The organism is Emticicia fontis (assembly GCF_054779675.1).
The window spans coordinates 177,134-234,804 of sequence record NZ_BAAGXU010000064.1 but is presented as its reverse complement, the minus strand read 5'-3'; the positions used below and the strand labels follow the sequence as shown (position 1 = coordinate 234,804).

Genomic DNA, 57,671 nt, shown 5'->3' with positions numbered 1-57,671 from the left:
AATAATTCAGATAGTGCTGCTCGCTACAATCTTACTTATGCTAAAGAATATGCGATTATTCATTTGCTGGATTCTGTTATGAATCAGGATGATATTTTTCTTTTGCCTCCACAGTATTATCTGGTTGAAAATGCTTATAACCCTAAAAATCATATAGACCCTTATACCTGGACTTATCCGAGTAAATTCAAGAACCTCGCGATGAATAAAGTGCGTTTTGTGGAAATTACTTATCCTGATTCCCTCTTACAAAAAGCTACGTACACCTTCCTGACTACCCCAAAAAAGGGACTTCAACTAGTCAAGTTGAATGATTATCCTACGTCTCAAAAAGAGGCTATCATTCAGAAATTGAAGACTTATCAGCCTTTTGGCTTTTTTATACCCCAAACGGCTGTTGATTACCTGAAACAGAAAAATCAGAAACCATGGAAGCCTTAGCCATTTTCTCACATATCATTACCGGAGCTGGGCTACTAAGTATCTTCCGCATACAAAGGCATTTAGTGGCTTTTATTGCATTGGCTTTTTTATTGGGTATTGGTCTGGCTTCTTTTGTCCCTTTTTTCTTGGACTTAGTTTATATTAAGATCAACAGGGTTGCTATTTTAAGTAGCCTGGTTATATTGGCTATCTTCGGTAGTATTAGCTGTATTTTAAATAAAGATATTTTAGCCGAATTGTTTAAGATTGATAAATTAAAAATCAAGCTTTATGAAATTCCCTTCTTTCTGATTACAGCTTACTTTATGTATATCAGTATCTGGAAATGCTATTTTTATCCTAATATTCCATTTGATACTATTGTGGGGCCTGAATTGATAGCAAAAGCCACTTTTTATGAAGAAACTCTCCAGAATAGTGTCTATACCGATTTCTTAACCAAAACCTATCCGCTAAGTAATCAGCCTTATTATGCGCCTTTCATTATGTTGATGCAAGTCATTTATCTCTGCCTAGGCTCGCTATTTGGTAAAATCTGGCTTTCGGGAATGGTGCTTGCTTTTTTCTTATATTTTTATTTCGAACTACGTCATTATATTCATCCTATCCTAGCAGGATGGTTGTTGACATTCCTGTGGTTTATGCCTGAACTTTATTCTTATACTTATCTGGTACAGACCGATTTCCCAAATGCCATATTTCTATTTATTGCTTTTACCTGCCTGTACAGATACTATCTGGATGAAAAACTCAATCAAGCAGATTTCTGGTTATCAAGTATATTTTTTGCCTTCGCCTGTTGGACTCGTACAGAAACCATTCTTTTCCTACCCGTTGTATTGTTGTTTTTTCACCGACAACAATTCATTCAAAAAGCAGTAGCCTATAGTTTCTTACCTATGATTCTATTCATGACTTGGGACTACTTTTTCTTAGGTCACATAGTACCTAAAGCTGTGCCTTTAGGTAAAATTCATCTTGATTTCAGCAATTATTTTTCCCGGGGCTGGGCTATTTTTATAGGCACTCATAAAATTATGTTTGATATTGCCTATTGGGGATATAGCTTTATTCTATTTTTCATACTACTACTCCTCAATATCAGTTTCTATCGAACCAGAACTGAGTTCCTTAAATTAAGCTGGGTTATGGGTATGCATATTATTTTTATGCTCCTTGTACTGCATGTTGAGGGGGCCAACATTCCTTTTACATTCAGAAGAGGTTTTTTCAAAATCATTTTTCTTACCTTGTTTTATGCGGGTACCAGCCAGTTAATAATTAATTGCTCAAGGTGGTTTGAGCGGGTAGTAGGTATTGGCTCAATCACTGATAACAAAAGCTAATGAAGCATCCGAGACAGGCTCTGATACGCTACGTGGGTCGGGCTTTAATTCAACCTTTCTCATATACTCGATATTTATTGAATAGAATCCGAAATCTTCCACTACCTTGCCACTCAGATAATATATCCCTGAGCCTCGGAGCGGATGTTTTTCTAAAGAATAAGGAAAATGGACAGTATCAAAAAATTTGCCTGTTATATCATAGAAATAACCAAAGCCCATTAGTTGGTTATTTTTTGTTCTGATAGATTTCCATGTTACCAGATAACCATATAGTCCTATCTCCTTGTCAAACATCTCATGCAGGTTATCAGAGGTGAGGGTATTTTCTAAAGGTTCTGCACATAGTTCGAATGGCGAACCGATGGTAAAATCCAAAAACTCAATCTCATCATATATATCTTCCAGGGGGTCAAATGATAAGGTTGGTAGATTCGTCTCAGGCTCAAGATATTCAAATAAGGCTTCCTTATATACTGACGGCTTAAAATTATTGTGAAGCAAGAGATGTGCTTCCCATAATAATTCTTTCTTCGATATACCAAAATTTCTGAAAGTTCCAAGCCTGATTAAAATAATGAGCTGCTCCAATCCTACTTCAACCCGATGAGCAAAGTCAGAAAATGATAAGAAACGGCCTTTTTTTTGTCTTTCATTCATTATTCTTTCTACAATTTTCATTTCAAGACTCTTGACATGTACCCAACCAAGCCAGATGGTTTTTCCTTTAATACTGGTCAGGAATTGGCTTTCATTAATATCCGGCACCTCAATGATAGCCCCCGAACGTTTGGCTTCATGGATATAAAATTCTGTTCGGTAAAATCCACCAAAGTTATTGATGACCGCTGTAATGAACTCTAAAGGAAAATAAGTTTTCAGGAAAAGGCTTTGATAACTCTCCACCGCATAAGAGGCCGAATGAGCCTTCGAAAAACTATATCCTGCAAAACTTTCTACCTGTCGCCAGATTTCTTTTGCCAGCTCATCGCTATACCCTTTTGCTTTACAATTGATAAACCATTTATCTACTATTTTTTCAAACTCTATCCTTGCCCTATATTTGCCTGACATAGCACGTCTGAGCATATCAGACTCTCCCAGAGTCATACCGGCAAATTCATGAGCCACCTTTATCACATCTTCCTGATAAATCATTACCCCATAAGTATCCTCTAGTAATTCTTTCATTTTTGGATGCAGGTAGTCAATATTATATGGATTATAATGCCGTTCTATATAGGCTTTCATCATACCGCTACTTGCTACTCCGGGTCGGATAATAGAACTTGCCGCCACCAGCGTCAGGTAATTATCGCACCTGAGTTTCCACATCAGCTGTCGCATAGCCGGAGATTCTATATAAAAACATCCCATGGTTTCATTGCTTTGTAGCTTTTTTCTTACACTTTCATCTTCTTTAAACTTTTCCACCTGATGAATATCAATATTAATATTATGGTTTTCGCGTACTATATCAACTGTCATTTTTATATGACCTAAACCTCGCTGAGACAATATGTCAAACTTCGAAAAGCCTATTTCTTCAGCTATATACATATCCCACTGGCATATAGGGAATCCTTTAGGCATAGGTTGCAAAGCCGTATAATTGTATAAAGATTCATCTGAAACAAGAATCCCACCCGCGTGTATTGACAAGTTCTGAGGAAAATCGTCCATCATAGGTGCATATTTCAGAATATACCTCATATATTCATTATCCTGTGCCTTTTCTGGGTATCTCAGGTAAGTATCTACTTCTACTTTTGGTAAGCCAAACACTTTCGCAAGCTCTCGTATGGCCGAATTACGCTGAAAAGTATTATAGGTAGCCAACAAACAGACGTGTTCTTTGCCATACCTTTTAAAGAAATACTCAATAATTTCATTGCGCTCATCCCAGCTGAAGTCTATGTCAAAATCAGGGGGTGAAGTTCTTTGTGGGTTTATAAATCTTTCGAAAAAGAGGTTTAACTCAATCGGATCAACATCTGTAATACCCATACAATAAGCCACTATCGAATTTGCCCCAGATCCCCTGCCTACATGAAAGTATCCTTTGTTTTTCGCATAATTGATTACATCCCAGGTCATTAGGAAGTACGCTTCAAAATTAAATTCTTTTATGATTTTCAGTTCTTTGTCTATCCGTTCAAGAACTTTCGTATTAGATATGTCGTATCTTTTAACTGCCCCATCAAGTGTAAGCTTACGAAGAAACTCAGCATCCCCCTCCTTGCTATGAGTATATACTCTCTTATTTTTATCTGCCTTAAAATCAAACTTAAAATTACAGGCAACCATAAGCGAAGCTGTATTTCTTAAGAAAAGGGGATAATTACTAAATTTCTCACGGAGTGTGGGCATATCTACAAACACCTCATCAGGATAAGCCTCTTCAGTCTTCGACAATTTACTTAATAATACATTTTTACCGATGGCCCTTAGCAAACGATGTAAGTTATAAGTAAGTTTATCATGAAAAGTAATGGATTGCATTGCCAGAATTTTTTGAAAAACGGCATGCTTCTGATACTTAAAAAGTTTGGTTAATTCCCAGAAATGTACCCCTATATATTCGTGTTCATCAAGAGTTGGGTTTGATTCAAAATAATTAACCGGATAGATTGTAAAGCTATTTTTAAATGGGGGGGCCTTTTGTGGGAATGGTTTGCCTGACTCCAGATAATCAGACAGAAATTTATTGATTTCATACAACCCCTGCTGATTTTTTGCCAATGCAATATATTTCAGGTCATCTCCATTCCGGAACTCTACACCGACAATAGGTTTTATCTTGATATCTTCCTTCCCACATTCCTTTATAAAATCGAATATGCCTGATACATTATTGATATCTGTAAGGGCAAGACTCTCACATCCGGCAGCTTTGGCTTTGGCAACCAGGTCTTTGATACTAAGCGTTCCGTAATTGAGGCTAAAATAGCTGTGACAGTTTAAGTACATTGTGATATAAGTTATAAGTTGGACATTTGTTACTGACTCAAGACTAATGTTTTGGTTTTAAGTACGGGAGGTTTGCTTGCTTGCATACCATTAGCCCTACCTATTATTTTTTCGCCGTGTTTATGTTTTACTTTATCCATAGCCTGATGCAAAGCGGCTAGCTTGGAGGAGTTATCAAACAGATTTATTTGCGAATAGCCCTGCACCAGCTTACTCAAGCGTACTCCTATCAATCGGATTAATAGTCGTTTATCATACAGATTATCAAATAAATCCATTACTTTTTCAATAATCACCTGGTCGTCAGAAGTATAAAAGACGTGGGTTTGTCGGGTATACGTATCAAAATTTGAGTAGCGTATCTTTACGGTGATGGTTCCTGCACATTTTATTTGTTGCCTTAAATCAAAAGTCAGGCTTTCTACCATAAAGACTAGTATAGATTTGAGCTTGACGATATCGGTGGTATCCTTATCGAAAGTCATTTCTTTTGAAAAAGACTTCTGGTCATGATAGGGTACAATAGGCGTATCGTCAATCCCATTTGCCCGTTCCCAGAATAGTTTACCATGCTTACCAAATACTGCCTCCAATAATTTTACAGGCATGGCTGCTAAAGTGCCAATATTCTGTATGCCCATCGTACGGAGGGTTTTAGCAGTAGTGTCGCCAATCATTGGCAGTTTATTAATGGTTAGAGGCTTCAGGAACATACTCTCATAGCCTGTCAGTATCTGCATTTTGCCATTAGGTTTGGCTTCGTTGGTAGCTACTTTGCTGACTGTTTTACTAGTACTAAGACCAAAGGTTATATCAAGGCGCGTTTCCTTAGCAATCCTTGTTTTAATTTCTTTAGCCCATTTATAACAACCGAAGAACTTCTCCATACCTGTAAAATCACAGTAGAACTCATCAATACTGGCCTTTTCCAGTACAGGTACCGATTCGCTTATGATTTCAGTAACATCGTTAGAAAATCTTGTATATGATTCGTGGTCACCCTTTACAAAAATAGCATCAGGGCAAAGGCGTTTGGCCAGTTGTGAAGACATGGCAGAATGTACGCCGAACTTGCGGGCTTCGTAGCTGGCGGAGGCAACTACACCTCGCTCGCTTGAACCACCCACCACAACAGGTTTACCAATAAGTGTCGGATTTTTCAGTCTTTCAACAGACACAAAGAAGGAATCGAGGTCATAGTGAACTATGGCTTTTTCCATGGGTGTAAAGGATGTGGATAAATAATTTTTGGGATTCTGCAATAAATGTATGTACATTTTGTGTAGTATTGTCTCAACAAATTGTGTAGTTAATGGAAAATCAATTAGTGAACCAACTAAAAATAGCCAGAAACATCAAATTATTGAGGCTTGGGAGAGGGCTTACGCAAGAGCAATTAGCCGATGCATTGGCTATACCCAGCACTCGCTATGCTAACTATGAACAAGGCACAAGAGCGATTCCTATCGATACCCTATCAGCAATATCTTCTTATTTCCATATTGCTTTAGATGCCCTGGTGAAGTCAGATTTAAGCAAGGTAGATTTAAAGGGTTTGATGAAAGTAGGCGGAAACCGATTGTTGTTCCCGATTCTGATTAAAGATGATGGGAAGTTTGAAAGCATTGAGGTAGTACCTATCAAGGCCTCGGCCGGATATTTAAGTGGCTATGCTGACCCTGAGTTTATAGAGACGCTTCCGAAGGCGTCTTTGCCATTTATTGGCATTGGCACACATAGAGGCTTTCCGCTTACGGGAGATTCCATGCTACCAATTCCTGATGGTTCTATTATTATAGGGAAGTTTGTAGAAGAAATCACCGATATAAGAAATGGCCGGACATATATTGTGGTATCAACCACAGGTATCGTTTATAAGCGCGTGTATATAAAAACTGAAGAGAATATGCTATCGCTGGTTTCTGACAACAAGGTTTATGGCCCCTATGAAATGCCTTTTGAAAATATCCTTGAGCTGTGGGAGTTCAGGTGCTTTATCAGTACCAAAGAATATTCAGCCGATGAGTATTCTCTCGAGAATCTCTTTCAGCAGATGCATGGTATCACTAAGGGGATTGAAGAACTCAAACAGACCATTGTTGCCAAAGCTTAAATTGAGATTACTTGACAATATTTTTACTCAAATATAAAAAAGGGACTTAGAGCTAAGCTATAAGCCCCTTTTTTATTATTATTCAAAACTCAATCAATCCACAAACTCAATGGTATTTACGCCAAATAGTGGTTTACCTTCTGGTTTCGGATTTTTGAATACAAAATAGATATTTTGTACGCCTGCCACATCAACCTTGATTTTTAGCGGCATCATATTAGCCTCCTGTACGTCGGCGGTGCCTATAACTGCTCCGGTTGGTGAGCCTAATCTTACTTCCATCGCTCCTCCTACTGTTGTACCTTTTTGCGAGAATGCACCAATGATAATAGTTTTAACGCCTGTCAGGTCAATATCTTTGAACGCAATATAGCTATCATTCTCAGAAGCTATCGCTAACTCCCCTCCTAATTGTTCAACATTAAATTTAGCTACCCCTTTCGATTCGTCGTAAGTAACAGCTTTAATTTTAGGGCTCCGCAAAGCTAAAGACTGAGAAGTACTTAACGGCCCTATTACTTTACCACCTTTGTCGGTATAAGTAGCCTGAATGATATAAGCACCTTCTTTTTTGCCTTTATGTGCCGAAGCATCATAAGCACCTGTAACCGGTTGAGAAGTTTTACGGGTATCGTTCAATGAAAGAATATAATCAACCATATCTCTTGCATCCGACATTGACAATTGCGGGTGAGCTGCCATGGCTTGTTCGCCCCATACACCACCACCACCTTTAATCACTTTCTCAGCTAACTGGTTGATGGCCGTTTGACCACGACGATATTTCTTGGCTACATCCATATAAGCAGGCCCGATAGATTTTTTATCAATCGCATGGCAAGCTTTACAGTCACTTAAATCAATCAGACGTTTACCTGCCGTAAAGTTCATATTTTCTTTATGTCCTTGCTCCAACATGGTTTTGTCGTATCCTTCAAGATAATTGATATTTACTACTACATCTTCAGGATCAATACCTTTAGCTAAAGTACCATCTTCTTTATCGGTTACTTTTACGTCGTAATTAATTTTATCGTTATCGAAGAAGAATGTCTTGTTACCTTTCACAGAAATGTTTACGATTGGTTCAGCATTTCCTACTTTAATGATAGTTGTCTGAGACGATTTGTTTCCGGCTGCGTCTGTTACTGTCAACACTACATTATATTCACCCGGTTTGGTAAAGGTAAATTTCGGATTTGGTTGTGTACTTACAGGTAAGCCTTTGCCAAAATTCCATGAGTATTTCATTGCATCTTTATCATAATCTAATGTTCCGGCAGACGAGAAAGCTACTGCCAACGGTGCAGCACCTGCTTTTTTATCGGCAGCAATGGTTACTACAGGTTTCCTGTTACCCGCATTATATTCAATTACTGATAAAGTAGCATCTTCGTTTTGTGCAAACCAGTTCATGCCATAATCTAACACAAACAAGCGACCATCTTTAGAGAAAGCCATATCCATTGGGTGAGCAAATTTAGTGCTTGGCATAAAACGCTCCATTCCCTGGTAGTTACCTTCTTTATCCATGCTTACCAGATAAATCCAGTCACGCATCCACTCATAGGCAAAGAACTTACCATCAAAATAGCTTGGAAAACGCTTAGGATTATTGGTATAATCTTCTGAATAGTATACCGGACCTGCCATTGGGTTACAACCACCCTTGCCAAACTCAGGATATAGTTTTGATGGGCCATAACCATAGTAAATCCATGCTTTGGTAGCTGGCATCAATTCTCTTAAACCTGTATTGTTCGGTGAATCATTGATAGGTTTAGCTGCATCATACTTCTCACCTGATTCTTTCTTCGCAAAATCGTAGTGGTTATAAGCAAAGTTATCACCTGTAAAAATAGGCCAGCCAAAGAAGCCCGGTTTGCGAGCCTGATTAAACTCTACAATACCCTCCGGACCTCGATTCGGATTAGTTTTACCTGCATCAGGGCCAACATCACCCCAGTATAAATAGCCATTTCGTTTATCAACTGAAATCCTGTAAGGGTTTCTATGACCCATTGTATATATTTCCGGACGAGTTTTTTCTGTTCCGGCTGGATATAAGTTTCCTTCAGGAATGCTATAAGTACCATTATCCTCTGGTTTGATTCTCAATACTTTTCCACGTAAATCGTTGGTATTACCTGACGAACGAAGGGCATCCCAACCTTCACGACCTGGTTGGAAATCGATTGGGGCATAGCCATCAGAAGCAAACGGGTTCGTATCATCACCTGTTGACAAGAAAAGGTTTCCTTTGCCATCCCAATCAATTGAACCACCTGTGTGGCAACATTCATCACGTTTCACAAATACACGCAACAATACTTTTTCTGACGACATAACGATTGTGTCTTTTTTATCGTCATATTCAAATCTTGCCAGGAAGTTGTCTTTCGTTACTTCACGTGTTTCGTTTGGTGTATAGTATAAATAAATCCAGTGGTTTTTATCGTAATTAGGGTCAGAACCGATACCCATCAAGCCGTACTCAAATTTGGTATATACAGGCAATTTTCCGGCTACTTTTACTTTTTTAGTAGTTGGATTCCAAACCTTTAAAGCGCCTTTACGTTCTACAAAAAGCACCTTGCCACTTGGTAATACAGTTAACTCAGTTGGCTCATCCAGGTTACTTGCCAGAGTAGTGCGCTCAAAACGGTTTTCTTCTGGTGAACGTACTGAACGGGCTTTCGAATAATCCAGTTTGGTAGACATCGCCCATTTCAAACCTTGCCAGTAATGTTCCATCATTAACGGCTCGCTGAAAGTTTCTGGCGTGTGACCGTAGTTTGTATAAAAAGCTTTACCACCATCAAATTCATGGTACCATGCCATTGGGTGAAAATCGCCCATTTTACCCATTTCATAACTACCTTCATCTACTCTTACGATAAATTTCAGAATGTCTTTTTTCAAAGATTTGAAATCATAAAACTCATCGGTTTTCTCAAAAGTATCAGGAAAATGCGCCGAAGCAGGGAAAGTTTTATCAAGGGTAATCATTTTACCTTTTTGTACATTCGATACTCTTCCGCCCGGGTGGCTGGCAAAATATCCGCCCATCAAATCATTATACCACGGCCAGTTATATTCGGTATCAGAAGCGGCATGGATACCCACATAGCCACCGCCTGCCTGAATATAGCGTTCGAAATCAGCTTGTTGCGCCGGATTCAATACGTCTCCGGTAGTACTTAAGAATACAACAGCAGCATAATTTTTCAGGTTAGCTTCATTAAATTTTGAGGCATCAGTGGTAGTATCAACGCCGATGGCTTGTTTTCTACCCAAATCAATAAAAAATTGATTACCTTCTTTAATAGAATTGTGGTGAAAACCTTTGGTTAAAGAAAAAACTAATATTCTTTTTTGCTGTGCAAAAGTACTCGCACTCGCAAACAAGAGTAGCATTAAAAGGATAGGATTAAACTGTCTTTTCATTAGATTAACTAATATTTTGTATGAGTAACAAAGGTAATTAAAAAGCGAGCAATAAGTGTCATATAGACATTAAAAAGTATTTTTTTTAGATTATATAGGAGAATTTATCGAATAATGTCTCTTAAATATCCAGAAAATATTGCGGTAAAAATCAGATAATAAAGACGGTACGTAATCAGCCGTTCAAAAAGGTATTCACCGTAGTGTCTACCTTTTCTGACTCTTCTTGCGTGGTCATTACGCTGAATCATCTTTAGACCGTAGAGGTCTTCAGACAAAAAGGTAGTCACCGTAGTGTCTACCTTTTCTGACGTCGCTTGAGTGACTGATATTTTTACAGTATGCTGCTTGCAGCGCTTTTTTTGATTGAGTATTCTCTTCTCTTCGGCCATAGTAATTTTGTTATATGCACTTCCTCTAAATTTCCGATTTAAGACTGTATTTTCAAAATGCTTTGGGGGATTTTTGGTAAAATCATACTGTTGGAGGGATGGTTGCAGAGTGATTATGTTGTCTTACAATGACATAGGTTTGGGTAAATTTATTGCGAATAATATCCTCTTCAATAAAGAATGGTTAGTATTAATTAATCCCTCTCGAAAATATGTAGGGTACCTCCACTATCCAAAGCAAATAGTTTATTACCATTAACTTGTGGAGTGGAATTGAATGTTTCTTTCCGGTCTTCTCGTTGATATTTCCAAACAATTTCCATGGTTGGAATATGAAAGACCCCTAACCAATAATAAAACTGTGCTGTACCAATTCCCGCTGTAAAATAGACATAATCGTCTTGCTTGCAACTATGTCCAAATTGCCATGAGGTTTGAAAATCACCAGTCCAAAAACTTTTTGTACGACTAATATTTTCTGTTTGTATATCGAATTCGACAAAAGCAATTGAAGTTAGAAAATAGATTTTACCTATTTGTGAATCTAAATGAGCATTACGAGAGATATCTACCCTTGTTTCTTTTGGAATTTGAAATTCCCATAATAGATCACCTGTTTCTACATCCAATCCAATAAGTATTTGGTCTTTTAAGCTGAGGATAAGTTGATTTTTATAAACACCAATAGGTTGCGCAATTTTTTTTTCAAAGCTCTTATTCCACAAAGCCAGTCCACTGGTAACATCAACTCTAAACAAATCATTAGATTCGGTACTAAATAATTTCTCGTCAAAGAATTTTAAAAATGAATATTTAATATTTCTCCATAAAAGTCTTTTTTGTTGCCAATCAAAAACTCCGTATTCTACTTTAAAAGTGGTACGATTATATTGAGCATTTACAATTAAGTTCTTAAAAATTTCTAGTCTAAAAGTTAATTCTGCATTTGAATATATTTTTTCACCATTGTCTATGTCAATGATAGTAATTGAACCATTATCGTTAGATTTAAAGATTAATGCTTCCTGATTTAAAAGCTTAATATCCCCTAAACTTTCCACTTCTATTACCAAATCAGGTTTGTTTTCTTTTTTGATTGAAATGAATTTTTCTACCAAATTAAGCGTAATAAACTTTTCATCTATAGCAATAAAACGATAGACTGATGATATAAAGCTTGTTAAAATATAATTCATAGCTATTCACATTGATAAAGTTTAAAACAGGGTGATTTATTAATAAGTTTTGAGTTGCTAACTGCTCCAATAAAAGAATTCATCATTTCCCAGCCCTCAACACATAAGTCTTTCCAGCCTGTGTAGGTAAATCATACACTATCGTTTCTTTAATAAAACTCGCATCAACCTTAGCTTTAGGCGAAACCAATGGTTCTTTGATACCCGCTATCTGGAAGAATGCGTTTGAGTTCTTGCCATTCGCTTTTTTCATAGGTACATTCGTTTTTAAAGTGTGATTCGCACGCAAACGGCAGTTCCCTCCTATCGTAGATTTAATGATTAATTCTACTATTCGGCCATTTTTCCAGGTCATTTTCACAATCTCAAAACCTCCTCTGGCTTTCAGGCCACTTACACTGCCTTCGCTCCATCTATCAGGTAAAGCAGGTAATAGTTGAATGGCACCATCATGGCTTTGCATCAACATTTCAGCAATTCCGGCGGTGCAACCAAAGTTGCCATCAATCTGGAATGGTGGATGCGCATCGAATAAATTATCGTAAGTACCACCTCCTTGCCGGCCGGGTACTTCGGCAGGTGATAACTGGTCAGTAATCAGTTTATAAGCCCGATTCCCATCTAATAATCTTGCCCACCAGTTAACCTTCCAACCCATCGACCAACCTGTTGACACATCACCTCTATAAATTAAAGAAGTGCGGGCCGCCGCAAATAAATCAGGATGCTGATAAGGCGAAACCTGATTGGAAGGGAAAAGCCCATATAAATGTGAGATATGGCGGTGCTGGTCTTTCGGGTCATCCAGGTCTTCCAACCATTCCTGCAATTGGTTGTGCTGCCCTATCTGCATAGGTGCCAATTGTTGCAATTTGGTTTTTATCTGGTCGGCAAACTCAACATCAGTTTTCAACACTTTTGCGGCATTGATGGCATTTGAAAACACATCAAATACCAACTGGTTATCCATCGTAGCGCCTGCCGTAATAGATGATTTCGGACGGCCTGCGGGAGAGTTTTCAGGCGAAGTACTTGGTGTTACTACCAGCCATTGGTGGGACGGTTCAGGTACCAGGAAATCATGATAAAAAGTAGCGATTCCTTTCAGAGCAGGATAATATTTTTGTAAAAAAGCTTTATCTCCTGTATACAGATAGTGCTGCCATACGTGCTGGCTCAACCAGGCTCCACCCATCGGCCACATTCCCCAGAATGCCCCATCTACTGCGCCATTGATACGCCATAAATCAGTATTATGATGCGCTACCCAGCCATTGGCATTATACATGGTTCTGGCTGTTTGCACGCCCGTTTCTGATAGCTCTCTCACCATGTCAAAAAGCGGCTCGTGCAGTTCTGTCAGGTTGGTGAGTTCAGCTGGCCAGTAGTTCATTTCCGTGTTAATATTAATCGTATACTTGCTATCCCAGGGTGGATCTACTTTATTATTCCAGATACCTTGCAGATTGGCAGGTTGTCCACCCGGACGGGAAGATGAAATCAACAGATAACGTCCAAACTGGAAATATAAGGATACAAAACTGGGGTCATTACCTTGAGCAAAGGCTTTCAGACGTTCGTCGGTAGGCAATTTTGCGGCTTCGGTTGTACCTAAATCCAGTTTTACCCGATTGAAAAACCGCTGATATTCTTTGATATGATTATTGAATAAAGTACCGTAAGGCATTTTTTCGGCCTTGGCTATATAAGCCTCTGCTCTTTTATTTTCATCGGCACTTATGTCATGATAATTCACAAAATTGGTAGCAATCGATACCAGAAGTGTTACTGCAGAAGCATTATTAACCGTGATGCTTGTATCGTTTCTGGTAGTCCGTCCATCATTCGGTAAAATTCTGGTGATTGTACGGAAACGCACTTCACCTTTCACACTTTCATGGTCTTTACCAATGCCAGAAACCGATAACTGATTACGTAGAGCCATAACAGCCGTTTTGAAAGGGCTATTCATCGACAAAGTAAAAGACAGACTCTTAGGTTTATTGGCATTCAGTCGGATAACCATCACCTGGTCAGGAATAGAAATAAACGTTGTCCGGGTATATTTTACGCCATTAGCCTGATAGGTAGTGGTTTGTATCGCCTGTTCAATATCCAGCTCTCTTCGGTAATTCGTATAATTTTCATGATTGGGGAAATCTAGCTGAATATTACCGACAGGCAGAAACATTTGTCCATGATCTTTTTTTGCAATAATGTGTTTTTGTGCCAGATCCTGCGCCTCCTGACTTTTCCCTGCAAAAATTAACTGACGGATAGCTGGTAAATTAGCTAAAGCCTCAGGATTATCGTTTCTGCTTGGCCCACCCGACCAGAACGAAGACTCATTCAATTGCAAAGTTTCATGAGTTACATTGCCATAAACCATCGCAGCCAATCGCCCATTACCTAAAGGCAAAGCATTTGTCCATTTACGATCAGCAGGTTGTTTATACCAGAGTTTAAAATTGGTTTGCTGGGCTTGTATGGCCGTAGAAAACAACAAAAGAAGTACGATTACTCTTTTCATAAAACAATTTGAAAGGGTTGAGGAGTGGGTGTAATACGTTTACAATTCAGTACTATTCAGAGGCAAATATAGTATTCTTGTAGAAAGATAATAGTATCTTCCATAGTTTTCTGTTGAATTTCCCACTAGGCTTTCTTAATCACATATTGATTCACCACAGCATTCACTACTCCGCCATTCACGATTGGCTATGATAATTTCAGGTAAAAAACAACTTCATACAGGCGATAATCAAGCCAAAGGCTAATAAATAGCGGAGTGTCGGAATATTGAAACGTTGGCTACCAAAATACGAACCCAATAAACCTCCGATAATAGTGGCCACTACCGCCCATTGCAAATCAGGAGTGAGATGCATACCTCCTTTTGATAATTGCCCGTATAAACCAGAGAGAGAGTTAACGAAGATAAAAAGAGCCGATACAGCCGCAGTTTCTTTCAATTTTGACCAGCGCATCAACAACATTAAAGGGCTCAGGATAATCCCTCCACCGATGCCGATCATGCCTGATAGTAAGCCTATGGCTGCACCCGATAGCAAAGCAGCCCATAATGGTACAGGTCGGTTAGGTGTTTCTTCTGAACGAAACTGATAGAGCAAACGAGCAATAGAGATTAGTATACAAGCAGCTAATATCTTTTTATAGATGCTATCCGGCAATGTCATAGTGCCTCCTAAATAGGCCATCGGTATACTTGCCAGAGCAAAAGGAAGAAATAAATTAATTTTAAAATGTCCTGCCCGATAAAACCCAATAAAAGAAAACAATGATACAGCCAGATTCATTACTAAAGCCGACGACTTCATCATAGAAGGGGCTACTCCTAACAACGCCATTACTGCCAGATACCCACTTGCTCCTCCATGTCCAACTGACGAATAGAGAAACGCTACAACGGCTAAAAGAAAGAGTAAAAGATAAAAATAAGCTTCCATGTGGTTAGGGAGATCGTTATGTTTGGGCAAATATAACGTAATATATATATTCGAATCAAAGCAGGAAATAATTAATTGGCTAATTCTTGGGTTTCCTGCTTTATAAATTCATCAAAGCGTTGTTGCAAGGCTTTATATGCTTTGATAGCTTTTAAGCCCTCATCACTTACCATAGCGCCTCCGCCTTGTTTCCCTCCTACCTGAGTAATCACCAAAGGCTTGTCTGACTGGGTATTCATGGATGTAATCAAATCCCAGGCCCGTTTATAAGACATATTCATGGCTTGTGCGGCCTTTGAGATTGAACCATGCTCAATAATCAATTCCATTAACTGAATACGGCCCTTCCCCAGATAACGCTCCGCCCCATCGGCACTTTCAATCCAGATAGTTCCGGCTACTTTCATATCTTTCGCATTAGGTAAAAGTTCCTGCATATATCCGCTTGATTAAATATCTCATCTGGCAAAAATAACAGAAAGAATAGCAAAGAAAAACTACCGGAATTATTAATTAAAAACAAGTGTCTGTATGGTCTTTAGCAGAAAACGGCTATATTTGAAGCGTTATATTTTAACAAATATAGCGTTATTTACTTATATACATTGCCTTTCATTATTAATCAATTACCGTCTATGAAAAACTATTTTCATTCAAGATTCTCGCTTATTCTATACCTTTGTTTATTCATTTCGATAGTTACTTATGCCCAGACTGCTACTTTGAAAGTAGAGGGGGAAGTTGAAAAACCATTAACCCTGACCGAAAGTGAATTTGCTAAACTACCACGAACAGAGGTAAAAGGCAAAGATAAAGATGGCAAAGAACATACATTTAGCGGTGTAACGCTGGCTGAAATCCTTAAACAAGCTGGCGCACCATTGGGTGGACAGCTAAGAGGTAAAAATCTGTCCAAATATCTGATTGCTGAAGCTGCTGATGGCTACAAAGCTATTTTTGCTCTGGCAGAATTAGACCCTGAATTTACTGACCAGATTATTATAGTGGCTGATAAAGTAGACGGTAATCCCCTGCCAAAAGGAGAAGGCTCTTTCCGTTTTGTGGTTCCTAAAGACAAAAAACATGCTCGCTGGATACGAGAAGTAGTGAGTATTAAGGTAGTATCTGCCAAAGAATAGTCAGCTTCTTGTGCCTGTATTAGCAATTTAAAGCGGGTTCGCTTAACTTTGTGTGATCATCAACATCCACAAAGCTTATGCATGGTTTCTTCCTGGACTTTTTTCATTCGGTGAGTATCATTGTTATCCTCATTCTGGCTTTAGTGCTATCGCAACTGGCACGCAAAGCACTCAACCGATATGCCAGAGTATCTTCCGGCAATATGCGTATCAATGCCACTACTTTCAGCTTTCTGAAAAATGCTATCAGTTTTGTCATTTTTGCCTTAGCCATTATTGCTGTTGTGCATCTGATTCCGGGTCTTGAAAAACTGGCTACTACCCTGTGGGCCAGTGCCGGGATTTTATCAGTTGTGATAGGTCTGGCTACGCAGCAAACCTTTGGAAATATTGTGAGCGGTATCTTTATTGTTATCTACAAACCTTTTCGTATCGGCGATTCCATCCAGCTACCTAACGGGCAACATGGGATTGTACAAGATATTACCTTACAGTTCACAGTCATCAATAATGCTGAAAACCGACACATTATCGTACCTAATTCGGTCATTACCAAAGATTATGTGATAAACTCAACCATCATTGACGATAAAGTCTGTAATCAGATTGACGTAAAGATTGTAACGAAAGATATAGACCAAGCAATGACCTTACTCAAAGAAATTGCCATCAATCACCCTGATTTTTATGATGTTTCTGCAAGTGAAATAAATAATGATACTGCTACAAAAATCAGCCCTATTCTGGTACAAGTCATTGATTTGTCTGACTCATGGGTTACATTGAGGTTAAGCGTGTGGTGCAAATCTTCCACCAAAGCCTTTGCTATGAAGTCTGATTTATTGCTAGCCATAAAGAAACGCTTCGACAGCGTAGGAATTAAGATATAAAAAATAAGGGCTACTCATGGAGTAGCCCCGGGTTGCGTTTCAAAAGGCGGTCAGGCAGCTTTCTTTGCCTTTTTATGATGATGTTTTTTTGAATTGTCTGCTACTTTTTGCTCGTTTTTGGTTTCTTTCTTTTCCTCTTTCTTCTCTACTTTAGCGGTTTTTTCTTTGGGGTTTTGTTGTTTTTTACCTCCTTTGGCAAATGTAACAGGGGCGAAAAGTATAGCAACTGCTAGGGCTGCTAATAAAACTGATTTTCTCATGTTTCTAATAGTTTAAACTTGCGTTGGTTTATTCACCTGACACCGGCGAACTTTCTGATACAAATCTCAACTTTAGGTATTAAAACCAGTATAAGGCCAAATTAAATGCGGGTTAAATCAATCTCTCCCAGATTAAAACTACACTTAGTTATTATCTGCATTGGGCAATTGCACGCTTACTTTCGTCCCTTCATTCAGCTGGCTCTGGATACTTATTTTGCCTTTGTGCAGCTCTACAATTTTACTACAAACCGAAAGCCCTATGCCAAAACCCGATATATTAAGGGCATTTTTTGAGCGATAAAAAGGCTCAAAAATCGTTTCTAAATCTTCTTTTGGTATGCCTATTCCCTCATCTTTAATCGTGACAATGGTATAGGTTTTGTTAAAATCGACAATTACTTCCGCCTGCTGCATAGGCGAGTACTTACAGGCATTATCTATCAGATTAATAAATGTTGTTTTCAATAAAGCCTCATTGCCAAAAACAATAATAGAGTTTTCGTCTTCCGGTTCCTTGGCATATTTCACTGTTACACGGTATTCAGGCTTGCTCATACCTAATTCATCCTGCGCCTGAAAAATAATATCGTCAATTCGTACCTCACCAAAATTGATCAGAGGTGATTTAAACGGACGAACAATCTGCAATAAATCATTCGAAAGATTGATCAGTCGGTTAATATCATGGCGGATATTCTGCAAGATTCCTCTGTGTTGTTCAATGGTCAGGTTTTCTTCCAGACTAATCTCTACCTCTGATTTCAGGGCAGCTAAAGGTGTACGTAATTCGTGCGAAGCATGAGAAACAAAGCTCTTTTGCAGCTCAAAAGACTGCTCTAAGCGAGATAACATTTTATTAAATGCCGCCGCTAACTGGCCTATTTCATTTCTACTATCGTACCCTTCAATGCGCTGCCTGAGATTATTGGCCGTAATCGTACTTATCTTGCTGATAAAGGCATTAACTGGCTTTAATGCCCCTCCAGCGAAGAAAATGCCTAATAAAATAGTAACCAAAATACCTACCACCAAGCCTACAATCAGCGTATCGCGTAGATTTCTCAGTTTACTTTTACCGAATTTATCATAGGCTGATGCCAATACGACAAAGTGCTGCTGATCTAAATTATATGCTAATCCTAAAGATTCATTTTCTCCTGTTGAAAACTCCAGGTATTCAGATTCAGACTCCCTTACCCTATCCAATAAAGACGCATCATAATCAATCACTATTTCATCGATATTGCTATACAATAGCTCGTTCTTATCCGAAAAAATCAGAATCTTTTCATCATGCAGGGCAGTAAGGGTGTTTTTATCGATAATCCTTAATAAAGCATTGTCTATTTCATCTACTTTTATGAAAAAAGAAGCCGTAGTGAGTGCCTTGTTTTTCAGACGCTCCATAAATTCTTCTTCTCTATAAGTGGCCGATTGCTGATAGATAATCCATGAAAACAACGACAATAAACTCGCTACAATAATCGAAAACTGAATCGCTATTTTAGTCTGTATTTTCATGCACTTTCTCTAATCATATAGCCTAAGCCCGGACGGGTATGAATCAGTTTAGGTTCGAAGCCCTTGTCTATTTTCCGGCGCAGAATATTGATATATACCTCAATTACATTGGTACCCGTATCGAAATGTATATCCCATACATTGGTAGCAATTTCGGGTTTAGAAATAATTCTTCCCTGATTTTTCACCAGAAATAGCAGAAAATCATACTCACGGGCAGTCAGTCTTATTTCATTACCGGCTCTTTTTACTAATTTACTATCCAGAAAAATCTCCAGATCAGCAATTTTTACCACATTCCCCAGGTTTTCAGGCTCAGGATTATTATGTCTCAGTGCTACCAGCACTCTATGATATAACTCTCTGAAATCAAAAGGTTTTACAATATAGTCGTCTGCTCCTGCCTCAAATCCCTCTATCTTATCTTCTATTTCGCTCATAGCCGTCAACATGAGTATAGGCAAATTAGGCCTAAACGACCTGATGCTCTTACATACCTCAAAGCCATTCATTTCGGGCAGGTTAATATCTAATATGATTAAATCAAAGTCTATCGACTCTGCGCGTCTTAGTCCTAAAGTACCATTATAAGCTACTTCTATTTCAAAACCTTTATTTGTTAATCCACGGGTCAGTAACTGAGCGATTCTCTGGTCGTCTTCAATTACCAAGATTTTTTTTGCCGACATTCCGTTCACAATCTTTAAAAATTATCCAATTTCTAACCAATATAGGTACTGTATTTCACTGATTAGAGTAGCTTTTTCTTTCTAATCAATCAGCGTTCGCATCTATACGTTTATTCAAAGATACGAATCTCATCGCACTGTTTTTAAGCATTTATCTTTTTTTAATATATTTCTAAGCAATAATTAAGGTGTATTTCAAGGTCAAAAAGGATTTATGACTTAAAATTGTATGATGGTTCAGCGTCTCAATTATGGCTCCATCAGACCCTAAAAATATTTATAATCTAAACCTCTGAAAATACTCAGAAAAACCTGCAAGAGCCGTATTTTATTACTATAAAGACGACAGTAACCAAATAAATTATTGTTCTAATAGAAAATAGCCCTGAATTATTGTGTTAATACGTATATTTCTTTTTAAAGTACCAATTCGCAGCTACCTTTGCTTTCCTGTTAATTTTTAACTTTCCTAAACTATCTAATTTAAATGGATCAACAACCCACAGAACACCAGACGCGTACCTATGCAGCTGCGATAAGTATTTTATTATTACTTTCCTTATTATGGGGTGGATACCAATGGAGACTCGGAGGTACGCTCAAAAAAGAAAACGAAGTATTAACCAAACGCACCGACTCACTGAAAGTAGTAAGAGATAATCTTCAGAAAGAATTAGAAGGCATATCATCACAACTGGAAGCGGCCACGGCTCAGAACCAGAGTATGTCTGCCTCGCTTACAAGCATCAATGAGAAATTAGCCGAAAAAGATAAAGTGTTGAGTCGTCTGCAAAAAGACAACCAGTCACTAGGTACTTTACGAAAACAGGTAAACGAACTAAAAAACCTGAAAGAATCGCTTAGTAATGAATTGGCTATGGTAAAACAGGAGAATGCTCAGTTGAGAGCTGATAACTCCAGACTTACACAAGAAAATGCTGATTTAAGACGACAGAATAATGAGAAAAAAGTTGATAGTTTTTTACCAAAAGAAGAAGAGTCTTCGGCTTCGCTTTTAGGGGCCAATGCTTTTCGGGTAGATGTGATGAACCGGAGAGAAAAACTCATAGTAAAAGGCCGCAGAGCAAGAGAAGTAGCCATTATGTTTGATTTGCCAGAAGGGGCAAAAGGTGGAGCTGATGAAATTGTGTACTTAAGCATCAAAGATATTACCCAGAAACCATTGAAAGATAGCAAAGCCAAACAGGTGAATGTTGCGATAAAAGGCGTTATGAATCCGGTTACGGTACATTTGACCAAGGCAGTAGATTTTACCAGAAACCCGCAAAGGGTTACTCTGAAATATAAATTAGATGAGAAATTGCAGACAGGTGTATATGTAGCTGAAATGTTTACCGAAAAATTATTTGTAGGAAAGGTTGAGTTCCGATTGAGATAATGATCTGTCAGCACAAATGATCAAGCACTTTTAGCTTTGGGATTTATATTGATAAAATAGGTAAAGATTGCCATTATCTTTACCTATTTCTTTTACAGTCCTCTACTTCACGCTGCTCAATACGCGTGGAATCGGAAGAATTTCTGTCTGGCGACCATCTATATACCGGAAGCCCTTTTCATCAAAAAAGCCATCTTCTTCCAGCATAATTCTGATAGGTTTCTTCCATTCTGTCAAATCAACTGATACATTCAGTTCTATTGAATAAGCCGTATTCAGATTCAATGGATAATCGCCACTACCAATGGTTTTCCCCTGATTATCCCACATACCTATGGTTGGCCCGGCAGCATGCCCATGATTACCGATAGGGTGTGTATAAATCGTACCTCTTAAACCTTCTTTCTTTGATTGTTCCAGCGCTTTTGCCAGAATTTCATTACCTGTTAAACCTGCTTTAAAGTTGTCAGTCAGGTTGTTTTGTAATTGATTACCCAGCTTGAAGGCTTTTTTTAAATATTCAGGTACATCTGTTTCTCCCGCTTTCAATATATAAGCGTGCTGTTGCTGGTCTGTATTCAGGCGTAGATAAGTAATCCCAAAATCACAATGCAGCAAATCTCCCGGCAAGATGATTTGTTTTTGCGGGCGTTTAGAGAAAGTGCGTAAATGGTCAAAACTTTCAGGATCAAGTCTTTGAATATCAACTGTCGGATGGAACCACGTATCCAAACCTAAATCGGTCACCCGTTGGCGCATCCACCATACTACATCGTCGGTAGTAGTAATACCCGGCTGAATCACTTTATCTGAAAAAGCCTCCTGAATAATATCGTGCGAAATACGGCATATCTGCTGGTAAATAATCATTTCACGCTCCGTTCGGGTTTCAAGCCAGTTTACTGCCAGATTAGAAGCCGATACTACCTTACTCTGAAATTCCACTGGCAGTTTCTCCATCAGTTCTTTCTGCTCTGTATAAGTCAGCCCATCAGCATGGGCATAATATTTCGAGAAGTTCAGCCCGATTTTCTTAGGATTCTTTTCTTTGATTACTTTTACCAAGGCATCCCATTGGTCAGGATTGGTATTCAAATCCCATTCCCCTTTGAGTAAATTACCCACATCATAACGGGCAATAGCCAGACGCTCTACTCCTTCTTTTGCCCCTTTATCAAAAAATACCATTATCGTACGTCGCCTTGCTGAAAGCCATACTGAGGGTAACATTGTTTTCATAACAGGGTCTTCGTTATATTCTCTCGAAATCAGCACCCACATATCAATGCCCTCTTTTCGCATCAGTTGTGGTAAAAGATTAGTCATTCTATCTTCTAAAATCTCGTCGATGACAGTAGCACGTTCACGTTCTGACAAAATACGGGGAATAGTGGTCTGAGAAAAAGCTGGGGTAATGGCAAAGAAACAAAAGGCAAGGAATAAAAATCTTTTCATGATGAATATAGCTTAGTTTAGGAACCTAAATATAAGCCTCATCAGCTAAAAAACATTATCTGGTTGAACATTTTTATACAATTCTACTTACAGTTCTACTAATTCATTTTATTTGAATATATTTGTTTAAAACCCATCTATCCTCTATGAGACTAAGCTTTACTGCATTTTTTACACTATTCAGTTTATCCATACTCTTCGCCCAGAACAAAACCCAGATGGTCAGAGGGAGTGTCATTGACCGCATTACCCGCCAGCCTATTGTGGGGGCATCTGTTCAGATTACGGGCACAACCCAAGGCGCTATTACTGATGCTTCCGGTCTTTTCTCTATTCCAAATGTAGCCATTGGCCGACGTTCTGTTAAATGTAGCTCTATTGGCTATGAGGCCTATTCAAGTGAAGAGTTTATTCTGAACTCTGCTAAAGAAGTAGTACTAACCATTGAATTAAGCGAAGCCACCGGAGATTTACAGGAAGTAAAAGTAACTGCCTCGCAAAACACAAGCCGCCCTGTAAACGATCTGGCTTTTGTGAGTGCAAGGTCTTTTACGGTAGAAGAAACAGAGCGAATTCCGGCCTCTGTCAATGACCCGGGCCGTATGGCATTAGCCTATCCGGGTGTGAAAGCTGGTAGAGACGAAAACGAAAATAAGATTGTAGTACGCGGCAACTCTCCTTTTGGTATTTTGTGGCGTTTAGAGGGCATTGATGTACCCAACCCTAATCACTTTGCGCAACCGGGTTCGGGCGGTGGTGGTATCACCGTTTTTAGTGCGCAATTGCTAAGCCGTTCTGACTTTTTTACAGGCGGGATGCCTGCCGAATATGGCAATACCATCACGGGGGCATTTGATATTCGTTTCAGAGAAGGGAATCAGCAAAAGCGAGAATACAGAACTAAAATTGGTTTATTAGGTCTTGATTTCTCGACCGAAGGGCCAATTACCAAAGGGCGATCTTCTTATCTGGTCAATTATCGCTATTCTACTTTAGGTTTATTGAGCCAGATGGGTTTTTATCTGGTAGGTGAACGGGTATCGAATCTTTTTCAGGATTTATCTTTCAATATAGCTTTTCATAGCAAAGATGGTAAGAAAACCACTACCCTATTTGGTTTAGGCGGACTAAGCACTGAACATTATTTTCCGGTTGAAGACCCTGAGAAACGAGTCTTAGGCAAAGCTGATAACTGGGAAGACAGACTAAGACCTGCTAATATGGGCGCATTAGGCTTAACCCATACCAGCAATATCAACGAAAAATCATCACTCAAATATGTAGTGGCAGTGATTGGTAGCGCTATCAAGCGTTTTTCTGATACGCTTAGCCTCAAAGATGAACGATTCAGATACGATACACAGGCCTATAAAGAGTTTCGCCTGGCAGGTTCGGTAGCCTATAATTATAAATTCAACAACAAAACCCGTCTGAAAGCCGGAGTTATTCTGAATTATATTGATTTCGATTTTTTCAAAGAAACGGCCGCGCGAAAATCTGTCAGCGATGTGAATCAGTTGAATGCAGGCAGACAGGTTTCTGTAAATGGTAGCGGGAATACGCAAACAGCTCAGGCTTATGCACAAATAGTACAGAATCTGGGTAAGGGTTTGACCTTAAACGCGGGCTTTCATCTGATGCATTTATTCCTGAATAATACGTCTTCAGTAGAACCTCGTCTATCGGTTCAATACCGTTCGCCTAATGCCCATACCTTTAGTTTTGCCTATGGTTTATACAGCCAGTTGCTACCGATGAGTGCCTATTTTTATAGCAAAAAGGATACAATAGCCGGAGTTATCAGCGAATCAAGGCCTAATAAAAACCTGTCTTTACCTAGATCAAATCATTTTATTCTGAGTTATAATTATGTCACCCCAAGCCTCTGGAAATTCACGGCTGAAGCTTATTATCAACTATTAAACAAAATTCCGGTAGAATCTAAAACAGGCTCTGGCTACTGGATGTTGAATTATGCCGAAAACTTCCCGGAAACAGCCGTAGTGAGCAAGGGTAAAGGTAGAAATATCGGAATTGATTTATCAGTAGAAAGATTCTTCTCAAAAAAATATTATCTGGTATTGACAGGCTCAATCTTTGATGCCCGCTACCGAACCATTGATGGCAAATGGTATAATTCTTCATTTAATGACAAGTTCAGTACGGCTCTTACTTTTGGCCGCGAGTTTATGTTCAAAAATGGCTCGGTTCTTCAGATTGGAGCAAGGTCAATCTATAACGGTGGTTTCCGCTATACGCCTTTAGATGAGACAGCGTCTGCCAAAGAAAAAACATATATAACACTGAAAGGGGCCGACTACTCTCTGCAAGCACCTGCCTATTTCCGCATTGATGGAAGAGCTTCTTATCGTACCAATCGCCGGAAATATGCCACAGTAGTATCATTAGATTTGCAGAACGCCACCAATTACATAAACGTAACGAGTGTGCAGTACAATAGCATTGAGAACCGATTAGAGACCCGTAAAACGGGGAATGGCCTGGTGCCTGTTTTAAGTTTCCAGATAGATTTTTAAACACAACTATACAAAAAACACTTTTCAACGTCATAATCAGGCTTTTCATCTATAAAATACCCCTAAGACACATTATTAATTTCTAATCTGTCTTTGAATATTTATATTTGTCAATATTACAATTTATTTAGTCTACTTCTACCCAATAATGCATCTCATCTCAAAAATATTTGTGATTGCACTTGTGCTATTAGTTGGCGCTTGTGTAACTCCATTTGAGATAAATCTGAGTAGTGAAAAGAAGTATCTGGTAATTGAAGGTACTCTGACAGACATAGATGCCAATCAGACAATCAGCATTCAGGAAACCCACAATTACGAAGACAATAATTATAATGTTCCGGTACTGAATCTGAAAGTTGAGGTGATAATAAACGGAGCTGAGACCATTCATCTTACTGAAAAAGGCAATGGTATTTATGCGCTTCCATTTGCCTTTCGCATACAGACTGATCATAAGTACAAATTACGCTTTCAGAAACCTGATGGTACTATTTATGAATCAAGTGAAGAAAAAACCACAAAAGTACCAACCATTGACCGGATTTTTGATGAATTTGAGGGAGAAGGAATAAAAGGAGAGTTGAGAAATATACCTGCCAACTATATCTATTTAGATTTTAAGGATGACCCGAATACAAAGGATTTTTACGTCTGGACATGGAAACTATGGGAAAATCAATTGTATTGTAGAACCGATTATTACGATTATTACTGCAAAACCAAGTGCTGGGAAATACTCGAAAATAAAGATTTTAATGTTTTTAGCGACGTCTATTCAAATGGAAAACCTGCTAATGGGAAATTAATCGCTAAAATACCATTTTATTCATTCGATGGAGCACTTCTTGAAATTAAACAACAGGCGATATCAGAACAGGTATTCCGTTATTACAAATTGATAAGTGACCAGACCCAAACCAATGGAACACTGGTGGATACCCCTCCTGCTGCCATTGTAGGAAATATAAAAAATATCAATAACCCTGATGAGCCTGTATCTGGTGTATTTTCGGTAGCGAGCACAGTAAAACAAAAATATTGGATAGACCGTAAAAACAGCTATGGCAAAGCAATACCGGTAGGTCTATTAGGCCGCACGGCTCTTCCGCCACCCAATGGAGCAAATGAACCATGCATTGAAGGTAGTACCCGTACGCCAAATAAACCGGAAGGTTGGGTAGATTGAATCATACAACGAATATAAATTTCCATCTGACTAATGAGTATAAAGAAAACGTGGTTTGTTCTTGCGGCAGGTTTGTGGGTATGTTCGTGTGTTGAACCTTTTGAAATAAGTTTTCCGCAAGGCAAAAAAATCCTGACTGTAGATGCCACCATTACCGATACCACTGATGAACAGGTTTTTAGTATTACTGAATCTGAAAACCGGAATAGCGTAGTCTACTCTTTTCCTGTCAGGCAGGCTAAGGTTGAAGTATTGGTAAATAATACTGAAAAGGTACTGCTCACTGAAAGAACACCAGGCATTTATGTACTGCCGATGTCTTTTAAACTGAAAGTGGGTAATAGCTATAAGCTTTTGTTTGCGAAAGCAGATGGCACAAAATATGAATCGGCTGAGGAGATTATGACCAGTGTGCCTGAAATTGATAAGGTATATGATGAATTTCTGATTGATGGAAAAAAAGTAAACGCAGGTTATGACCCAGCCTCTTATATTTATCTGGATACCACGGACCCGGCTGACGAAAAAAATAATTATGTGTGGACCTGGCGATTGTGGGAGAAACAAATCATTTGCAAATCTTGTGTAGGCGGCAGGTATTTTACTTCGCCTCCTCCTGAGGGGAAATGCGAAACTGAGGAACGATATAAAGAGGTTCCCTTTTTTGATTATGCCTGCGATGGTAATTGTTGGGATATATTCTATAATACAACTATCAATGTATTTAGCGACGTCTTTAGTAACGGAAAAACAATAAAGGGCAGGTTGATAGCCAAAATCCCTTACTATTCGAGAGACGGAGCTTTGCTTGAAATCAAACAGCAATCTGTAACCCCGGCAGCATACAGATATTTAAGATTATTGGTAGACCAGACACAAAATACAGGTAGTCTGGTAGATACTCCTCCGGCAGCGGTGATTGGCAACGTTAAAAATATGGCTAATCCCAGTGAAGAAATTGCCGGATTTTTTATGGTCTCGGGGGTACGTAAAATCAGGTATTGGTTAAGTAGAGCAAATGCCCGGGAAACCAGTGCAGTACCGACAGGCCTTCTGGGGCATCAGATTTATTATGAGCCTACCTCATTACCACCTGATCCGCCCAGACCACCACTGGCACCATGTATACCAGGTAAGTATCGGGCAAATGTGAAACCTGAAGGATGGATAGATTAGAAAATAAAACCAATTAAAACTAATAAAAATGCTCAAAAGCAAAAGTTTCTTATTCTTATTGTGTATTTGTTTACTGTTTTATGCCTGTGTTGAACCTTTTGATTTAGGAAAGCAGCAAGATAGAAAAATACTGACAGTTGATGCCACGATTACCGATTTGGCCGATGAGCAAACAGTTAAAATAATAGAATCTTATAGTAGTACTAATGTAGTCTATGAGTTACCTATTACGAAAGCTAAAGTAGAAATTATCGTTAACGATAACGAAAGAGTTCCGCTGACTGAAAGAGGCGGAGGAGTATATGTTCTACCCATTTCTTTTCATACAAGGGTAGGTGAAAAATATAAATTAGCTTTTCAGAAAGAAGATGGCACCAAATACGAATCAGAAGAAGAACGCCAGAGTGTAGTTTCTGATATTACGAAGGTATATGATGAATTCAGAGTTGATGGAATTGAAACGAGTTTAGGAAACAAACCAGCGCATTATATCTATCTGGATACCAATGATCCTGCCAGCGAAAAGAACAGTTATATGTGGTCATGGAAACTGTGGGAAAGACAAAACGTCTGTATAACTTGTGTTGGAGGTAGATATTTTCTCACCCCTGCGCCTGCACGATGTAAAATGGAAGATGGCTTCTCAGAAGTTACCTACGACTATGCGTGTAATCAGGAGTGCTGGCAGATTTTTTATAATAATGACCTGAATGTCTTTAGTGATGTTTTTTCAAACGGACAACCGATTATAGGCAGGCTTATAGGAAAAATCCCTTATTACTCGGGCATTGGCGCTTTGCTTGAAATTAAGCAGCAATCTATTTCTGCGTCAGCTTACCAATATATGAAGCTATTAGCCAATCAGGTACAAAATAATGGTAGCCTGGTAGATACTCCTCCCGCGGCTATTATCGGTAATGTAAAAAATGTGACTAACCCTGACGAAGCCGTAGCAGGTTTCTTTATGGTAACAAGTGTGCGTTCTGTAAAATACTGGCTAAATAAGCAAAATGCGCTGGGTCTGGCAGCACCGATAGGTGTTATTGATCATCCTGTTAATTATGAACCTTCAAACGGAGACCCTCGGCGCCCCCCACAAGCTCCCTGTGACGAAGGTAAATATCGCACACATTTTAAACCGGATGGTTGGGTAAATTAAAAGTGTATTACCAATCAACCGCTGAAATCTTGTATCAAAGAATATGTCTTAACCCAGATTAAACTGAAGGTTAAGCAATTTAAATAAGAGAGTTAAGATTCATTTCATAACATTTACTACCATCATTTGACCTAATTCTTACAAATGAAGAAACTTTACATTATAAGTTCATTTCTATTATTCAGCATAGCTGCGCAGGCTCAGGTATATTATCGGTTTAGCGGCTATGTACGAGATACACTTGATGGCAAGCCTCTGGTCAAAGCCTCAATCAATATTGATTTTGGCAAGTTTGGCGCTGTGACCGATGAAAATGGTTTTTTTGACATAAACATACCTTCTGGCGAGCATGCCGTAACTATCAGATTCGTAGGCTATCGCCCCGTACGTGATGGTTTCAGAATCTTGTCAGACATAACCCGCAAATATGCTTTAGGGCGTCTGGAGAATGAATTGGAAGAGGTAATCGTATCCAGCAAAGGTGTCGAAGCCAATGTGCAACGCCCTTTATTAGGAGTAAATCAGCTGAATATCAAAACCCTTCGCAAACTTCCTGCGGCTATTGGTGAGGTAGATATCCTCAGAGGATTACAGATGCTTCCAGGCGTAACCAGCGTAGGCGAGGCATCAAACGGAGTCAATATCAGAGGTGGTACTACTGACCAGAACTTATTACTATTAGACGATATTCCGATTTTCAACCCTACCCATATGTTTGGTTTGTTTACTGCGTTCCCGTCAGAAGCGGCATCAGGGGTTGAGGTTTATAAAGGTAATACACCTGCCCGTTTTGGTGGTAGAGCCGCTGCGGTAATGGATGTAACTTTAACACAACCATCGTTAGATAAATTCAAAATGAATGGAGGTATCAGTCTGGTTTCTAACCGCCTGACCTTAGATATACCAATAGTCAAAGATAAATTAGGCGTGATGGTTTCGGGTAGAGCATCTTATAACGATTTCTTATTGCCGATTGCTTCAAAAAAACTGGACGATATTAAAGCTAACTTTGCTGACCTTGTAGGAAAAGTTTTCTGGCGTTTAAACAGCAAAAATACGATTACTGCTTCGGGATATTATAGCAAAGACTTCTTCCAGACTGAATTATTAGGTGGAATCGGGAATATCAATGCTACTTCTACGCAATATGATTACCGCAGTAGAAGTTTCTCGGCACGTTGGTTTTATGCCATATCGCCCAAATTAAACTTACAGACAACGGTTGTTTCAGCTTATTATGTACCAAAAACTTTATTGCCTGAATTGAATTCTGATAACAAGGTTGTTTTACTGTCAGACATAGGGTATAAACAAGCCAAAACCAACCTCAATTATTCTTTAAACAAACATAATATAGAGGCAGGTATCAGTGCCACCAAATATAAAATTGCTCCGGGAGAATTACAACCGGGTACCAGTCGTAGCGTATTAGCATTGAAAACGCCTGAAGAACATTCATTAGAAACAGGTATTTATGCCGAAGACGAAATCACGCTTTCACCTAAAACTACGTTTTCGGTAGGTGTCAGATACTCTCGTTTTTTTGCTTTAGGGCCGGCTGACGTACAAGTTTATGAACCAGGCCAACCAAAAGACGCCTTATCTATCCGTGATACCTTATCTTATGCTAAAGGAAAAATCATTCAGGCCTATGGTGGTTTTGAACCAAGAGTCGGATTGAAATACTCGTTGAGCGAAAAAACCTCTATCAAATTAGGATACAACATCATGCGTCAGTATATGCAGGTAGTAACCAATACCACTACCCCGTTACCAACTTCCAGATGGAAAACATCAGACAGCAATGTTCGTCCGCAAATAAGCTCATTAATGGCCGCAGGTGTATTTCACAATTTACCGGGGAATATTTATGAACTTTCGGTAGAAGGATATTACCGCATGACCAATAATATTATTGATTATAAACCGGGAGCAGATTTCTTATTGGATTCACACCCTGAAATGCAGTTATTACAAGGTAAAAACCGCTCATATGGTTTAGAGGTGATGTTCTCAAAGAAAAAAGGTGAAATGACCGGCTGGGTAAACTATACGTATTCCCGCTCTATGAATCAGGTATCAGAAGGTACTACTTTTGGCGAACAAATAAATTTCGGAAAATGGTATCCGGCCAACTATGACCGTCCTCACTCGTTTAACGCCTCTGTCATTATCAATCAGGGCAAGCACCACGATTTCTCGTTTAACTTTTCATATAGTACAGGTCGTCCGTTTACAATGCCTGAAGGATTTATTATTTACCAAGGCAGCAGTTACCCTTATTATGGCGTGCGTAACAATGCCCGTCTCCCAGATTATCACCGCCTTGATTTTGCCTGGAATATCTATCAGCCAAGCATGAAAGATAAACGTTTTAAAGGCAACTGGACATTTACTGTCTTCAATCTATACGGTAAGAAAAACGCGTACTCGGTATTCATTCGCACCCAGGGGACAGCCGTTTCAGCCTATAAACTGGTGGTTTTTGGGGCGCCGATTGTTTCATTATCTTATAATTTCAAATTCCTATAGAATAATCAACACTTTAATATTTCAAGAAAGTCCTCCTGACAAGAGGACTTTTTTTTATGATTACGCAACCCTCTCACAATTAATTGCATCTACTTGAAAACTAACAATTTTAATCATCTCCGAATTATGAAAAAGCTCCCATTAGTATTACTCGCGCTCGTACTATTCTGCTCAAACATGGCTTTTGCTCAAACCCTAGAATCAAATACGCAATGGCTTAGCAGCCATCTTGACAAATTAGTAAAAGAAGAAAAAGGCAAAAACCTGAATGTGAATGGGAAAGAGAGTGAACCCACTTTCAGATTCAAGGGCTGCCAGATGAATATGAACATTGATTCAAGAGACTCAGATGTTGATTTTGGCATGTCTATTTCCTGGTTGTTGAAAGATGTACAAAGAATTTCGTATGCCAGAAAAGACAGCAATTACGAATTGAAAATGATAGTACCAGCCGATAGAATGAAAGTAAAGCTAGGCTTTGGCAATGACAATGCCTTGAGCGGCTCATTTAATCTGAAAGATAATGATGGTGATAGCAAAACCAATTTCACGCTCCATACAGACGACGAAAGCATGGTAAAAGCAATAGTAAATAAATTTGAAGATACAGTAAGAATGTGTAAAAACAGCAGATAATCGGAGGGGCAAATGCCCCTCTTCTTTTTAAAATTCGAGATAAGGTTCTAGCTTCTGAATAGTAGCCTCGTCTAATAGCTTTATCTGTTTCAAATCATCTATCGATTTAAAACTGCCATGTTGTTCACGATAAGCAATAATGGCTCGTGCCTGTGCAAATTTCAGATAAGGATGTCTTAAATCGGCAATCGAGAGTTGATTGACTTTCAATTTTTTAATACCACCATTTACATAACCATACTTCAATAGCTCGTCTGCTGTTTCTGTTGGTAATCCATAAGTTTCCCGTACCTGTTCTGCATTGGCAAATCCGCCCAATATATCTCTGAATTTCACAATTCGCTTTGCATAGCCTGAACCTATGCCTCTTATCAACTTCAGTTGCGTAGTATCAGCCGTATTTAAATCAAACTTAGCAAGCGTTTCTACTTTTTTGGGAGCAACTGTCACAGGCTTTTCAGCGACAACAGGTTGAGCAATGATTTCGGCTTGTGGGGTATTGGTAGATTCTTCATCAGCTGATGGCAAAGTGATGTAAGGTTCTAATCGCTCATAAGTCTCTGGATAAAGCCCGTAAATTTTAGCAAAGTCTTCCTTTTTTCTAAACTTTCCGCCTTTGCTTCTGTATTTTTCAATGCGTTCCGCTATAAACTTGGGTAATCCTAATTCTTCTAATTGAGCAACAGTGGCTGTATTTGGGTCAAAATTAAAATGCTTATAGGTTTTAGTCTTAGTGTCGGTATAATCAGATTTAAACTGACGATTCTTGCTATACTCTTTGGTTTGATTATCTACAGCAACGGTCAGACTATCGAGCATTTTTGGGGAAGAAATAACCAGATTCTGTGGTTTCTGGCTAAAAAAATAGTCTGCCCCCCACATCAAAAGCAGCACGCCTATAATAATTCCAAATGCCATTACAACTCCCTTCGCTTCGTGGGAAGTCATACTCAGAGAAGCCCGGATAAACTTAAGCAATCGGTTCATAAAATAGTAGTCACATACAAATTACTCAAAAATAACAAGATAGCTCATGTATTTGCGAGGTTTTCGCTAATTTTGTGAGATTTTCAACAACAGGATATAAATCTATATAAAATAATATAAATGAGCAAACCAGCATTAACAAATTCACTGCAAGATATTATTTCCCATGCCAAAGAATATGGCTTTGTGTTTCCATCTTCTGAAATCTACGACGGGCTTCAGGCAGTTTATGACTACGGACAAAATGGTGTAGAGCTTAAAAATAATCTGAAAGCAGCATGGTGGAAGGCCATGACTCAATTGCACGACAATATTGTTGGGATTGATGCCGCTATTTTTATGCACCCTTTGACCTGGAAAGCATCAGGACACGTAGATGGTTTCAACGACCCGATGATTGATAATAAAGACAGCAAAAAACGTTATCGTGCTGACCAGTTACTTGAAGGAAAAGCAGAAGAATATGTGGCAGCCGGACAACCCGAAAAAGCACAGGCTTTATTAGCTGAAATGGGCAGATTATTAAGTGCCGAAGATTTGGCAGGTGTTCGTGATTTGATTATTGCCGAAAATATTATTTGCCCTATCTCAAAAACTGCCAACTGGACAGAAGTACGCCAGTTTAACCTGATGTTTTCTACACAGGTAGGTTCGGTAGCAGAAGACTCAAGTTTAATCTATCTACGTCCTGAGACCGCACAAGGGATTTTTGTAAACTTCCTGAATGTGCAAAAAACCGGACGTATGAAAATACCTTTTGGTATTGCCCAGATAGGTAAGGCTTTCAGAAACGAGATTGTGGCTCGCCAGTTTACTTTCCGTATGCGTGAGTTTGAGCAAATGGAGATGCAGTTTTTCGTTCGCCCCGGAACAGAAATGGAATGGTATAAACTATGGAAAGAAACCCGTTTGAAATTCCATCAGGCAGTAGGTTTACCAATCGAAAAACTGAAATTCCATGACCATGAGAAATTAGCTCACTACGCCAATGCGGCTGTAGATATTGAATTTGAATTCCCTTTTGGTTTCCGCGAAATGGAAGGTATCCACTCTAGAACTGATTTTGATTTACGTAATCATCAGGAATTATCGAAGAAAAAACAACAATACTTTGATGCTGAACTGGATGAAAATGGTAAGCCTTATGGTAATTATATTCCTTATGTAGTTGAAACATCAGTAGGTGCTGACCGCCTTTTCTTAGCTACTTTCTGCAATGCCTTTACAAGAGAAACAGTTGGCGAAGGAGAAAACGAAAAAGAGCGTACTTATCTGAAACTACACCCTGCTTTAGCGCCTATCAAAGCAGCCGTATTGCCATTAGTTAAACGAGATGGTTTAGCAGAAAAAGGTGAAGCCATTGCAAACTCATTAAAATCTTCTTTCAGAACGGTTTATGATGATGGTGGTGCGATTGGAAAACGCTATACCCGTCAGGACTTAATAGGTACTCCTTTCTGTATAGCAGTTGATTACCAGACGATGGAAGATGATACTGTAACTATCCGTCACCGCGATAGCATGGAACAGGAAAGAGTAAGTATCAGTGAATTGAAAGAAAAAATCGGGTATCAGGTTTCTATGGAACGTATCCTTGAAAATATATAGGATTTTATCCTTCTAATAATTAAAACCGGCATGAGGTAAGTATTTATTTCCTGCCGGTTTTGTTTTTTAATAATAGCTGTTATCAAGTCTTCTAAACTGCTTTTCTCGCAATATCAATCCAGTAGATAAAATTTTTCACAGATTTCTTGTTATTATTTAATTTCTTCATCTTTTTATACTATTTTTATCAAGATTTGAATAATCGATATACCTGTTAATATAAACACTATTATGGAGCTCTCTCCTGATAAAACCCTATTGGAGTATTTTTACTATCGGGAAAAAAATCAACCCGATAAAATATATCTCCGGCAACCATTTGGGGATACTTATAAAGATTTTTCGTGGAGAGAGGTGGGCCAGCAAGCCCGCAAAATAGCTACTTATCTGAAATCCCTGAATCTCCCTCCAAAAAGCAATATAGGATTAGTTTCAAAAAACTGTGCAGAATGGCTTATTGCCGACTTCGGGATTCTTATGTCAGGGCATATTTCTGTGCCTTTTTATGCTACGTTAACGGCTGAGCAAATCAATCAGGTAATGGTGCATAGTGGTTGTCAGGTGATTTTTGTTGGCAAACTGGATGATGTAAAAAGTATTGATAAAGGTATTCCGGCTGGAGTTACACGTATTTCATTTCCTACTTATAATCCTCAATCTACTCATGTACAATGGGAAGAGATAATGAACAATCATGCACCACAAGAGGAAGATTATCTGCCTGAAATGGACGATTTGTTCAGTATTATTTATACCTCTGGCACGACAGGAAATCCTAAAGGAGTAATGCTGACTTTTAAGGCGGTGGCATCAGGAGTTTATAGTACCCGTGAACATACGAAATTAAATTATCCTGACGCCCGATTCTTTTCTTATCTTCCCTTATCACATATCGCAGAAAGAAATGTGATAGAAGCCGGAGCAACTATCTGTGGCGCAACGGTGTATTTTGCTGAAACACTGGAGAGTTTTGCAAAAAATCTGGCAACAGCACGTCCTACTCACTTTCTGGCTGTTCCTCGTATCTGGACAAAGTTTCAGCTGGGTATTCTGTCAAAACTACCACAAAACCGATTAGATTTACTTTTAAAAATTCCGTTTCTAAATAGTTTTATCAAAACCAAAATCCGTAAAGGTCTGGGATTGAACGATACAGTGATTATTCTGACAGCCGCTGCGCCTATGCCTGTCCCATTATTAGAATGGTTCAGAAATCTGGGAATTGTGATACAGGAAGCTTATGGCATGACTGAGAATTTAGGAGCCGTGAGCATAATGCCCCGTGAGAAAATGAAAGACGGCACAGTCGGGAAAGTGTACCCCGGCATGGAAATAAAACTCATGCCCGGCACTAATGAAATATGTACCCGCGCTGAATGGAATATGATAGGTTATTATAAAGAACCACAAATGACCGCTGAAACGATTGATTCGGATGGTTGGATACATACTGGTGACGTAGGTGAGCTTGATGACGAAGGTTATCTGAAAATAACGGGTCGTGTAAAAGAAATGTATAAAACCTCCAAAGGCGAATACGTAGCTCCTGCGCAAATTGAAGTAGGTTTCTCTAATAATAGTTTTATTGAACAGATATGTGTGGCTGGAAATAATTTACCTCAGCCTATTGCGTTAGTGGTATTATCTGATTTTGCTAAAACTGCTGCTAAACAAAAAGTAAACGAAAGTCTGGAAGAAACCCTGAAAGGTATAAATCCAACCTTGAAACCTTATGAAAAGGTACAAAGGATAGTTATTATGAAAGAACCCTGGACGGTTGATAATAATAAGCTGACCCCTACCATGAAAATCAAAAGGGGAAATATTGAAAAAGAATTTGCGGCTCAGCTAGAGCCCTGGTATAATAAAAAAGAAACAGTAGTCTGGGAATAGACTACCTACACAGCTTCTCAATAAACTAAACAAAACAAAAGGGGATAGTTTTTGCAAACTAACCCCTTTATACAAATGCGATAATTTTTAGAAGAATAAAAAGCTATTTCTTACTTTAAACTCTACAGTTCCTAAATAATCGTTATTTGAGTAAACTGCTGCTTTATAAGTACCCGGTTCCAATTTCTCTTTTACATCAAACATAAAAGTCGTATTCTGTGGATTTTTCGAAAAATCTACTGTTTGAGTGGCATGCACAGCAACAGGCATTAACTTTTCTCCTTTCATCACACTCACTTCTCTTTCAGCACCTTTAATAGGGACATTTTTATCGTCCAGAATAGTCAGATACAATGTTTGCATACTTTCGGTGCTTGTCTTTACCATTTCTGGCACTACAAAAGAAACTTTAAGTGTATGAGCTTTTTTCGCCTTCGCTGTTACCTTTGAGTTCGGTTTGAGTGCCTCTACTCTAAAGTTGTCTGCTGGTGAATCGTATATAATGTCATCTACTTTCTTGTTTAAAGAGGCAATGTGGTTATTCAGTTCATCACTTTGCAGCCTCAATTCGTCATATTTCGCTTTCCACTCTGTATTTTCTGATACCAGCGTAGCATTATTAGCCTGTAAATCAGTCAGGTTTCTTTCCATCAAGGCTTTTACGTCATTCAAAGCAATAATCTGATTGTTCAGAATCGTCAACTGCTCATCTTTCGATTTACCTTGTTTCTTCAAATTGGCGGTTTCCCGGTTCAATCTTGATACCATTTTCTCTTTTTCAGCCAATAAACCGTTAATATATTCAGTTTTGTTTACCAATTCTGCGTTGTCATCGCGCTCGTCATTCAAATCTTTCGTTAGTCCATTGATTTCATCCTCCAGATTTGTCTTCACTGTCATCAATGAATCTGATTGTATAGTAAATCTATCACGTTCATCTGATATTTCACTTGAGCGATAAGCCTGATATACTCCGAAAGCAGTGGCCACTGCCAATGCTCCTACCAATACCCCGGTAAAAGCTCTTTTTCGTGAATCTGTTAACTCTGCCATAGTCTTATATGTTTGTGTGTGTAAAGCTATTCCAAGCAATTTTTCATAAAGAGAGAAAATAACCATACCATATACTATTTCCTTAATTTTTACTTATATTTGCCCAATAAGCTGGGGAAAATATTCCTCAAACTCTTTGTTTTTGGGTCTTAAGTTCTTTTTATAGGTCAGAATTTATAAAGATTAATCTCATAATCAGCAAGAGATTTTTTAACTTTGACTGACTAAATCTCGTTACTTTTCGTTTTTAAGGCTATAAATCAACATTACATTGCTACATAAACCGATTGTCATCTATGCGTAAACCGTTCAGATACGTAACGCTGTCGTTTATCTCCTGTATTATCCTTTTGCTGATACTTACGATTATCTCGTACCTGAAAGTGCATCAGACATTGGCTTATATGCAGGATATTGAGCGTAATTATCAGGTAATGATGAAAGGAGAAGAGTTAATCTCAAAGATGAAGGATATGGAAGCAGGGCAACGGGGTTATCTTCTTACACAAAGAAATGTGTTTCTGAATCCTTATTATGATGCCTATCGGGTAGTTGGGAAAATCATTAATGACCTTGAAGACTTAGTTGAACACAATGAGAAGCAGATGTCAAGGCTTACTCATCTGAAAAAACTGATTGCCGATAAAATTAAAATTACTGATGCCAACGTAAAATTAGCCAGAGCCAAACAACCTTTCAGTCCGGAAAACCTCAGAGAGGATAAAGACAAAATGGACGAAATCAGGAATACGATGAACTTGTTTCTCTTAACCGAAAAACAGATTCTGACTAATAAATATAATTTAAAAATAAGCAACGATAAGGATTTACCTGCTTATATCATTGCGCTTTCTACTTTTTCAGTTCTGCTTTTATTTGCCTCATTCGGCTTTCTTTTCTATGAGCTTCGCAAGCGTATCAAGTTTCAGAAAGCGCTTGAAAATAACGTGGATAAACTACAACGCTCTAATTCAGAACTAGAGCAGTTTGCCTATGTAGCTTCGCATGATTTGAAAGAACCCTTGCGAAAAATCCGGGCATTCAGTAGTATGCTCATGAAAAAACATTACCAATCACTTAATCAGGATGGGCAGGAATCGCTTGATAAAATAGAGAAATCAGCCCAGCGAATGCAATTATTGATTGATGATTTATTGACTTTCTCTCGCACGGTTAATCATAGAGGCCAGGATTTTGAGGTAGTTGATCTGAATGCCATTTTAGAAGAAGTAGAAAGTGACATTTCAATCTCTATCGATGAAAAGAAGGCTAGAATTATTACAGAAGAACTACCCCTTATTTTAGGATTTTCGTTTCAATTAAAACAACTCTTTTATAATCTGCTAAGTAACTCCCTCAAGTTTACTAAAAAAGGCATAGCGCCTATGATTGAAATTACTTCGGAAGAAATGTCAGGAAAAGATATTTTCTTCATTGAGGGTATCAGAGAAGAAAGTACTTTTTACCATCTCTGTTTTCAGGATAACGGAATAGGATTTGAGCGCGATTATGCCGAGAAGATTTTTGTAATTTTTCAACGCCTGCATGGCCGGCAAGATTACGAAGGAACAGGGATTGGATTAGCTATCTGCAAGCGTGTCATGGGCAATCACAATGGTTTTATCTTTGCCGAAGGTGAGTTGGACAAAGGTGCCAAATTTCATCTTTTCTTTCCTAAGGTACCAAACTTGGTAAATGCAAATCAGATACAGAAATTACTTTCGGTGTAATACATAGTATTTTATTAATTAGAATCCTTGTAAATCACAAAAGGCCGCTAAAAGCGGCCCAATGTGTATGTAAAACAATTCTACTTCAAATTTAAATGTGTTTGATACAACACACTTCTTTTCATGGCTATTTTATATAAATAAGAATAAATAGGCTTTGCTTAAAAACTTAACACCAGACTTGCAGAGATTGATAAACTGACATCAGTACTTGATTTTACAGGAATACTCAATAAATCAATACTGTTTTTACTAGTCAGATTCAACAAAGCTATCAACCCGAACAAACCTCCGGTTGGCTTATTATAAGAGGCACAATGCACTTCATAGTCACCTTGCTCCAGAAATGCCGCCTTGAAATTCCCGTTGGCATCTACTCTGGCACTCGTAATAGCATTTTTGAACTGAATCTTGCTATCTCCTTGCCCTTGGGTTTCAGTAGCCTGATTGAAAGTACCTTTCTTGTATACATATACTACTACGTTGCCCATGGTTGTGGCATTATAATTATCTATTTTACCAGCTATATTACCCGCTGAGATTCGTTCTACCATGCGGATGGATGATTGTAGTTCACTATAATTTACAAATGAATAAGTGGTCTGGCTACCTGAAGTTTCACTCTTAATAGCTTTCCGCAAATCAAAGTCAAGAACAATATCTGTGGCAGTGCCTTCTTTTACGATAAACTCCTTAGTAGTTAAATCTATTGAGTTTTGAGTACTACCTGTTAACATTAATTTCTGCTTGGTATTGTCTGCCTTCTGTATATAGCAGCCCGGTACTGTACCCGACTGGTCTTTTTCATAATCTAATACCAGACTTATTTTATTAAAAGTTCCGGTATTAAAACTACCTTCACCAAGGCTCAATGCATTACCATTTTGTAATTCTAACAGGTTTACGGTTTTAGGGCCTTTAAAACCTTCAAATGTTTTTCCGTCGACTTTTATTTCGGTTACTGTAACAAAAGCCGCTTTTACATCAGGAGAATCAATTGGTGAATCGGTAATACTAATTTTTAATGTTCCGCTGGTTGAATTAGGATCTGGATCATTGGTAGAATCATCGCAAGACATCTGAAAAAAACCTAATGAACCAATAAGCACTGTACTAAAAAACATTCTTGAAACTTTCATAATAATCAGGAATTAGTGAAAAAATAAACTGAAAGGTACAAGTCTGTTTCATACGTATATACACCACTTTTATAAAGTTCTGACAAGATTAGCTAATAATATAGCTAAAACTATATACCAATATATATACTACCATTTGTTAAAGAGAAATGTAGATTTTCCTCCCCATGATTCAACAAAATTTCTACAAAAGTGACATTTCGGTAGGCTAATAATCAGTGGAATAAGGAATGGAACAGGATTTTAACGTTTATATACGAAAACAAGACTTTCTTAAATCCATAATTCTTAATTGGTTAACCGTTTTTATGATGCGTAAGATATTTTTATTATCAGTTGTTTTGAGTTTTTTAGGTGTAAGAGCTTCTGCCCAACATGCCTATAAAGTAGGTGTAGGTGTCAGACTGAACTATGGGTATGGTTTGAGTATAAAATATAATATGACTCAGAAAAAATCGGTAGAAGGTATTGTATATACGCGCTGGAAAGGTATCAATATCACTGGCTTATATCAGATTCACGCACCAGCTTTTAAAACTGCCGGATGGCGTTGGTATTATGGCGTTGGTGGACATATAGGTTTCTGGAGAGATGGGCCAAGATATGGAAACCCATGGTTTGATAATCCAAATGCGTATACAGTAATTGGTGGAGACGGAATACTAGGCTTAGAATATACATTTAAGGAAATTCCACTTAACCTGAGTCTTGACTGGAAACCCGCCATAAATCTGATTGGCTACCAAGGGCTTTGGCTTGACGATGTAGCCGTAACGGCACGCTTTGCTATCAAATAAAGATTTTCGGGCTTTCACAACCACGATCAGGCACTTGCCCAGCCCATGAATAAACCACCAAGTATAATTAAATATACAGGCACTAAACGTGTTTGTAACAAAACAAACGTCAGGACAATAGTCATGACCGATACTAAATCCACATACATAGGTTGAAACAGAGAGAATGCCGCCGCGGCCGTAAGGCCAGTACTGGCGGCATTTATGCCTTCCAGAGAAGCTCTGATACCTCGATATTTTTTTAGCTGATCCCAGAAACGTATCACAAAGAATATCAGAAAAGTACCAGGCAGAAAAATGCCCATCGTAGCTACAAAACTTCCTAGTAGTTCGCCACTAATACCCCAATCACGCATAGAAAGTGTACCTACAAACGAAGAAATAGAAAAAACAGGTCCTGGAGCTACTTCAACGATAGCCAACCCTGACAGAAACTCATCAGCCGATAAATAATGCTTGAATTTTACAAATTCATTATAAAGTAAAGGTTTAAGAATATGCCCTCCTCCAAAGGTCAGGCTTCCATTTCGATAAAAGTTTTCGAATAAGCGTATAGGTAGAGAGTGGGTTACAGCCCCCAACCCTGCTGAGAAAAGTAATACGCTCAACCATAAAAAGAAATTTCCCCATTCGATTCTGATAGGTTCTTTCTGCATTTTTTCCTGTTCGCCAAATTTCAATGCGGTGGCAAGTCCTCCTAAAAGAATCCAGATCGGTGTAATATAGGGAGAAGGGAAAAAGTATCCGGCAATAGCGGCAATAATCATCAATAAAACACTTACTTGTGTTTTGATAACCTTCATACCTATAGAAAAAGCGGCAAACATAATAAAGGCAACTCCCATAGGTTTAATAAATCTGGTAAGGCTTGCCAACTGACTCTTTTCTATATAGGTAATGCCTAAGGCAGCCAGCGTCATCAGAATTGCACCGGGTAATATCCAGATAAGAAGTGTGAGATAGGCCAGACTAGCTCCGCCCAAGCGAAAACCCAGTGCAGTAATGGTCTGTGTAGAAGTAGGCCCAGGTAGAATCTGACAAAGTGCTTGCAGTTCTAATAATTCAGCCTCGGTAAGATAATTTCTTTTTTTTACAAACCTTTCCAGAAACATGGTTAAATGCACTTGCGGCCCACCGAAGCAGGTTAGTGCAAGAATCATGACATCTTTCAAAAAAATGATATATCGAATCTGGCGGGTTTTTCGCATCAAATCTACACGATAGTTTTTGTGTGAGTAAAGAAACTCAATATAGCACAGAAAAACCAGATTTTCTGTGCTACACGCAATTTATTGATTACGAACAGCTATTTTTTCAAGCCCAACTCTCGCAATCTCTCATCAAGAAACTCACCTGCAGTCATATTCTCATAGCGACGAGGGTTGTTTACATCAATGCAACTATCCAGACAAGTTAAATCCGTTTCCGGACGGGCGTGCATAAAGAATGGAATAGAGAAGCGAGAATTTTTCATTTTCTCACGTGGCGGGTTCACTACCTGGTGGATAGTAGATTTCAGTTTGTGGTTCGTCAGGCGGTCGAGCATATCACCTACATTGATGATAATCTGGTCGGGCAATGCTGTTACAGGAATCCACTTGCCATCTAAACGTAGTACTTCCAGACCTTCGGCTGATGCCCCCATCAATAAGGTAATCAGATTAATATCTCCATGGGCAGCGGCGCGAACTGAACCTTCCGGTAAAGCATCAGGATTCTCGATTGGAAAGTAATGCAGGGCTCTTAAAATGCTATCTCCGCCTTTTACTTTATTCTCAAAATAATCTTCAGGAAGCTCTAAATAAAGAGCAATGGCTCTTAGAAGTGTTTTTCCGGTATTTTCAAAGGTTTTGTAAACTTCGACAGTATATTTTTCAAATTCGGGTACTTCTGTCGGAAAAACATTTTTGTACATTCCTTCTTCCGGTTCCGGCTGCCCCACATGATAGAACTCCTTTAAGTCAGGTCGGTTATGTCCTTTGGCTGTTTCTTTTCCTTTTCCTACATATCCTCTTTGCCCTGCCATTTCAGGGAACTCATATTTTTTCTTTAAATCGTCGGCCTGATAGAAGAATTTCTGTACGGCTTCGTAAAGCTTTCCTCTTAGTTCTTCCGAAAGTCCGTGGTTTTTGATGGCTACAAAACCAATATTGTTAAAGGCTTTACCAATATCTTGTACAAATTTAGCTTTACGCTCAGGATCGCCCGAGGTAAAATCTGCTAAATCCAATGACGGTATTTCGTCAAGCAATGCTTGTTCCATGAGATGAAGTTTTTTTGGCAAAATTAAGGATTTTTCAGCGTCTAAATTAAAAAATTTGATGAGCTTTATCATAAAAAACAGATAAAAGGATAGAATTATTGAAAGAGGCCGGCAAATAGTCTTTTCTTATCAGGGCATTTTTTGATGAAAATCCTCTACCTTTGTATCATGAAAAATACGATTATTGCCCCTTCAGTTCTGGCGGCCGATTTTGCCAATTTACAAAGAGACTCCGAAATGCTGAATCATTCGGCAGCAGACTGGTTTCATATTGATATTATGGATGGTGTATTTGTGCCGAATATTTCGTTTGGTATGCCCGTATTACAAGCCATTCAATGCCATGCTACCAAGCCTTTAGATGTACATTTAATGATTGTTCAGCCTGAAAGATATGTTGAGACGTTCAAAAAACTAGGTGCTGAAATCATAACCATCCATTATGAGGCTTGCCCGCATTTACACAGAAATCTGCAACAAATCAAAGATTTAGGGTGCAAAGCAGGAGTAGCCCTTAACCCACATACACCAGTGAATGTATTGGAAGATATTTTGCACGATATTGATTTAGTGTTAATCATGTCTGTAAATCCGGGCTTTGGTGGACAGAAGTTTATCGAACATACGTACGAAAAAGTAAGAAAAGTTCGCAAAATGGCAGATGAACGAGGATTAAACACTATGATTGAGATAGACGGAGGGGTAACTACCAGCAATGCAAGGGCATTGGTAGAAGCAGGTGCCGATGCTTTGGTAGCGGGTAGTTTTGTATTTAACTCGGAGAATCCGACACAAACCATTCTGGACTTAAAAAATATTTGTGAGGCGGGTCTCTGATTCGCCTGAAACCTTATGCCAAGCCTTAGTAAATTATCTACTTATATTCTATTAGCAAGTATTCTGGTGCTTGCTTTTTTTTTACGTTTCCATAATATAGGTACGCATGGGCTTGCCGGAGATGAAAAGTATTCTCTGTTTGTAAGCCAGTTTGTGAGTTATGAGGGCAATAATCAACGGAATTCTGTCAGAAAGCCGGATAGTCCATATTTCACACCTCAGGAATTCTGGGCAGAGAAAAATATCTACGATTTTTTTGACTCTATCGCCCGTGTTGATACCGGAAATGGTGCTCTATATACTTATACACTCCATTACTGGGCAAAGATTTTCGGCCTTGAAGATGCTAATCTGAGAGTGCTATCTTTGCTATTTAATTTGTTGACTGTTGTTCTGATTTTTGTCTTTGTCAAAACGCATTTTCAATCTGAAAAACTAGCGCTTTTAGCAGCTTTCCTGTCGGCCATTTCTCCCTTCTATATCAATTATTCGCAGGTAGCACGCAATTATGCCATGCTATTTTTCTTTGCATTGCTAGCTACGCATTTATTCTTGCTGATTATTCAAAGAGAGAAAAACAAGCAAAAAACTATCATCTATTACCTTTACTACGGATTGTCAGTATTGGCTTGTGAGTTATGCCATATCTCAGCTTTTCCTCTTTTCCTGATTCATGGTTTATACGTTTTATTGTATGTCAGACAATTGAGGGTATGGATTGGCTTAAGTCTGGCTATGTTGATTCCGGCAGCGGGAATTATCGCCTGGTTAAAATCAGAAGGAGGACAATGGTTATTTGATTATGTGCAAAATAGCGTAAAAGTTTATAATTATCTGGCAAAAACTTCGCCTGACGAATATCTGTCACTTGCTACCTTGCCTAATATATTCAAGCAATTACGCCATGTGGTTTCGTCAGATTTCATTAGTAGCGAAGGGCTTTATTTACACTTATCAGGCATAAAAAATACACTCATCTCTATTATTAGCCCTATGATTGGATTTGCGTGTTTTAAGTGGGTTTCATCAGATAGGTTAAAAGTGCTGGCTGCAAGTGTCTTAATAGCTGTATCTCTCTTACTTTATTCTACAGCAAAACTGCAATTTTTAGTACTTTCACTCAATATCATTCTGATTGGTATTTTACTCAATTATATCCGTAAGACCTTTAAAAAGCCTGATAATCCCCTATTGGTTTTCTTACTATTATTAGTATTCCTGCCATTTGTATTCTTAATCCTTTTTTCCTGGCAAGATGGGAACACGTTCAGGATTATCCCAAGATACATAGGTTATTCTTATGCCTTTGGTATCATTCTGATAGCCCTGTTAATCAGACAAATATGGCAGATGCAATCGAATATAAAACTTATTCTTTTGCCGCTTTTGGGAGTGCAATTGTATTTAATTGGCGAAATTATCCAGAGTATCTGGCAGGATAACCCACCTCGTTATTTTATGAGTTTTCCTGAGCCCAGACAAAAGAATCCTTATACCTTAGCTGCCAATAAAATTCAGAACCTTTATGCCAAAGGTGATACGGTAATTTACTGCTCCTTCAAAGACACTACTCCAGGTGGACAAGGCACGCCACAATATTCAGTGGTTGATGCACAGTTAACAAATTTCTATCTACCAAAAGATTCCCAGATTATTCAAAGGGTGAATCCGGCAGAGCCAAATAAGATTATACTCAAAAAAGCTGATGGTAGAGAGGTATTAATTTTTGATTTGCAAGGGACAAAATACAGATATTAATCAATAAAAAATCCCTTGAGTGTTCAAGGGATTTTTTATTGAGATTTCTATTATTTCGCTCCAGGCGGGCAATATTGTTTCAGATAATTGGTAAACAAGGTATTCAGGTGGGCTCTTGTTCCCTCTCCTTCATAAATACCATGCGAACGATTTGGATAAGGCATAAACTGAAACTGACGGTTATGTTTAATCAATTCATTCAATAATAATTCTGCATTCTGGTAATGCACATTATCATCACCCGTCCCATGAATATACAATAAGTTTCCTTTCAGATTTTTAGCATAAGTAATAGGCGAACCTTTCAGAAAATCTTCTTTATTCTCCTGCGGTAAGCCCATATAGCGCTCCTGATAAATATTATCGTATTCTAATTGATTTCCTACGGCTGCTACCGCAATCCCTGTTTTGTAGATTTCAGGGAATTGGAACATCAGGTTCAACGTACAAGAACCTCCCCCACTCCAACCATGCACTGCAACGCGCTCACTATCTACATACGGCCATTCCAGAATTTTCTTAGCAGCCATTGCCTGATCACGGGTATTAATCAAACCGACTTTGCGGTAGATAGATTTTCTCCAGGCTCTTCCTTTGGGTGCTGGTGTTCCCCTATTATCAAGAGATAGATAGATATAGCCATCCTCTGCCATATTCCCTTTATAAAGGCCGTTGCGCCCAACACCAAAGCGGTCTATTACTGTTTGTGCAGCCGGTTCGCTATATACTGTAAATACAATCGGGTATTTTTTAGATGGGTCAAAGTTTTTTGGCTTGGCCATCCAGCCATCCATTTCTACACCATCTTCAGTAGTAACTTTAAAAAACTCTACGTTTGAATTTTTCTTTTTAGCCGGGTCTATCTTTTTTGCAATATCATCTTTCTCATCCAAAGGCTGGTGGTTAGGCAAACTTACCCATTCCGCGGCCGGAGGCGTATAATAATTAGAAAAATTATGATAGGCATATTTGCCATTCGGAGAAATCTGGTAATCGTGTGTTCCTTCTTCAATAGCAGGTGATACTCTTTCTGCCTCACTTGAGCCATCTAATCTGGCTTTATATAAGTATTTTTGTGTAGCATTGGCAGGAGATGCTGTAAAATATACATAGCCTGTTGCTTCATCTATCTGTTCAGGTGCGATTACATCATAATTGCCTTTTGTAATTAATTTCTCGCTTTTTCCGTCTCTTGATACACGGAACAAGTGTCTCCAACCATCTTTTTCACTTACCCAGACAAACTCTTTACCTCCGCTCAACCATTCCCATCCTGCCGGATTATCATCTGTCCAGCGTGAACGGATATCTACCCATGCTTCGTCTGTTTCTTCATAAATCGTATTTACCGCACCGGTTTTAGCATTGGCATACATCAATTTACTATGATTCTGCTTGCGGTTCAGTTGTTGCAGAATCAATTCATTTGAATTTCCTGCCCATTCCATACGAGGAATATAATTCTGACGGCTATCGCCCGGCACTTTCATCCAGATAGTTTTGGCCGTTGCTACATCTACCACACCTACTTTACAAGCCGACGGAGATTCTCCCACTTTCGGATATTCAACAGGCACTACAAAGGAATAGGTAGAGTCCGTATTATTAATCATATAAAAGTCCCGAATGGTATTGGCATCTATCTGCCAGTAAGCAATCGTTTTGCTATCCGGACTCCAACGAAAACCGTCTCTGCAACCAAATTCTTCTTCATATACCCAATCAAAAGTTCCGTTGATGAGTTTCTTAGTATTATTGGTAGAAGTCAATACTTTCGGTTTGCCCGTTGCCAAATCTTCAACATAAACATTATTCTTGCTTACATAGGCTGCCTTTTTACCATCAGGCGAAATCTTGGCAAACATTAATGATGATTCAGGCAAAGAGGCACCCAGTTTCTTTAATGCTTTAGTAGCTAAATCTAATACCCAATAATCTCCTCTGGTTTCATAGCGCCATACACGTTGAGTATTCGTAAATATCAATAGTTTCTTCTGGTCATCGGTAAAGCTGAAATCTTTTACTGCCAAAGGAGTTGTACTTCCTTTAGGCGTTAATAAATCTTTACTTACCACTACATTGGCTTGTTGCGTTGCAAGATCGAACTTAATAATCTGTTGTTGTTCGGCTGAATAATACCCATTGCCATCTTTTGTCCATTTAGAAGAACGGCCGGGTTGAGCATTAGCACCTAAAGCCAGCAATAGGGCATAAAGGCATAAGAGTTTTCTGAACATAGTCTGATAAATGAAGATTGATTGGAGTATTTGTCACAAAATAAGAAAAAAGAGTCAGTTCTGACAATTTTGCCAGCGGAATTTGACTATTATAGTTATTATATCGACAAAAACTCAGTGACGTTAAAAATTTAGTTTAGAAAATTAAAGTGCAATTTATCGCTTAAACTTTTATCAGCATCTAACCCATTATGGGTGATATTAAAACAAGTCCATAAAATAAAAACAGCCTTGTCATTTTATTTCCGACTCGTAAGCAAAATACCCAAAAGCACCAATACTCCTCCAATAATAGTAGGAATAGTAAGTCTTTCGCCTAAAAAACTTACGGCAATCAATACTGCAAAAACAGGCGTAAGGTTACCAATAATAGCCGATTTGGTAACACCTATCAATCGAACGGCATCATAATACCAGATAAAACCTAAAGCTGTAGCGGCGGCTCCCATATAAATTACAGCTGCATAAGATTGCCAGGTAGCCGTAGCCATGCGCTCAAAAAGCCCATGCTGCCAGGCAGGGATGAATAGTAGCACGCAACCAATAAAAGCCGAAAAGGCACTTAAAGTAAGCGCAGGCATGGCTTTCAAAGCCAGTTTGGCCGTCAAGGTATAAGCAGTCCATGATAGCACGGCTCCCAGAATAAACCACTCCCCTATCCCCCATGTACTTTGTGCTAATAGATTACCGAAATCACCTCTCACAATTACCAGCATTGCCCCTGCAATTGAGATAAGAATCCCTAACCATTTGAGTAGCGTTACTTTTTCACCATAGAAAATGGCGCTTCCTACGGTAATGGTAATAGGAGAAAAAGCCACTATCAGCGAAGCCCTGACAGTTGGCATATATTGAATACCTATAAAAAAACTGATATTATACAAAACCACACCCAATATGCCAGATATAATTGCCCATTTCCATTGATTTGTACTGATTTTTGGGATTCTACTTTCTTGCTTATACAACATAAGCATCAATAAAGAAGCCCCAACAGTAAATCGCAGAAAGGCTGTTGAGTATGGCCCGAATGATTGTACAGCTATTTTTCCGGCTGCAAAATTTGAACCCCAAAAAAAGACCGTCGCAACCAGTTTCAGATAAGTAAGACGCATGAATATGTCGAATCAAAAATGTGTAGAATACAGAACTGTACATTATAAAATACACAAGCCCTCATTAATTGGTTCGGTTTGGTAAAATTTTCTACACTCCCGAGGCAGATGTGTATTTTATAGCACATTTCCAGCGTATATCAGGCCATTTTTGTTGAGACTAAAGAGGGAATAGTAATTGTATATGCATAGGTATTAAATATAATAGCTATGGAAACACCGAAAAAAGAATATTCAGACAAAAGTACTGATATGACCACATTAGTGAGCATATTGGAAAAATTAAGAAAAAAAGGAATTGATAAAGAATTCCATTGGACAGACAAAGGTTTCTGTATATCTGATTCTGAAGAGTATTATGAACCAGAAGACCTGAAAATCATCAAAACTTATCGTTTTGAAGGAGAATCAAGTCCTTCTGAGTCATCAATTTTGTATATCATTGAATCCAAAGACGGGCATACAGGCTATACCATAGATGCTTATGGCGCGTATAGTACCCACGAAAATGAAGCAGGTTACGATGATTTTGTCAAAGAAATTCCGGTAGTTGAAAAAGATGAAAGACTAATCTTCGAACCATGATTCAACATTACAATCATCAAGGGAAGGTCAGGTATTAATACTTGACCTTCCCTTCGTTATAAAAGACAGACAGACCATCTTTTCCTCCCACAATAATGTCAGGCGTACCTGATTTATCTACATCGGCTATTGAGAAATAATTGCCCGTTCCTTTGCCAATACCCAATGGACCAAAAGCAATTACTTGCTTTGTAAATGACTCACCATTCCATTGATAATAGTATAAACCGATGTCATCTTTTCCGCCAGGATCTTTGCTATCATGTGCACGGTATCTTTTTCCTGTAACCAGTTCAGGTTGCTGGTCTCCGTCTAAATCTACCCATTTCAGCTCATGAAACTGAGAATTAAAGGGGTCAATCGGGTGCTTTTTCCAAATTCCGTTGGCTTGTTGTTCATACCAGTCAAGGCCATAGCCATGTCCTTGTCCAACAATTATATCACTTTTGCCGTCTTTGTTTACATCTGCTACAATGGCGGGTAAGCCCATATCACCCATTTTGAACTCTTCATGCAAAATCCATTTGCCATTTTTTCTGTCGGCAGGCGCTTCAAGCCAGCCATTTGATATGACAAAATCGCCACGGCCATCACTATTAATATCACCGAAACCTAAGCCATGACCATGTTTTTCAAAAACCTGAATTTTATCAAATTCGCCTGTTTTTTTACCTGAAGCATCTTTTTTAGCCTTATAATAAATCAAAGGGTTCCCGAGATTATTTGGCACTATTTCATCTTCTCCATCACCATCTACATCAAAAAGCCTTATTCCCTCTACATTTTTTATCCCTTCTCCTACGATATGCTCTTTCCAGGCATTAGTATTCCCCGGATTTTCGTACCAACGTACATTATTACCAAACCAGCCTCCGCTGATAAAATCCATGTTCCCATCTCCATTTACATCCATAGGTAAGGTAGCAAAATCGTCCCAATATTCTCCATGGCGTTTGGCTTCGGCAATAAAAAAACGATCAATAAAAGCCGGGCCTTTATACCAGTAAGACCCTGAAACAATGTCAAGATTTCCGTCTTTATCTACATCAAATACGCCGGCAGTTTCGAAGGACTCTGCAGCTATTTGCTGACGACGGAATTTCAAAGGCCCTTGCTGCGCATAAGCCCACTGTACGATACAAAAAAAGCAAATGAGGTATTTCATAGATGGGTTGAAATAGGTTTGTGTTAAGGATTGAATGACAGGTTGAATAAATAAGTATTTTTCGCAATACTCCGGCTAATATAAAGAAAATATTGCTGAAAGTCTCCTGTCCACTCATGCTATCGAGACCTCGCTCCAATTCTATCCAAAGTTTCTATTACTTCTTATGAATCAAAGCCCGCAAACCTTTAATAATTTTTGTCCATCCTTTCTGCGATTTCTTGAATCTTTCTTCTGCGCCTACTCCCTGCCCAACATCGTCAGTAACAATCAATGTGGTTTTGCCGTCTTCATAACTCAGAGTATCGGTTACTACCGAAAAGCTTGAGTTCCCCTCTTTATTACTGGCATTATCCAGACTATATTTCAGCAATTTTTCAGGGATAATTTCCAGGATTGTGCCTTTCATTTCTATTTTCTTAATCAGAAATATTCTTCCAACAAAGGTGATAGTACTGCCTACTTCCCAATCAGAAAAAACTTTGCAATGAAAAAAGTATTTCTTTGTTTTTTCGGGGTTGGTCAATGCATCCCATACCTCGGCAGGACTTGCCTTTAAAATGGTCTTTCTTTTAACAATAAATTCTTTCATAATTCTTCGTCATTTAGTTGTGAATCAGACTCTGGTGATTCAGGCTAAAATAACGTGCCTTTGTAAAAGAATAAAAAGAAAGAATAGTAATTATAGAGCGTAGGCGTAGCTTAATTGAGTAATGTTGAAATTGCGCAAAATAAATGTTTTGTTAAAAGCAGAACCCGTACTTAATCCACTAAAATCTCATCCACCAACAACCAGGCCTTTCCGCCTGCGCCGTATTCTGCTTCGGGGATAATGCCTTTGTTTTTTGCGAAAACCTTTACAAAACGCACTTTGGTTGGGGTAAGTTTTGCCCTTACTTGATTAATTCCGTTTGCAGGGAAGTCTTTTGTGCGATACACTTCTGTGAAATGAGTGCCATTTTCAGAAATTGAAAAAACCAAAACATCTGGCTCCCACATGCGTTGCCAATGATATTTAAGTATGTTTATTCCGATTTGAGAAATAGTCTGAACACTATCCAGATCAACTACAGCTTCAAAATCTTCTCCACTAAATCCTACCCATTGGCCATTATTGTATCTGCTATTACCAAACAAAGCATTTCCTAACGCAAATGGAGTGGCAGGATTGTAACCACCTTTCGGCTGATTGACTAAGCTGCCTTTTCGGGCAATGGCTTTGTGAAATTGAAAATTTTGTTCTAAAACCTTACCATAAGGTTTGGCGCCGGCAAATAATTGCGCTTTAAGATTTGCGCTTTTCTCAATTGTCAATTGCCCCTTAAATTCCACGTCTTTCAATGTTGGATTCTTACCATTTAACGTATAGTGAATCTTTGCATCGGGCAAAGTTGTAGAAAGATAAACGACACTTTTACCGGATTTCTCCATCTGAATAGTAGAATTCAACTCTTCATAGCGATTAAAGTAATTTACTTTTTTATGCTTTAAGAATCGCTCATTCTGACGTAACCTAATCAAAAAATCGTCATAACTTCTCAAATTCGCAGGTGTCCACCCAATTTCTGCCATGGCCAGTGCTCTCGGAAAAGTCATATACTCTACTTGTGCAGGTGTAGGCATATATTCTGTCCAGACGTTTGCCTGAACACCCTTAATATATGGATAATAATCTGTCTGCAAGTCTTTGCTGTGGGGTTCGTAACTATACACTTTTGCTAAAGGGGTATATCCGGTAGCAGCAGTAGGCTCTAATGCCTGAAGCGACTGATAATAGTCTAAGTATACATGACTTTCTGGTGTCATAATCACTTCGTGTTTTTGCTGAGCAGCGGCAATTCCACCGGCTTCTCCGCGCCAACTCATTACTGTTGCTTTCGGACTTAAGCCACCTTCCAGAATCTCATCCCAACCAATAATTTCACGCCCCTTTGCATTCAGATATTTCTCCATTCGCCTGATGAAATAGCTTTGCAATTCATGCTCATCTGCCAGGCCCTGGTCTTTCATGCGTTTCTGGCACTTTGGACAAGCTTTCCAACGCACTTTAGGACACTCATCACCTCCGATATGAATATATTTTGAAGGAAACAAGGGCAACATTTCGTCTATTACATCCTGCAAAAACAAAAATGTATCATCATTGCCTGCACAAAAAACTTCATCAAACACGCCCCAGAAAGTAGCGGTCTGATACCCTTTTTGCAGACACCCTAATGCCGGATAAGCAGCCAGCGCAGCAGATGCATGGCCAGGCATTTCTATTTCTGGTATAATGGTTACATGCTTTTGGGCAGCATATTTCACCAATTCTTTTACTTCGGTTTGGGTATAATAGCCACCATACGATTTACCATCGAACCGATGCGGAGAGTCTTTCTTATGCCCTATAATGGTTTCTTTTCTGTAGGCCGCAACACTCTGTAAACGAGGATATTTCTTTATTTCAATACGCCATCCCTGGTCGTCAGTTAAATGCCAATGAAAAGTATTGAGTTTATAGGATGACAGTAAATCAATGTATTTTTTGAGAAAAGACAAAGGAAACATATTGCGCCCAACATCTAAATGCAAGCCCCGATATGAAAATCTGGGATAATCTTCTATAGTACACGAAGGGATTTTAGTCGATTGCACAGCCAATTGGATTAGCGTCTGAATACCATAAAATACCCCGGCATCATCATGCCCGATAATTGATATCTGGTTTGGGTTCACAGTAAGGATATACCCCTCTTTTTTACCTACCTTAACTGAATCTGTTTGCAATACAATTGCTTGTAACTGCTTATCTACAATAGTAAAACGATAAGGTTGAATACCTTTTAATGCCAACTGCAAAAACTGAGCGTTTGCATCAATCTTATTTGAAGCGGAGATAGTAGTTTGCTTATTAATCACAAAGAAACCTGTCTGATAGCTAATCGAAACAGGTTTAGGAATAATGGCCAATGATTGTTGCGCTACAACCAAAGAGTTGTAAACACAAATACAGCACATGAGCAAGATTCTTTTTAGCATAATGTTGTACGTTAAAATGCCTTTATCGAATAATAATTTACCTATTTTGTCAGATATGGTAATTAGATTTCAAAAAATAAACATTCTCTAAATGTAACCATTGTTGTAGAGACGACATGCTGGCGTCTCTAAGGGTCTATGACTATTAATAAATTATCCATTGTTTTTATCCTAAAACTGCATTTTCTGAATTGGAGAGGCCCTAGGAGACGCCAGCATGTCGTCTCTACAATAATGGATTTTAATTAAAAAAACGCTTATTTCTTAAACTCTTAAAATCAAAATACTCACTTCCAATTCTTCCTCAAAAACCTCAACCAATTGCCATGCATAATATTTTCAATATCTGTTGAAGAATACCCTCTTTGTTCAAGAATCGCCGTGACTTTCTGTAAATCTGTAATGGTATCTAAATCATAAGGACTTTGTTCTAAACCAAAAGCCCCATCTAAGTCAGAGCCAATGCCTACGTGCAAAGCATTGCCTGCTAATTGGCAAATATGATCAAGGTGGTCAACCATTACAGCCAGATTACAGTTCATACCCTTTGGCGTAGAAGTACCCCTTACCCAATTTGGCACCATCATCCAGGCATCTAATGCTCCACCAATTACTGCATCGCGGCTAATCAACTCTTTAATTTGCTCGTCGCTGAATTGTCGGTTATGATTTACCAAACTTCTGCATAAATTATGACTTGCCCAAACCGCCCCGTTAAAATGCTCCATAGCTTCCCAGAAACTATCATCACACAAATGCGTAGCATCTAAAATAATCCCCAAACGCTCCATTTCATTCAACAAAGCCTGCCCCGCCTGCCCCATAAATCCGGTGGCATCAGTGCCTTGTGCATATCTGCCCGGCCCATAATGCGCTGGTCCAATAGCTCTCAATCCATATTGATAGGCACGTTCTACGTGATTGATGGTCACTAACGAATCAGCACCTTCCAGACTCAGAATATATCCTATGGGCTTTTTATCGTTAGGCGTTCCATCATTCCAGAGTTGCAGGTGTTTTTCAAGCGTTTCAAGGTTGTGGATTTGGGTCATTTCGCCACATTCCTCCATGCTTTTATACCAGGCAAGCTGTCCCTGCGTTTGAGACCACGCCTGCTCTGGAGAAAGCCAACCGGGCAGCGAACTATCAGGTTTCACAAATCTTGCAATCTGTGTTGCCACTACCAAACCAATATTCCCTTTTCTCAAAGCCGGAAAAGTAACTGTACCTTTCGCACGGTCAGGTTTATCGGTCATACCCACCTCTCTGGCACGCACTTCATCAACTGTCAACCTTAAATCCCGATTCCATTCCATAGCATTCATACTAAGGTCGAGATGTGCATCAATTATAAACATAAATGAATTTATTCTAAAAAAATGAAACGAAAGTATCTATTACTAAAGTGTCGTTCGAGAAATTCTCAAACGACACTTGATAATGTAAGTCTATATTTTAATCGTGAAGTTCAAACAACGCTTCAACCTCTACAGGAATATTATCTGGCAGCGACCCCATTCCAACGGCACTTCTCACGCCTATTCCATTTTCTGTTCCCCAAACCTCTGCAAAAAGCTCGCTACAACCATTAATTATATATGGATGGCGCTCGAAGTCAGGCGTACAGTTTACCATACCCAATACTTTAATAACTCTTTTTACACGGTCAAGGCTACCTAGATGGGTCTTGATAGTTGATAGCATGGTCAAACCAACCTGACGTGCAGCCAGTTTGCCTTCTTCTATGGTCAAATCTTCTCCGATTCTACCAATGATCAGGCTTTTATCATCTTGCACAGGCCCATGACCCGACAAGTATAAATATTTCCCATCAATCAAGTATGGTTTGTAAACACCCAATGGTGCTGGAGCTGGTGGCAATGAAAGATTAAGTGTGGCGAATGCTTCTTCTGCACTGATAATTTCTAATACGCTCATTTTGATTGTTACTTTTATTACGTTTTGTTAAATTGCTTATTGTTACTTGGCGCCGGCGGCGTTGCTTTGCGTTACTTGAGGCGTATTCAGTTTTCTGAATTTTGCTCCTTCAATTTTTAAAACTACAGAGTTCGGCCATTGATTATTGGTATAAAAACGTTGCCCATTTACCGCACTTACTACTAAGCCTATAGGCGTAGCCGCTGTATAAGTCTGGGCATCCAATCCTTTTCTGTACTCTACCAATTCGCTCTTATAGCCCAGAATACTAACTTTGGTATTGGCATTTCCCTCTATATGGGTCAGTACTAAGTTTCTTCTTGAACCATATTTCCAATCGTCGGCATTTTTTCTTTGAACAATGGCATAAATATACTTTTCATCGTTCGACTGCGTGTACCATACATTATCTTCTCTGATTACCGGCAAAGGCTTTACTTTCTGAATAGCCTCGGCATTGGCAAAATTCCACAGAGCCACTTCTTGTAATAAGGATTCTTGCTCAATCTGAATCTCACCGTCTTGCTTAGGCCCTATATTCAACAAGAAATTCCCTCCCTTAGACCTGATTTCGGTAAGCATGTTAATAATCTCAGTTCCTGTTTTGTGTGGGTCGTTAGTAGGTTTATATTGCCAGTCAGTGCCCATCGTATAGCAAGCCTCCCAAGGTCGTGGCAATGGTTCATCAGGTGTATTTTGCTCTGGCGTAGTCATTATATCACGGGTAATTACCAAGTCAGGATTCAGACTCCAGGCATATTCTCTTAATCCATCACCCGGCCCGTCAATAAACAAAATGTCTATTTTGCCGTAACTAGTCAGTAATTCTTTCAGTTGTTGTTTATCATAATCCATCAATTTCGGATTATTCGCGGGAAAGTGTTCGGGTAATTGTAATCGACCAATCTGGATATTATTCTTGTGGAAGAAATAAAAATCTTCCGGCGAAAAGTACAATCCAATGGCAATGCCTTCTTTTCTGAAAGCATCTATCAACTCTTTCGTAATATCTTTGCCATAAGGCGTGTTCATTACGTTAAAAGGCGTAGTTTTTGTATCGAACATACAAAAACCGGAGTGGTGTTTGGTCGTGAAAACCACATATTTCATGCCTGCCAGTTTGGCTAATTTCGCCCATTTAGCAGGCGTAAATTTATCAGGATTAAAATACTGGGGTAATTCCTGAATATACTTTTCAACGTATTCGTGAGAAGCCCCTGCCAGCGAGTGGCTAATCACTGCACCAAGCGTAACATCTACATTCCAGTGAATAAACATACCAAAGGCTAAATCCTGAAACCACACGATGCGCTCTGGTTTATTATTAGTCTGAGGCTTTTGTGCTACTGCCGAAAAGCAGCTGATGAGTAGAACAATAAGAATTCTTTTAGAAACCATTGATTTTCTTTTAAACAACCAGTTGTTGACCCGTTGTTTAATTTTTGAAAGATGAAGAAATATTTATCAGATAGTAGCAAGTCCCTTTCGGAAATTGCTACTACTGATAAATCATTTTATAGAAGAATTGAATAAAAGCTAATTACTTATCCCACCATACTTTTGTCAGAAGGTCGTCAATACCTTG

44 protein-coding genes (2 of these 44 running past the window's edge) are annotated in these 57,671 nt (G+C 38.7%); 19 read left to right on the top strand and 25 right to left on the bottom strand.

Going from position 1 to position 57,671, the window contains the following annotated elements; all coding sequences use genetic code 11:
- Both ACYVFA_RS24765 and ACYVFA_RS24760 read left to right on the top strand, forming a co-directional pair.
- Positions 1 to 441 carry the 3' portion of a hypothetical protein gene (locus ACYVFA_RS24765; RefSeq protein ID WP_460474546.1) on the top strand. The gene continues 192 nt to the left of window position 1, outside the view, so 441 of the gene's 633 nt are visible here — the last part of the coding sequence; the start codon falls outside the window, past its left edge; it ends in the stop codon at positions 439 to 441.
- The gene (locus ACYVFA_RS24760) at positions 429 to 1,790 is read left to right on the top strand and encodes a hypothetical protein (RefSeq protein WP_460474545.1); all 1,362 of its coding nucleotides are present in this window, start codon (positions 429 to 431) and stop codon (positions 1,788 to 1,790) included. Before ACYVFA_RS24765 ends, ACYVFA_RS24760 begins: the two co-directional genes overlap by 13 nt.
- Here the strand turns inward: ACYVFA_RS24760 and ACYVFA_RS24755 are convergent.
- Both ACYVFA_RS24755 and dinB read right to left on the bottom strand, forming a co-directional pair.
- Entirely contained in the window at positions 1,767 to 4,760 is a 2,994-nt protein-coding gene (locus ACYVFA_RS24755; RefSeq protein ID WP_460474544.1) for a DNA polymerase III subunit alpha, read from the bottom strand. The two genes, ACYVFA_RS24760 and ACYVFA_RS24755, sit on opposite strands and share 24 nt — an antisense overlap.
- 29 nt (positions 4,761 to 4,789) lie before the next feature.
- Complete coding sequence (gene dinB, locus ACYVFA_RS24750; RefSeq protein WP_460474543.1) at positions 4,790 to 5,980, bottom strand: DNA polymerase Y family protein; 1,191 nt, start codon at positions 5,978 to 5,980, stop codon at positions 4,790 to 4,792.
- 92 nt (positions 5,981 to 6,072) lie between these two features.
- On the opposite strand from dinB, the gene ACYVFA_RS24745 reads away from it, so the two are divergent.
- The gene (locus tag ACYVFA_RS24745) at positions 6,073 to 6,873 is read left to right on the top strand and encodes an XRE family transcriptional regulator (RefSeq protein WP_460474542.1); all 801 of its coding nucleotides are present in this window, start codon (positions 6,073 to 6,075) and stop codon (positions 6,871 to 6,873) included.
- A gap of 93 nt (positions 6,874 to 6,966) precedes the next feature.
- Here the strand turns inward: ACYVFA_RS24745 and ACYVFA_RS24740 are convergent, their stop codons facing one another.
- The 5 genes from ACYVFA_RS24740 to ACYVFA_RS24720 all read right to left on the bottom strand — a co-directional run bounded on the left by ACYVFA_RS24740 (position 6,967) and on the right by ACYVFA_RS24720 (position 15,812).
- On the bottom strand, positions 6,967 to 10,320 hold the full coding sequence (locus ACYVFA_RS24740) for a ThuA domain-containing protein (protein ID WP_460474541.1): 3,354 nt from the start codon (positions 10,318 to 10,320) through the stop codon (positions 6,967 to 6,969).
- 586 nt (positions 10,321 to 10,906) lie between these two features.
- A complete protein-coding gene (locus ACYVFA_RS24735; protein WP_460474540.1) occupies positions 10,907 to 11,908 on the bottom strand; it encodes a PQQ-binding-like beta-propeller repeat protein in 1,002 nt (333 codons plus the stop codon).
- 82 nt (positions 11,909 to 11,990) lie between these two features.
- Positions 11,991 to 14,438: a glycoside hydrolase family 95 protein gene (locus tag ACYVFA_RS24730; RefSeq protein WP_460474539.1), complete on the bottom strand. Its 2,448-nt coding sequence runs from the start codon at positions 14,436 to 14,438 to the stop codon at positions 11,991 to 11,993.
- A gap of 199 nt (positions 14,439 to 14,637) precedes the next feature.
- A complete protein-coding gene (locus ACYVFA_RS24725; RefSeq protein WP_460474538.1) occupies positions 14,638 to 15,375 on the bottom strand; it encodes a sulfite exporter TauE/SafE family protein in 738 nt (245 codons plus the stop codon).
- A 71-nt stretch (positions 15,376 to 15,446) separates the two neighbouring features.
- On the bottom strand, positions 15,447 to 15,812 hold the full coding sequence (locus tag ACYVFA_RS24720; protein ID WP_460474537.1) for a winged helix-turn-helix domain-containing protein: 366 nt from the start codon (positions 15,810 to 15,812) through the stop codon (positions 15,447 to 15,449).
- 198 nt (positions 15,813 to 16,010) lie between these two features.
- On the opposite strand from ACYVFA_RS24720, the gene ACYVFA_RS24715 reads away from it, so the two are divergent.
- Positions 16,011 to 16,514, top strand: coding sequence for a molybdopterin-dependent oxidoreductase (locus tag ACYVFA_RS24715; protein ID WP_460474536.1), 504 nt, complete (start codon positions 16,011 to 16,013; stop codon positions 16,512 to 16,514).
- A 77-nt stretch (positions 16,515 to 16,591) separates the two neighbouring features.
- Positions 16,592 to 17,404, top strand: coding sequence for a mechanosensitive ion channel family protein (locus ACYVFA_RS24710; RefSeq protein WP_460474535.1), 813 nt, complete (start codon positions 16,592 to 16,594; stop codon positions 17,402 to 17,404).
- Positions 17,405 to 17,454: 50 nt separating this feature from the next.
- On the opposite strand, the gene ACYVFA_RS24705 is transcribed toward ACYVFA_RS24710, so the two are convergent.
- The 3 genes from ACYVFA_RS24705 to ACYVFA_RS24695 all read right to left on the bottom strand — a co-directional run bounded on the left by ACYVFA_RS24705 (position 17,455) and on the right by ACYVFA_RS24695 (position 19,877).
- Complete coding sequence (locus tag ACYVFA_RS24705) at positions 17,455 to 17,664, bottom strand: hypothetical protein (protein WP_460474534.1); 210 nt, start codon at positions 17,662 to 17,664, stop codon at positions 17,455 to 17,457.
- A 144-nt stretch (positions 17,665 to 17,808) separates the two neighbouring features.
- On the bottom strand, positions 17,809 to 19,188 hold the full coding sequence (locus ACYVFA_RS24700) for a sensor histidine kinase (protein WP_460474533.1): 1,380 nt from the start codon (positions 19,186 to 19,188) through the stop codon (positions 17,809 to 17,811).
- Positions 19,185 to 19,877, bottom strand: coding sequence for a response regulator transcription factor (locus ACYVFA_RS24695; protein ID WP_460474532.1), 693 nt, complete (start codon positions 19,875 to 19,877; stop codon positions 19,185 to 19,187). Before ACYVFA_RS24695 ends, ACYVFA_RS24700 begins: the two co-directional genes overlap by 4 nt.
- A 487-nt stretch (positions 19,878 to 20,364) precedes the next feature.
- On the opposite strand from ACYVFA_RS24695, the gene ACYVFA_RS24690 reads away from it, so the two are divergent.
- Entirely contained in the window at positions 20,365 to 21,276 is a 912-nt protein-coding gene (locus tag ACYVFA_RS24690) for a hypothetical protein (RefSeq protein ID WP_460474531.1), read from the top strand.
- Between the two features lie 102 nt (positions 21,277 to 21,378).
- On the opposite strand, the gene ACYVFA_RS24685 is transcribed toward ACYVFA_RS24690, so the two are convergent.
- The gene (locus ACYVFA_RS24685) at positions 21,379 to 22,731 is read right to left on the bottom strand and encodes a M24 family metallopeptidase (RefSeq protein WP_460474530.1); all 1,353 of its coding nucleotides are present in this window, start codon (positions 22,729 to 22,731) and stop codon (positions 21,379 to 21,381) included.
- Positions 22,732 to 22,877: 146 nt separating this feature from the next.
- Between ACYVFA_RS24685 and ACYVFA_RS24680 the strand changes: the two genes are divergently transcribed.
- The 6 genes from ACYVFA_RS24680 (at position 22,878) to ACYVFA_RS24655 (ending at position 31,960) form a co-directional block, all read left to right on the top strand.
- Positions 22,878 to 25,268 carry a TonB-dependent receptor gene (locus ACYVFA_RS24680; RefSeq protein WP_460474529.1) on the top strand — a complete coding sequence of 797 codons (2,391 nt, stop codon included), beginning with the start codon at positions 22,878 to 22,880 and terminating at the stop codon, positions 25,266 to 25,268.
- Between the two features lie 148 nt (positions 25,269 to 25,416).
- Complete coding sequence (locus ACYVFA_RS24675) at positions 25,417 to 26,457, top strand: DUF4249 domain-containing protein (RefSeq protein WP_460474528.1); 1,041 nt, start codon at positions 25,417 to 25,419, stop codon at positions 26,455 to 26,457.
- 33 nt (positions 26,458 to 26,490) lie between these two features.
- Positions 26,491 to 27,633 carry a DUF4249 domain-containing protein gene (locus ACYVFA_RS24670; RefSeq protein WP_460474527.1) on the top strand — a complete coding sequence of 381 codons (1,143 nt, stop codon included), beginning with the start codon at positions 26,491 to 26,493 and terminating at the stop codon, positions 27,631 to 27,633.
- A 28-nt stretch (positions 27,634 to 27,661) separates the two neighbouring features.
- The gene (locus tag ACYVFA_RS24665; protein WP_460474526.1) at positions 27,662 to 28,792 is read left to right on the top strand and encodes a DUF4249 domain-containing protein; all 1,131 of its coding nucleotides are present in this window, start codon (positions 27,662 to 27,664) and stop codon (positions 28,790 to 28,792) included.
- Between the two features lie 144 nt (positions 28,793 to 28,936).
- The gene (locus ACYVFA_RS24660) at positions 28,937 to 31,324 is read left to right on the top strand and encodes a TonB-dependent receptor (protein ID WP_460474525.1); all 2,388 of its coding nucleotides are present in this window, start codon (positions 28,937 to 28,939) and stop codon (positions 31,322 to 31,324) included.
- Between the two features lie 126 nt (positions 31,325 to 31,450).
- Positions 31,451 to 31,960: a hypothetical protein gene (locus ACYVFA_RS24655; protein WP_460474524.1), complete on the top strand. Its 510-nt coding sequence runs from the start codon at positions 31,451 to 31,453 to the stop codon at positions 31,958 to 31,960.
- Positions 31,961 to 31,987: 27 nt separating this feature from the next.
- Here the strand turns inward: ACYVFA_RS24655 and ACYVFA_RS24650 are convergent, their stop codons facing one another.
- On the bottom strand, positions 31,988 to 32,947 hold the full coding sequence (locus ACYVFA_RS24650; protein WP_460474523.1) for a ComEA family DNA-binding protein: 960 nt from the start codon (positions 32,945 to 32,947) through the stop codon (positions 31,988 to 31,990).
- A gap of 120 nt (positions 32,948 to 33,067) precedes the next feature.
- Between ACYVFA_RS24650 and ACYVFA_RS24645 the strand changes: the two genes are divergently transcribed.
- Together ACYVFA_RS24645 and ACYVFA_RS24640 are read left to right on the top strand one after the other, a co-directional pair.
- Entirely contained in the window at positions 33,068 to 34,555 is a 1,488-nt protein-coding gene (locus tag ACYVFA_RS24645; protein WP_460474522.1) for a glycine--tRNA ligase, read from the top strand.
- Positions 34,556 to 34,786: 231 nt separating this feature from the next.
- A complete protein-coding gene (locus ACYVFA_RS24640; RefSeq protein WP_460474521.1) occupies positions 34,787 to 36,448 on the top strand; it encodes an acyl-CoA synthetase family protein in 1,662 nt (553 codons plus the stop codon).
- A gap of 87 nt (positions 36,449 to 36,535) precedes the next feature.
- Here ACYVFA_RS24640 and ACYVFA_RS24635 read toward each other — a convergent pair whose 3' ends face one another.
- Positions 36,536 to 37,501, bottom strand: a complete 966-nt coding sequence (locus ACYVFA_RS24635; protein WP_460474520.1) for a hypothetical protein — start codon at positions 37,499 to 37,501, stop codon at positions 36,536 to 36,538.
- A 296-nt stretch (positions 37,502 to 37,797) separates the two neighbouring features.
- Here ACYVFA_RS24635 and ACYVFA_RS24630 point away from each other — a divergent pair, with 296 nt between their 5' ends.
- Complete coding sequence (locus tag ACYVFA_RS24630) at positions 37,798 to 39,231, top strand: sensor histidine kinase (protein ID WP_460474519.1); 1,434 nt, start codon at positions 37,798 to 37,800, stop codon at positions 39,229 to 39,231.
- A 161-nt stretch (positions 39,232 to 39,392) separates the two neighbouring features.
- Here ACYVFA_RS24630 and ACYVFA_RS24625 read toward each other — a convergent pair whose 3' ends face one another.
- Positions 39,393 to 40,370, bottom strand: a complete 978-nt coding sequence (locus ACYVFA_RS24625; RefSeq protein ID WP_460474518.1) for a DUF4382 domain-containing protein — start codon at positions 40,368 to 40,370, stop codon at positions 39,393 to 39,395.
- Positions 40,371 to 40,678: 308 nt separating this feature from the next.
- On the opposite strand from ACYVFA_RS24625, the gene ACYVFA_RS24620 reads away from it, so the two are divergent.
- Entirely contained in the window at positions 40,679 to 41,167 is a 489-nt protein-coding gene (locus tag ACYVFA_RS24620) for a hypothetical protein (RefSeq protein ID WP_460474517.1), read from the top strand.
- A 26-nt stretch (positions 41,168 to 41,193) separates the two neighbouring features.
- Here the strand turns inward: ACYVFA_RS24620 and chrA are convergent, their stop codons facing one another.
- Entirely contained in the window at positions 41,194 to 42,375 is a 1,182-nt protein-coding gene (gene chrA / locus ACYVFA_RS24615; protein ID WP_460474516.1) for a chromate transporter, read from the bottom strand.
- A 98-nt stretch (positions 42,376 to 42,473) separates the two neighbouring features.
- Positions 42,474 to 43,430 carry an isopenicillin N synthase family dioxygenase gene (locus ACYVFA_RS24610; RefSeq protein ID WP_460474515.1) on the bottom strand — a complete coding sequence of 319 codons (957 nt, stop codon included), beginning with the start codon at positions 43,428 to 43,430 and terminating at the stop codon, positions 42,474 to 42,476.
- A gap of 168 nt (positions 43,431 to 43,598) precedes the next feature.
- Between ACYVFA_RS24610 and rpe the strand changes: the two genes are divergently transcribed.
- Together rpe and ACYVFA_RS24600 are read left to right on the top strand one after the other, a co-directional pair.
- Positions 43,599 to 44,267 (top strand): ribulose-phosphate 3-epimerase, encoded by a 669-nt coding sequence (gene rpe / locus ACYVFA_RS24605; protein ID WP_460474514.1) that lies wholly within the window; start codon positions 43,599 to 43,601, stop codon positions 44,265 to 44,267.
- A 15-nt stretch (positions 44,268 to 44,282) separates the two neighbouring features.
- Positions 44,283 to 46,025 carry a glycosyltransferase family 39 protein gene (locus ACYVFA_RS24600; protein ID WP_460474513.1) on the top strand — a complete coding sequence of 581 codons (1,743 nt, stop codon included), beginning with the start codon at positions 44,283 to 44,285 and terminating at the stop codon, positions 46,023 to 46,025.
- A gap of 50 nt (positions 46,026 to 46,075) precedes the next feature.
- On the opposite strand, the gene ACYVFA_RS24595 is transcribed toward ACYVFA_RS24600, so the two are convergent.
- Both ACYVFA_RS24595 and ACYVFA_RS24590 read right to left on the bottom strand, forming a co-directional pair.
- Positions 46,076 to 48,262, bottom strand: a complete 2,187-nt coding sequence (locus ACYVFA_RS24595; RefSeq protein WP_460474512.1) for a S9 family peptidase — start codon at positions 48,260 to 48,262, stop codon at positions 46,076 to 46,078.
- A gap of 239 nt (positions 48,263 to 48,501) precedes the next feature.
- Positions 48,502 to 49,377 (bottom strand): DMT family transporter, encoded by an 876-nt coding sequence (locus ACYVFA_RS24590; RefSeq protein ID WP_460474511.1) that lies wholly within the window; start codon positions 49,375 to 49,377, stop codon positions 48,502 to 48,504.
- Between the two features lie 210 nt (positions 49,378 to 49,587).
- On the opposite strand from ACYVFA_RS24590, the gene ACYVFA_RS24585 reads away from it, so the two are divergent.
- Positions 49,588 to 49,962: a hypothetical protein gene (locus tag ACYVFA_RS24585; RefSeq protein WP_460474510.1), complete on the top strand. Its 375-nt coding sequence runs from the start codon at positions 49,588 to 49,590 to the stop codon at positions 49,960 to 49,962.
- A gap of 34 nt (positions 49,963 to 49,996) precedes the next feature.
- On the opposite strand, the gene ACYVFA_RS24580 is transcribed toward ACYVFA_RS24585, so the two are convergent.
- The 7 genes from ACYVFA_RS24580 to ACYVFA_RS24550 all read right to left on the bottom strand — a co-directional run.
- Positions 49,997 to 51,127, bottom strand: a complete 1,131-nt coding sequence (locus ACYVFA_RS24580) for an FG-GAP repeat domain-containing protein (protein ID WP_460474509.1) — start codon at positions 51,125 to 51,127, stop codon at positions 49,997 to 49,999.
- Positions 51,128 to 51,284: 157 nt separating this feature from the next.
- Positions 51,285 to 51,719, bottom strand: a complete 435-nt coding sequence (locus ACYVFA_RS24575) for an SRPBCC family protein (protein WP_460474508.1) — start codon at positions 51,717 to 51,719, stop codon at positions 51,285 to 51,287.
- A gap of 170 nt (positions 51,720 to 51,889) precedes the next feature.
- The gene (locus ACYVFA_RS24570) at positions 51,890 to 54,148 is read right to left on the bottom strand and encodes a glycoside hydrolase family 20 protein (RefSeq protein WP_460474507.1); all 2,259 of its coding nucleotides are present in this window, start codon (positions 54,146 to 54,148) and stop codon (positions 51,890 to 51,892) included.
- Between the two features lie 287 nt (positions 54,149 to 54,435).
- Positions 54,436 to 55,506: a dipeptidase gene (locus ACYVFA_RS24565; protein ID WP_460474506.1), complete on the bottom strand. Its 1,071-nt coding sequence runs from the start codon at positions 55,504 to 55,506 to the stop codon at positions 54,436 to 54,438.
- 97 nt (positions 55,507 to 55,603) lie between these two features.
- Positions 55,604 to 56,086, bottom strand: coding sequence for a RidA family protein (locus ACYVFA_RS24560; RefSeq protein WP_460474505.1), 483 nt, complete (start codon positions 56,084 to 56,086; stop codon positions 55,604 to 55,606).
- A 42-nt stretch (positions 56,087 to 56,128) separates the two neighbouring features.
- Positions 56,129 to 57,484 (bottom strand): alpha-L-fucosidase, encoded by a 1,356-nt coding sequence (locus tag ACYVFA_RS24555; RefSeq protein WP_460474504.1) that lies wholly within the window; start codon positions 57,482 to 57,484, stop codon positions 56,129 to 56,131.
- A 142-nt stretch (positions 57,485 to 57,626) separates the two neighbouring features.
- A protein-coding gene (locus ACYVFA_RS24550; protein WP_460474503.1) for a RagB/SusD family nutrient uptake outer membrane protein crosses the window boundary here: on the bottom strand, positions 57,627 to 57,671 show its 3' portion. The gene runs 1,500 nt beyond the window's last position; only the last 45 of its 1,545 coding nucleotides appear in the window; its start codon lies off the right edge, out of view — the gene reads right to left on this strand; the stop codon is at positions 57,627 to 57,629.

What these genes read in the sequence shown, in the direction of transcription:
- ACYVFA_RS24555 (WP_460474504.1), bottom strand. Translation starts at nt 57,484, where the DNA reads ATGGTTTCTAAAAGAATTCTTATTGTTCTACTCATCAGCTGCTTTTCG.
- ACYVFA_RS24660 (WP_460474525.1), top strand. Translation starts at nt 28,937, where the DNA reads ATGAAGAAACTTTACATTATAAGTTCATTTCTATTATTCAGCATAGCT.
- ACYVFA_RS24680 (WP_460474529.1), top strand. Translation starts at nt 22,878, where the DNA reads ATGAGACTAAGCTTTACTGCATTTTTTACACTATTCAGTTTATCCATA.
- ACYVFA_RS24730 (WP_460474539.1), bottom strand. Translation starts at nt 14,438, where the DNA reads ATGAAAAGAGTAATCGTACTTCTTTTGTTGTTTTCTACGGCCATACAA.
- ACYVFA_RS24580 (WP_460474509.1), bottom strand. Translation starts at nt 51,127, where the DNA reads ATGAAATACCTCATTTGCTTTTTTTGTATCGTACAGTGGGCTTATGCG.
- ACYVFA_RS24565 (WP_460474506.1), bottom strand. Translation starts at nt 55,506, where the DNA reads ATGTTTATAATTGATGCACATCTCGACCTTAGTATGAATGCTATGGAA.
- ACYVFA_RS24625 (WP_460474518.1), bottom strand. Translation starts at nt 40,370, where the DNA reads ATGAAAGTTTCAAGAATGTTTTTTAGTACAGTGCTTATTGGTTCATTA.
- ACYVFA_RS24665 (WP_460474526.1), top strand. Translation starts at nt 27,662, where the DNA reads ATGCTCAAAAGCAAAAGTTTCTTATTCTTATTGTGTATTTGTTTACTG.
- ACYVFA_RS24635 (WP_460474520.1), bottom strand. Translation starts at nt 37,501, where the DNA reads ATGGCAGAGTTAACAGATTCACGAAAAAGAGCTTTTACCGGGGTATTG.
- ACYVFA_RS24755 (WP_460474544.1), bottom strand. Translation starts at nt 4,760, where the DNA reads ATGTACTTAAACTGTCACAGCTATTTTAGCCTCAATTACGGAACGCTT.
- ACYVFA_RS24570 (WP_460474507.1), bottom strand. Translation starts at nt 54,148, where the DNA reads ATGCTAAAAAGAATCTTGCTCATGTGCTGTATTTGTGTTTACAACTCT.
- ACYVFA_RS24590 (WP_460474511.1), bottom strand. Translation starts at nt 49,377, where the DNA reads ATGCGTCTTACTTATCTGAAACTGGTTGCGACGGTCTTTTTTTGGGGT.
- ACYVFA_RS24725 (WP_460474538.1), bottom strand. Translation starts at nt 15,375, where the DNA reads ATGGAAGCTTATTTTTATCTTTTACTCTTTCTTTTAGCCGTTGTAGCG.
- ACYVFA_RS24640 (WP_460474521.1), top strand. Translation starts at nt 34,787, where the DNA reads ATGGAGCTCTCTCCTGATAAAACCCTATTGGAGTATTTTTACTATCGG.
- ACYVFA_RS24575 (WP_460474508.1), bottom strand. Translation starts at nt 51,719, where the DNA reads ATGAAAGAATTTATTGTTAAAAGAAAGACCATTTTAAAGGCAAGTCCT.
- ACYVFA_RS24630 (WP_460474519.1), top strand. Translation starts at nt 37,798, where the DNA reads ATGCGTAAACCGTTCAGATACGTAACGCTGTCGTTTATCTCCTGTATT.
- ACYVFA_RS24710 (WP_460474535.1), top strand. Translation starts at nt 16,592, where the DNA reads ATGCATGGTTTCTTCCTGGACTTTTTTCATTCGGTGAGTATCATTGTT.
- ACYVFA_RS24735 (WP_460474540.1), bottom strand. Translation starts at nt 11,908, where the DNA reads ATGAATTATATTTTAACAAGCTTTATATCATCAGTCTATCGTTTTATT.
- ACYVFA_RS24715 (WP_460474536.1), top strand. Translation starts at nt 16,011, where the DNA reads ATGAAAAACTATTTTCATTCAAGATTCTCGCTTATTCTATACCTTTGT.
- ACYVFA_RS24655 (WP_460474524.1), top strand. Translation starts at nt 31,451, where the DNA reads ATGAAAAAGCTCCCATTAGTATTACTCGCGCTCGTACTATTCTGCTCA.
- rpe (WP_460474514.1), top strand. Translation starts at nt 43,599, where the DNA reads ATGAAAAATACGATTATTGCCCCTTCAGTTCTGGCGGCCGATTTTGCC.
- ACYVFA_RS24610 (WP_460474515.1), bottom strand. Translation starts at nt 43,430, where the DNA reads ATGGAACAAGCATTGCTTGACGAAATACCGTCATTGGATTTAGCAGAT.
- ACYVFA_RS24585 (WP_460474510.1), top strand. Translation starts at nt 49,588, where the DNA reads ATGGAAACACCGAAAAAAGAATATTCAGACAAAAGTACTGATATGACC.
- chrA (WP_460474516.1), bottom strand. Translation starts at nt 42,375, where the DNA reads ATGCGAAAAACCCGCCAGATTCGATATATCATTTTTTTGAAAGATGTC.
- ACYVFA_RS24560 (WP_460474505.1), bottom strand. Translation starts at nt 56,086, where the DNA reads ATGAGCGTATTAGAAATTATCAGTGCAGAAGAAGCATTCGCCACACTT.
- dinB (WP_460474543.1), bottom strand. Translation starts at nt 5,980, where the DNA reads ATGGAAAAAGCCATAGTTCACTATGACCTCGATTCCTTCTTTGTGTCT.
- ACYVFA_RS24675 (WP_460474528.1), top strand. Translation starts at nt 25,417, where the DNA reads ATGCATCTCATCTCAAAAATATTTGTGATTGCACTTGTGCTATTAGTT.
- ACYVFA_RS24705 (WP_460474534.1), bottom strand. Translation starts at nt 17,664, where the DNA reads ATGAGAAAATCAGTTTTATTAGCAGCCCTAGCAGTTGCTATACTTTTC.
- ACYVFA_RS24690 (WP_460474531.1), top strand. Translation starts at nt 20,365, where the DNA reads ATGGATCAACAACCCACAGAACACCAGACGCGTACCTATGCAGCTGCG.
- ACYVFA_RS24700 (WP_460474533.1), bottom strand. Translation starts at nt 19,188, where the DNA reads ATGAAAATACAGACTAAAATAGCGATTCAGTTTTCGATTATTGTAGCG.
- ACYVFA_RS24650 (WP_460474523.1), bottom strand. Translation starts at nt 32,947, where the DNA reads ATGAACCGATTGCTTAAGTTTATCCGGGCTTCTCTGAGTATGACTTCC.
- ACYVFA_RS24685 (WP_460474530.1), bottom strand. Translation starts at nt 22,731, where the DNA reads ATGAAAAGATTTTTATTCCTTGCCTTTTGTTTCTTTGCCATTACCCCA.
- ACYVFA_RS24740 (WP_460474541.1), bottom strand. Translation starts at nt 10,320, where the DNA reads ATGAAAAGACAGTTTAATCCTATCCTTTTAATGCTACTCTTGTTTGCG.
- ACYVFA_RS24760 (WP_460474545.1), top strand. Translation starts at nt 429, where the DNA reads ATGGAAGCCTTAGCCATTTTCTCACATATCATTACCGGAGCTGGGCTA.
- ACYVFA_RS24670 (WP_460474527.1), top strand. Translation starts at nt 26,491, where the DNA reads ATGAGTATAAAGAAAACGTGGTTTGTTCTTGCGGCAGGTTTGTGGGTA.
- ACYVFA_RS24695 (WP_460474532.1), bottom strand. Translation starts at nt 19,877, where the DNA reads ATGTCGGCAAAAAAAATCTTGGTAATTGAAGACGACCAGAGAATCGCT.
- ACYVFA_RS24720 (WP_460474537.1), bottom strand. Translation starts at nt 15,812, where the DNA reads ATGCAGGAACTTTTACCTAATGCGAAAGATATGAAAGTAGCCGGAACT.
- ACYVFA_RS24620 (WP_460474517.1), top strand. Translation starts at nt 40,679, where the DNA reads ATGATGCGTAAGATATTTTTATTATCAGTTGTTTTGAGTTTTTTAGGT.
- ACYVFA_RS24645 (WP_460474522.1), top strand. Translation starts at nt 33,068, where the DNA reads ATGAGCAAACCAGCATTAACAAATTCACTGCAAGATATTATTTCCCAT.
- ACYVFA_RS24595 (WP_460474512.1), bottom strand. Translation starts at nt 48,262, where the DNA reads ATGTTCAGAAAACTCTTATGCCTTTATGCCCTATTGCTGGCTTTAGGT.
- ACYVFA_RS24745 (WP_460474542.1), top strand. Translation starts at nt 6,073, where the DNA reads ATGGAAAATCAATTAGTGAACCAACTAAAAATAGCCAGAAACATCAAA.
- ACYVFA_RS24600 (WP_460474513.1), top strand. Translation starts at nt 44,283, where the DNA reads ATGCCAAGCCTTAGTAAATTATCTACTTATATTCTATTAGCAAGTATT.